Here is a 57,671-nt window from a genome sequence, read left to right on the forward strand (position 1 = left end):
CCACCTCGGTCCGCATCGTCCATGTCGCGCCGGCGGCGTGCGCGGCGTCCCAGTGGTGCACCGCGGTTTCCTGAACCTGGTGCCTGGTGATGAACCCGATGTCGCGGCGGTCCGGGAACCAGGTCCAGACGGGCGCCGCCTGGTCCGCGCCACGGAGTGCGTCGACGAGTTCGGCGGCGCCGCGCTCGAATGTGGCGACGAGATCGTCCCGGTCCGGACGCTGCGGGCGACGGGAATCCTCGGGTGGCGCCTCCAGGCGGTCGGCGACGATCGTACGCCAGAACCAGTGCACCTCGGTCAGGTGCCAGACCAGTGAGGCGACGTCCCAGTCTGGGCACTGCTCGACCCGGGCGTCCAGGTTGCCCCGGACCGCGTTGGCGAAGCCGTTGGAGTGGTGGGTGATCGCGGTGACGCACGCGTCTGTGGAGAGGCTCATGGCACGCACCTTAGGCAGCGACCCGGACATCGGCGCAGCTGGCGGTGGTCTGCCCCGGGTCACCTGCTCCGAGGTGGGTTCATGCCAAGAGTGTCGCGACCCGTTCGGCGATTTGGACAGTCCCGGGTCGTGCGGGACGGGGAGCCGTGCGCTTCCAGCAGGCGTGGAGCAGGGCGCGCGCCTGCGTCCAACGGACCACGCGGTCTCGGTCGAGTTCAGCAGCTTCGGCGAAGATCGCCAACCGGCGACGGAGATTGGCGCAGAGATCGTCAGCGGCCAGCTGACGCTGAAAGCCGCCGATCGCCACGCTCACCGCGTCGTTCGCCGGGTCACCCGCAAACCCCTTGGGATCGATGGCCAGCCAGGGTTCGCGCGTCGCTCGTACGACGTTCTTGTAGTGCAGGTCTCCGTGGACGAGCGTGTCCGGTTGCTCGCGACCGAGCTCCCGGATGGTGCCGATTGCCGCGTCGACGACCTGGCGCGGCACGTTGTCGGAAAGCGCGTCGTAAGCATCGAGGAGCTGGAGCTCCTGCGCCTCCGCGCGTTCGCTGAGCCGTGGAACCTCCGGTGGGGCTGGGATCGCGAGCCGGCGGGTAAGGCGTCCGCACACGGCTGCGGCCTCGTCGTCATCGTCGAGATCGACCAAGGTGCTGTGCTCGACCCGCTCGAGGAGCATGGCGAATCGCGCATCGTCACGCTCGAACAGCAACACCGCCCCGCGGCCCGACCACAAGGCGAAGGCCGTCGGCTCGTGGACGTTGCCGGGGTGGGGAAAGGAGACCTTCAGGACCGCGGGAGAGCTGTCGCGACGCTGCACAGGTACGACGATCCCGACCCTGCCGTGCATCACCGGTCCAGCAGGCGTACACGTCCAACGCCCGAGGAGTTCCTTGACGAGGCTGGGCAGCGAGGCGATCCAGCGCGCACCTTCCACACCTTCGCGATCGGTGATCTCGCGTGCAAACCCAGGAGGCACGTCGATCATCGAAGCAGCCTAGTGGCTTCGCACCAGCGTCCCGCCGCCACGTGACCTTCCTTGTCATGCGAGGTCGAGGGCGACCACCTCGTGGTCGGTGATGCCCGCGACGGCCACCTCGGCAACGCCGTCGGACACCTGCACCTGCGCGGACGTGTCCGCCCGCAACAGGTGTGCCCGGCCGACCCGAGCCCCAGCGGGCAGGACCACCCGCACCCGCTGCTCCCCGAGGGGGACCAGTTCGCGGAACGCCCCTCGCATCAGCATCGGGTTGGTGAGGTTGACGAGGTGGACTGTCAGCGATGTGGGCTGCCGCCAGACGGTGACGTCGACGATGCCCTGACCGGTGACCGTGACCGGGTGTTCCTCGCGCGTCGCCCATGCGACCGCGTTGCGCAGGAGCCGGCCATGGTCGGGATCCAGCACCTCCCAGAACGTCCGGTCGATGTCCCAGGGGAAGTAGACGACCCGCCCGGCCCCGACCTCGCGAAGAAGGACCGAACGCTCCCCAGCATCGGACTCAGACTCGATTTCGCGAGGATAGACCTCTTCCATGGGCAGGTCGGGGTGGGACGGGACGAAGGTCAACGGACGCGGCGACGACTCGTCCAGTACCTCCACAGGCACCCGACCGACCCCATAAATGATGCGCGAGGCGTCGTCGAGTCCTTCGAGAAGTGCGTGCCGCCGGCCGGTACGCGGATCCTCCCGCAGCCGGATGTAGGCGTTCCTGATGCCCGTCTCGGTGTCCCTGGCCGGGGCGACGCCGAACAGATCCTCCAAGCCGAAGCGGGTACGCCGAACACCCCACTCGTCGTACAACGAGGTCTCGTGTGTGGCGACCACACTGCCTCCACGGGCGACGAACTCGCGGATCTGGTCGCACTGGGCGTCCGAGAGCGCGGCGATGTTGGGCAGCACGATCGTCGAGAAGCTGTCGAGCACGTCGGGAGTCAGCATCCCGTCGTGCACCATCTCGAACGGAATTCTTCCTTCGAGCAGCGCTTGGTAGACGCCGGAAATGTGATCCTCGACCTTGAGGCGTGCCGCCCCGCCACCGTAGAACTTCGCGGTCTGCTGCGAGTAGGCGACGGCCACCCGGGCAAGAGGCACCTGATCGCAGAAATAGCGTTCCCATCTGTGGTGCCACCGGTAGAGGTCCTCGACCACCTTCAGCCAGCGGCCGTCGTGTACCACGCCGGCGAATTTCGTGAACCACGGGCGCATGCCGTTGGCGACGCTCTCCGCCACCCAGATGCGAATCTCGTCGCCGCTCTGTGTCGAGTCCTTCCAACGGTGGGTACCTTCCAGGCCGACACTGAAGATCCCGCCGATCGGCTTGTCTCTCATGGTGGCGCGGTATTCCTTGGCGTTCTTTCCAGCCGCCCAGGGTGTGACGATGCCGGAACGCCCTTGTTTGTCTGCGAAGGCAGTGTCGGCGACTCGGGCGAACTCGCTCATGTCGAGGTCGCTCAGGGCGCCGCCACCAGAGTTGGGAATGAACCGCGCATCAGGATTCGCCGCACGGATCGCGGTGTCCCACTGCCGGCACAGCGCAAAGAGGCGTTGCTGCCGCCAGACGATGTACGCCTTGCGGGCTGGATCCTGTGGGTCATCCGTCCGGGGAAGATCCATTCCAGCAGAGTCTCGGAAGTTGCGCTGGCAGTGCTCGCAGTAACACATGCCAGATCCGGTCCACCGGTTGCTGAAGATGCCGACGACGTCGTAACGAGCCATGATCTCGGCGTTCACGTCGGGCATGTACGTGAAGTTGTACGGCCCCAGCGCGCAGGTCACCCACGCGTCGGGCGTCGACCAGTGGCGGCGCTTGTCACCGTTGGCGTCGACGGCGATCCAGTCCGGGTGTGCGTCGAGGACCGGCTGATGCACCGCGTGCGGGTCTGTACGCGCGAGCACCGCCATTCCCCTGGCCCTGCAGCCCGCGACGAGTTCGCCGAACGGGTCCCCGCCGTTCATCCACCGGCTGCGATGGTGCAGCGGAACGTCGGTCGGGTAGTAGGCGACGTATCCGCCCGCGCTCAGGCAGACAGCATCACACTTGGTGCGTTCGAAGTAGTCGAGCCAGAAGTCGACGTCGTACTTCACCGGGTCGTCTTCGACAAGCGTGAGTTGCCCCCACCGCATCACCCGATCGAACCACATCCGACGGCGCCCTTCTCCCGCGCCGGGCGAGGGCTGCCTCATGTGCTGATGAAGAACTGTTCGGGGTTGCACGGTGCGGGGTTCGGATAGATGTAGGAGGCCGGCATGTGCTTCGGAACGTTGTGGAAGTTGTTGCGGACGACGCCGTAGCCATCCCCTGGAATGCTGATGCCGATGACATAGAACTCGTCCGCGGCGATCTCGAGGATCTGCTTCATGAGAGTCTTCCGTGTCTCCGCGTCGGCGGCGAGCTTCAGCTGGTCGTACAGCTGGATCTGCTTTCGGGCGGCGGCCGGTGGACGTTCTACGCCCGCGGTCGCGTCGTCGCCGGAAAGGCCCTGGTACCACGCCTGCCAGGCTGAGCACCACATCGAGTTTCCGTCGAAGGGGAAGAAGTACCTCGGGTCGAGGATCACCGCCTCGCCGCTTCCGCCACCGAAGCGGTGAATGGTGGCGTCGAAGTCGGCGTTCGTCCTGACCCGCTCCTCCCACAGCGAGCGGTCCATGGCCGTGATGTTGACACTGATGCCGACGGCCTCCCACTGGGCCTTGATGAGCTGTGCCATGTCGACGAATACCGGCCGGCCGTTGTCGATGTCGAAACCGATGGTGATGCGCTTGCCGTCGGGACCCAACCTGAACTTGCCGTCACGCTCGGTGTAGCCGGCCTTGTCGAGGAGCTCGTTGGCCTTGTCGACGTCGTACTCGGTGTACTGCGTGGCGAGCTGTTCGTTGTAGTGCTCCGAGTCCGGCAGCGGTGCCGCCTGCCAGGGCTTTCCCTGCCGCAGCAGCACGATGTCGATGATCTCCTCGCGGTTGAGGGCGTGGGAGAGTCCGATGCGGACGTCCTTGTTCTGGAAGAACTCCCGCATGGCCGGGACCTTGTGGTTCAGGTTGAGTTGGATCACACCGGCGTTGGGTTCGGCGAAGGTTGTGGCGTAGAAGTCGTACCCGCCCTCCTTCCGCCCGCGGGCGATCACCGGCTTGTTCTCCGGGACGGCGAAGAACTGGTCCTCCATGTCGATCTCGCCGTTGACCACCATGAGGGTCAAGGTGTTGGTGCTGTCGCCCTGCATGACCCGATAGTCCAGCTTGTCGATGTACGGCAGCTGCCTGCCCCTGGGGTCGACCTTCCAGTAGTACGGGTTGCGCTCCGCGATCGCGCGACCGGATCCGCCACTGGGAGGTTCGCTGAACGTCCAGGGATGCAGCAGCGGCTGACTCTTCACGGCATAGCGCACGCTGTCGTCGTCGATCCCGCCCATGTTCTGGAACAGCTGCACCCAGTCTGACTGGTTGTGCTCCTTGACGAGTTCATCGACGGTGTCGTTGTACTTCGGGTGGAACTCGCTGAGGTAGTGCTTGGCGTATCTCACCGGCGCGTCGCCGCCTGGCTGGGCAAGTTTCTGGAGGAAGAGCCCATGTGCCTTGGGGAACTCGAACACGACGGTGTGGTCGTCCACCTTCTTCACGCTGCCGAGCTCACCCTCGATGAGCATCCAGCTCGGCGGCACCGGAGTGAGTTCCTTGTTGAGAACGACATCCTCGTACCAGAACAACACGTCGTCGGCGGTGAACGGCTTCCCGTCCGACCACCGCATGCCGTCGCGGAGCTTGAACGTGTACGACGTGCCGCCTCCGCCGATCTCGAAGGACTCGGCCACGTTGGGAATGGGAAGGGGCTTCCAGTCAGGCGTCCAGCGCACCAGACCCTCGTATCCCTGGAACCGGTTCAGCTGGGAGAAGGAGCCGGAGCCGCCCGTGAGGCCCATGTGCCATGACCCGCCGTACGTACCAAGCCGGTCGACCGGCTCGACCACCATCGGACTGGTGGGTAGGCGTTCCGCAAGGGGTGGGAGATCGCCACTCTTGACGAGACTGGCCAGGCTCGGCGCCTCCTTGTCCTTCAGCTGGCCACCGCCGCCGCCCTTCTGCTGGGGCTTGGTGGAGAGCGCGTCGCATGCCGGGAGGGAGGTCAGCGCGAGGACTCCCAGCGCACCCGCTTCGACGAGACGCCGCCGGCTGAGACGGTGGCGGGCGATGTTCTTCTCGCTCACGACGTGACTCCTGACTCTCCGACACGGCCGGTCGACATGAGCCGGCCGTCGCCGGAAGGGGGTGAACGCTACCGATAGTTTGGGCCGCGTATCGCCACGGAACGTACTGTCCGTACACTTGTCTGTCAAGTACGCAGGGCAGACACTGGGGAACCCTAGAGCACGCCGGGTAGGTGGTGCGCTGTCGCTGCCGGAACTGGCCCGGGAGAGTCCAGGAGGGCGCATGAAGGAGACACTCCGGACCGTGACGGTGGTCGACGCCGTCTGCGACGCGATCCGGGAACGCATCCTGACCGGAGAGCTGGGTCCGGAGGAGGTGCTCTACGAGCAGGCCACAGCCGAGCTCTACGGCGTTGCGCGCCCCACGGCCAAGGCCGCGATCGACCGACTGGTGAACACCGGTCTGCTCCGCCGGTCGGCCAACAAGTCGGCACGTGTTCCGCGGCTCACCGAGTCCGACGTTCACGATCTCTACTTCAGCCGGCTCGTCATCGAGAGCATGGCGGTCTCCCACCTCGCGTCCGAGGGCCTGCGGCCGGAGAAGGCCAGGAAGGCACTGCGTGAGTTCGACCTGGCCGTGAAGGAAGGATCGGTCGAGGGGATCATTCGTTCCGACATTGCGTTCCACTACGCCTTCGTCGAACAGCTCGACAGTCCACGGGTGCTCCGCATGTATGACTCGATCATCGGCGAGGCACACCTGTGCATGGTCGTGAAACAGACGCACCAGCTGCTCGGTCCGAAGGCGATCGCCAAGGAACACAGGGAGATCTACGACGCGGTCGTGGTCGGCGATGCGCAGGTGGCTCAGGCGAAGCTGTCTGCGCACCTTCACCGGTCCGAGCATGTCATCCGGTCGCATTTCCGGGAAAGTGCGAACCCCACGTCGGCGTCGTGACTCGTTGCTCGACCATCTAACCTGGTCGAATGGTGGCTGGCCGGCGGATCGCGCGCGCTGCACTCGTGGTCAACGCGAGCTCACGCACGGGTACGGAGGCGTTTGAATTCGCCCGGCAGAAGCTGCGTGACCTCCGCGTGCCGCTCGCAGAGTGCTATCAGGTCACTGATGCCGCTCGACTTCCGGAAGTCTTCGAGGACATCGTGGACCGCCATGACGTCGTCATTGTCGGCGGCGGGGACGGCACACTGAGCACTGCTGTGGATCATCTCGCCCATCGCGACGTCGCCCTCGGGGTTCTTCCTCTCGGTACGGCGAACGACTTCGCCCGAACCCTGCAGATTCCCGCCGATCTCGCAGCGGCGTGCACGACGATTGCCGACGGCAAGGTGGTCGACATCGACCTCGGCCGGATCGGTGACAACTGCTTTGTCAACGTCGCGTCGGTGGGCTTGTCCGTCGGCGTCACGAAAGCGCTCAGCCCCACCTTGAAGCGGCGGCTTGGGCCACTGGCGTACCCGATCGCTGCGATGCGCGCCTACCGCAAGCACGAGCCCTTCAGCGCACGGCTGGAGTTTCCGGACGGCGACCAGGACAGCATCGACCTCGACAGCCTGCTCCAGGTGGCGATCGGCAACGGCCGGCACTACGGCGGAGGGAACGTCGTGTCGCCCACGGCGGGCATCGATGATCACATCCTCGACGTGTACGCGATCCGCAAGGGCAGGTTGCGCGACCACACCAGCATCGCGAGGTTCCTACGTGACGGCACATTCGTCGAACACGAGAACGTCCTCCACCTGACCACCCGCACGGTGTCGTTGCACGCCGATCCGGAACAGCCGATCAACGTGGACGGCGAGGTGGTGACCTCGACGCCGAAGATGTTCGCCGTGGACCGCAACGCGCTCGTCGTCCTCGTACCGCAGGGTTCGACAGCCGCGCACCTCGACGCACCGCGATGAGGTGGGTCACTCGGGTTGGTCGGGCTCGGGGCGGCGGTCGGACCGCCGCCTCCCCTTGCGGTCGTCGATGACGAGAAGCTTGGTGCCCTTGTTCTGCCGTCGGGTGAGGCCTTCTGATCGGTGGTGGACATATTTCGGGTCCATGCGGAACTTCTTGATCTTCGTCTTTGCCGGGCGCATCTCAGACCTGCCCACAGAGCGTGGGCAGGCCGGACCGCCGCGCGTACGTACGCACGGTCGAGGTCTCCCTGGAGTGTCAGGAGGGAACGGAATCCCTCCGGCACTGGCGAGATCAGCGCGGCAGGTTCTGCGGGACGAGACTGAGCCGGGAGCGTCCTACAAGAAGATCGCCTATGAATGAAGGCGGAAGCCTGTCGGTTTGACACCACACCGGAGGGTGAGATGGACCGCCGAGGCTGTCATGAGGGAACTCTTTCCTGTGCGAGTGGACGATGACAGTGGGCGCAGGCGATACCTCGCGCCCTGCACGCGCGGACAGCGACGCTGGAAGGCGTCGTGGCGCGGATCAGGTCAGCGGCAGGAAGCCGCGGGGGAGAACGCAGAACAACCGACTCGCATGGTTTCTGGTCTCCTCTCGCACTCGTACGTGAATGAGTCGCGTCATGGTCTCAACCGGCAGATTCGAGCGTCAAGGAAATATCGGTTGGCGGCGTGTACGTCCCTGCGCAGTACCTCCCGGAGACGCCGGCCGCTTGCGCCACTCTGCCCGATTCGCTGCGCTGGCTCTGGCCTGATCAGTGCGGAAGCATGATCCCATTCGAGTAGGCGACCCCGTGGATCGTGACGGGGTTACCTGACACGTGATTCACCGTCACACCGGCACGCAACATCGCCCCGCAGGAGGGCGCGAGGTTCACCCGCACATCGATGAGGGTCAGGTTGCGTTTGATGTGATGCAGGTTGCCCGTGATTCGCTGAGTCGTCGTCACCTCCCGGCGGGCACCACAGGGCCTTCCGCTGCCGTTGACCGGGACCGCCCACAACGTCAGCCTGACGGTGGCATCACCGCCCGGGTAGTAGCCGTATTCCCTGCTGAGCTCGACGTCGGCCAGGACGTTCGCGAACTGTGCGGCGACAACCGGCACCAGTTCGTCGAGCACGGTGACACTCGTGCGGATGACATTGCACTGCGGTATTTCCGGGTCGCGGACGCGGGTGACGCACGTCTCTCCCGGGTCGGCCCACTGCATCGAAAGCAGAGGTGCGCGTATCATCGACAGAACTGTCAGCCCTGGATCCAGCGTAATCCTCGCGACCGCGGGGTTGAGCAGGGTGGCTGCCCGGCCCCGCAACTCACAGGTAAAGGTACCGTTCTTGGGAACCGTGAGTAGCCAGCGGCCGGTCTCACTCTCGACGCCGTACGCCTTGCCGCTGAGGTTGCGTGCCGTCCACGGTGAACCCCCGGCTCCGGCACAGATGACTCTGGCCTCCATCAGGGGTGTGCGGACGATGTTGCTGCGCCCGGCGAGACGGCCGAACAGGTAGAACTTTTCTCCCGCTCGCAGCGTCATCGGCGGGAGTCGCAGAACCGGAAGCAATGGAGCGTCTTTTGCCGGCAGCACAGTACGGAGCAGTTGGCGGGTCGTGATTGCTTTCAGGCCTGAATTCACCTCCGGCACAGCGGCAGCCGCCGCTGGTGCGTGCGAACGTGGCGTGTCATCCGTTGATCGTGCACAACCGCTGAAGGAAAGGAAGAACGCCGCGACACAGACGGCAAGGATGGCCCGACGCATAGGAGAAGACCTTTGGACAATATTCGATCAGGATTATTCGAAGTCTTCCGTCGGTCCCTGGGACTAACCTCCGCTGGACGGACGTGTTCGGTTTCTCACGCGTTCGCTCCTGCTTTCCAGTGTGAGGTGACGAGGTCGCTGACCTGTTCGAAGGCGTTGATCTCGGTGGGGTTGAACCGGTTCTTCGTGAGAGCGACGCACCGGCCGGTGGCGGGAAAGCCGGTCATCTCGTCGACGAAGCCGGCCTTACTCAGGGGATGTCGGAGCGGGCGCCGCGATCGCGACAGCCGTGAGGAGAAAGAGGACAGGAAATCTCGGTCCGGATGAGGTCGGACTTGGCCACATCCTCCGGCTAGGTCCTGTGGCAGGCGTACTCCGGCGGCTGGGGTCCGTCGGGATTTTGTTCAGTTGACCCGGTTTGCAGAGGCCATCGCCGCCGGATGTCCTCTGGGATCCGGGACTTTCGGCCCTGCCTGGATGAGCAGTGCGTCATGTCTGGTCTTGTTCAGTGGCGGTGACGCCTCCCCGGTGGTGTCAACGCTGCCTTGCAGGGGACTCCGACGGCGACGCGGGACAGCGGTGACGATGAGCACAACCCGACTGGGGCGGGACAGCGGCGACCTCGGCGACGTCCGCCCGAACGGGCATGAAGGGCGCGTTGAGGGGCAGGCGCTCGAGCGTCTGCTGGCAGCGATGGAAGACTTTCGCGACGGCAACTTTCGTCGTCGCGTCACGCCGACGAATGCCGATGACCACGACGAGGACATCGCCGCCAGGCTGGCCACGGTGTTCAACGAGATCGCCGAACGAAACCAGAATCTCGTCGGCGAGCTGATGAGGGTGCGGGGCGCAGCCGGTCGCGATGGCCAGACCGCCGAACGCCTGAACCTCGACGCGCAGGGTGACGGCTGGTCGGTCGCGGAGACCGCGGTCAACGACCTGATGGAGGAACTGCAGCGGCCGACCGCCGAACTCAGCCGGGTGCTTGACGCCGCGGCCGAGGGCGACCTGTCGCAGCGAATGTCGTTCCACGTGTCCGGCCAGACCGGTGACGGCGAGTTGGACGGCCTGAGTACGACGGTCAACGGCCTGCTCGACCAGCTCTCGGTCTTCGCCTCCGAGGTGACCCGTGTCGCCAGGGAAATCGGAACGGACGGCCGGCTCGGAGGTCAGGCGCAGGTGCCGGGGGTCGCGGGGACCTGGCGTGACCTGACCGACTCGGTGAACTTCATGGCGGGGAACCTGACCGCTCAGGTGCGTGACATCTCCCAGGTCGCCAAGGCAGTCGCCCGCGGTGACCTCAGCCGCAAGATCTCCGTCGAGGTCTCGGGCGAGATGCTCGAGTTGAAGAGCACGATCAACACGATGGTCGACCAGTTGTCGTCGTTCGCCGACGAGGTGACCCGGGTCGCGCGTGAGGTCGGCAGCGATGGCGCGTTGGGTGGTCAGGCACAGGTGCCGGGGGTCGCGGGGACCTGGCGCGACCTGACCGACTCGGTGAACTTCATGGCGGCCAACCTCACCTCGCAGGTCCGCAACATCGCGCAGGTGGCGACGGCGGTCGCCCGCGGCGACCTGAGTCAGAAGATCGACGTGGATGCGCGGGGCGAGATCCTGGAGTTGAAGTCCACGATCAACACGATGGTGGACCAGTTGTCGTCGTTCGCCGACGAGGTGACCCGCGTCGCCCGTGAGGTGGGTACGGACGGACGGCTGGGTGGCCAGGCCCAGGTTCCCGGTGTGGGCGGCACCTGGCGTGACCTCACCGACTCGGTGAACTTCATGGCGGCCAATCTCACCGGCCAGGTCCGCAACATCGCCCAGGTGGCGACGGCGGTCGCCCGCGGCGACCTGAGTCAGAAGATCGATGTCGACGCGCGGGGCGAGATCCTGGAGTTGAAGTCCACGATCAACACGATGGTGGACCAGTTGTCGTCGTTCGCCGACGAGGTGACCCGCGTCGCCCGTGAGGTGGGCACCGAGGGTCGGCTGGGTGGTCAGGCGCAGGTCCCGGCGGTCGGCGGTACGTGGCGTGACCTCACCGACTCGGTGAACTTCATGGCGGCCAACCTCACCTCGCAGGTCCGCAACATCGCCCAGGTGACCACGGCCGTCGCCCGCGGCGACCTGAGTCAGAAGATCGATGTCGACGCGCGGGGAGAGATCTCGGCGTTGAAGAACACGATCAACACGATGGTGGACCAGCTGTCGTCGTTCGCCGACGAGGTGACGCGGATGGCCCGCGAGGTGGGCACGGAAGGCCGCCTCGGCGGTCAGGCCCAGGTCCCGGGTGTGGGGGGTACGTGGCGTGACCTCACCGACTCGGTGAACTTCATGGCGGCCAACCTGACCGCGCAGGTGCGTTCGATCGCGCAGGTGACCACCGCGGTGGCTCAGGGGGACCTGAGTCAGAAGATCGATGTCGACGCGCGTGGTGAGATCTCGGCGTTGAAGAACACGATCAACACGATGGTGGACCAGCTGTCGGCGTTCGCCGACGAGGTGACCCGCGTCGCCCGAGAAGTAGGAACGGAAGGTCGACTCGGCGGTCAGGCTCGGGTCCGCGGCGTTGCCGGTACGTGGAAGGACCTCACCGACAACGTCAACATCATGGCCGAGAACCTCACCGGCCAGGTCCGCAGTATCGCCACCGTCGCCACCGCGGTGGCCGGCGGCGACATGAGCAAGAAGATCACCGTCGAGGCGTCGGGCGAGGTCGCGGCCCTCGCCGAGACGATCAACGGGATGGTCGACACGCTTCGTGCGTTCGCCGACGAGGTAACGCGGGTGGCCCGCGAGGTGGGTACGGAAGGAATTCTCGGCGGGCAGGCGCGGGTGCCCAACGTCGCCGGCACCTGGAAGGACCTCACCGACAGTACGAACTTCATGGCGAACAACCTGACCAGCCAGGTACGCAACATCGCCCAGGTCACGACCGCCGTCGCGCAGGGGGACCTGAGCAAGAAGATCGACGTCGACGCGCGGGGCGAGATCCTCGAGTTGAAGAACACCATCAACACGATGGTCGACCAACTCTCCGCGTTCGCCTCCGAGGTGACGCGCGTCGCCCGCGAGGTCGGTACGGAAGGCAAGCTGGGCGGGCAGGCCGAGGTCGTCGGCGTCTCCGGCACCTGGCAGCGGCTCACCGAGAGCGTCAACCACCTTGCCGGCAACCTCACGACCCAGGTGCGGGCGATCGCTGCCGTCGCGACAGCGGTCACCGAAGGCGACCTGACCCGGCAGATCACCGTGGACGCGTCCGGTGAAGTGGCGGAGCTCAAGGACAACATCAACCAGATGATCGCCAACCTGATGGAGACCACGAAGACCAACCTCGAGCAGGACTGGTTGAAGACCAACCTGGCCCGGATCTCGGGGTTGATGCAGGGCCACCACGACCTGAAGGCGTTGGCCTCACTGATCATGAGCGAGTTGGCGCCGCTGGTCTCCGCCCAGTACGGAGCGCTCTACCTGGCCAGCCAGGGGCCGAACTCCGAGGTCGTTCTGGAGCGGACGGCGAGCTACGGCGCGCCACCTTCGGATCTCGTCGAAGGCGTCAGGGCGAGGTTCCATCTCGGCGAGTCGCTCGTCGGCCAGGCCGCGGCGGACAAGAAGACGATCCTGATGGCCGGCGCACCCGAGAACCTGAAGATCGCCTCCGGGATGGGGACGGTCAGCCCGGCCAACGTGATCCTCGTCCCGGTGCTGTTCGAGGGCCAGACCCTGGGCGTGATCGAGCTCGGATCCGTCCGCGAGTTCACGCCCGTCCACCAGGACCTGCTGGACCAGCTGAAGGAGACCATCGGCGTCAACGTCAACACGATCGTCGCCAACTCGCGGACCGAGGCGCTGCTCGGTGAGTCCCAGCGCCTGGCGTCGGAGCTGCGGGCCCGTTCCGAACAACTCCAACAGCAGCAGGACGAACTGCAGCGTTCCAACACCGAACTCGCCGAGAAGGCCGCCCTGCTCGCGAGCCAGAACCGCGACATCGAGATCAAGAACATCGCGATCGAGCAGGCCAGCCAGGAACTCGAGGAGCGCGCCCAGCAGCTGTCGATGGCGTCGCGCTACAAGTCGGAGTTCCTCGCCAACATGTCCCATGAGCTGCGTACGCCGTTGAACAGCGCCCTCATCCTGGCGAAGCTGCTGTCGGACAACCTGGAAGGCAACCTGACACCGCAACAGATCGAGTTCGCCAAGACCATCCACGCGGCGGGGAGCGACCTGTTGCAGATGATCAACGACGTCCTGGATCTCGCCAAGGTGGAGGCCGGGCACATGGAACTCCTGCCGGTGCCGGTGCCGGTGGAGAGCCTTGTCACCTATGTCGAGTCGCTCTACCGGCCGCTCGCGGCCGACAAGGGGCTCGACTTCTCGGTGACGGTCTCCCCGATGGTGCCGGCGAGCCTGCAGGCCGACCGCCAGCGACTCCAACAGATCCTGCGGAACCTGCTGTCCAACGCGATCAAGTTCACGCACGAGGGAAGCGTCCGGTTGTCCATTCGTACGGCCGACCCGGCCGAGGTGAGCAGCCCGTCGTTGCGGGTGGCGCCCTCGCGCATCGCCTTCGTCGTCGAGGACACCGGCATCGGCATCCCGCCTGACAAGCTCGCGCTCATCTTCGACGCGTTCCAGCAGGCCGATGGGACGACGAGTCGGCAGTACGGCGGTACCGGGCTGGGTCTGTCCATCTGCCGGGAGCTGACCCGTCTGATCGGCGGAGAGCTGCAGGTCCACAGCGAGGCCGGCGCAGGCAGCACATTCACGCTCTACGTCTCGGCAGGGGAGCGGCCCACCCGGGCGGCTCTGACGGTCGCCGAACCGGAGGCGGTTCCGGGCCCCGTGCCGAGCCGTCATGTGGCCCGTTACGCGGAGCACTCCGGGAGCGGAGAGCGCCATGCCCCGCTGGGAAGCGCCGCGACGCAAGGGCCGGACGTGGGGGACCGGCTTGAACAGTCGCGCGGCGACAGGCCGTCGGGTGACGGGCCGTCGGGTGACGGGCCGTCCGGCGACGGGGCTGCCGAGCTGACGTCCCACGAACCCGCTCTTCGTCCTGAGGCGTCCGTCGTGGCGCCCGCTCCCGCCGTACCGGAGCAGGCAGCCTCACCAGAGGAACACGGACGCCCTTCCTGGCAAGACGGCGACACGGTGCTCGTCGTCGACGATGACCCGCGCTATGTCTACGCGATCACCACGACGCTCGAGCAGCACGGGCTGAATGTTCTCTGCGTCGACAACGGCCTGGCCGGCATCAGGGCGCTGGAACAGCATGACGACATCCGCCTGGTCCTGATGGACGTGATGATGCCCGCTCTGGACGGCAACGCCACGATGGCGACCATCAGGCGGATGCCCCGCTACCGCGACCTTCCGCTGATCGCGGTCACCGCCAAGGCGATGAAGGGTGACCGGGAGAAGAGTCTCGCCTCCGGTGCCACGGAGTACGTCGCCAAACCGGTCGACATCGAGTGGCTGCTCCAGCTGATCGCGACCTACCTTCCGACGGACACGCCGGCCCTCGAGTAGGCGCGGGAAGCACGCGCCGCGTCACCTGATCCGGTCGACCTCATCGACGCGGCGGCTGGTGAGGCGGGCGCTCATCAGGCTGACCACCGCGACAACGCCGGCGACGACGAGCGGGATGATCAGCGCGGAGCGCAGGGAGTCGGCGAACGCCTCGGCGATGGCGGCGAGGACCGCGCGGGAGATGCCGTCGTCGACACCTGCGAGAGCGCTGTCCTGGATCGGGCCGATGAGCAGCATCTCCGCCAGAGTGCCGGCGGCGACCACGATGCCGACGACGGTGAGGGTGCGCCAGCGGTTCAGTGAGGTCAGCAGGGCAAGCGTCAGCAGGCCGGCGGCAAGGACGGGGATGACGTACGCCAGAGTCGGCGCCATCCGTGCGATCGTGCGTACCTGTGCGAGCGCGGGAACGTCCACCAGCACGATGCTCGTCATCTCGTCCGGCAGTTCGGACGGAAGTACGGATCCTGCCGGGCCCAGCCGGTCCGCCAGCGGTCGGACCAGCTCACGGATGTCGACCGAAACCTCTCCACCGTTGCCGGTCAGCAGGCTTTCGCGGGCTGCCAGGCTGGCGGCGAGCCAGATCCTCGAGGCCCCGGGCGTACGCATCACCGCAGGGATCTCCTGCCGGACCACGTCGACGACGATCGGACTGAGCCCTTCGCCACCTCCTGCCACCGTTTCGGCCACCCGGTCGGCCATGGCGCGTTGGACAGAAGGGTCTTTCGCCAGCGGACCTACGGTGTCGGCGTAGGCGGTGCCGTGCAGTTGCGCGTTGAGCCACACGACCGGAACCACGGCCAGGACGGCCAGGCAGGCGAGCAGGGCAAGCACGCCTGAAGCCACGTGGCGTCCTCGCATGGTGGCAGTCTGTCAGCTCCGGGGTCGTCGAGAGCATTGAGCGCAGACGTTGGGGAATTGCCGGACCTACATGTCACGGGTCAGCCCGTCGCTTGTCTCGGCCACGACGTACCCGTCGTACCCCTGCGCGGTGGGTCGTGGGAAATTGTCTCGAACCGGAGCCCGACTGGAGCCTAGGATCGCGTGCCGTGACCGAGCAGGATCTCCCGGCAACCGATGAGGATCTCCCGCCGACGGAGCAGGCGACTGTGCTGACGACGCCGCGGCTCCGGCTGCGGGAGTTCACCAAGGACGACGTCGACGCCCTGGTCGAACTCGACGCCGACCCCGAGGTCATGCGCTTCCTCACCGGCGGCAAGCCCACGCCACTGGAGGAGGTCCGCGACGAGGTTCTGCCGAAACTCCTTCGCGAGTACGCACTCTTCCCCGGCTTCGGTCGCTGGGCGGCGAACGAGAAGGCCACCGGCCAGTTCCTGGGATGGTTCGGGCTCCGTTCGGCCGAACGCATCGGGCCCGGCTGCGCCACCCTCGGATACCGGCTCCGCCGAGCCGCCTGGGGCCGCGGTCTTGCGACCGAGGGGTCGCGTGCCCTCCTCGCCAAGGCGTTCACCGAACTCGGCGTGCAGCGGGTCTCCGCCGACACGATGGCGGTCAACGAGCGCTCCCGAAGGGTGATGGAGAAGGCGGGACTGACGTTCGTCCGTAATTATCACGAGTACTTCCCCGACCCGATTCCCGGAACCGAGCATGGTGAGGTCGAGTACGCCGTGACGAAGGTGGAATGGCTCCGACGGTTCGGCCAGGCGAATCCGAGGTAGACCGACTCATGGAGAGGGAGTGATCGGGATGAGGAGCGCCGACCTACTCGTCGATGCGTTCGGCCGGATCCGCGAGGAGGTCCACGCGGTCGTCGACGGCTTGTCGCCTGACGATCTTGCCTACCGCCTCGATGCCGCCGCGAACTCGATCGCCTGGCTGGTATGGCACCTGACCCGCGTCCAGGATGACCACCTCGCCGACGCGGCGGGAACACCGCAGGTCTGGACCGAACGCGGCTTCGTGGACAGGTTCGGTCTGCCGTTCGAGCCGTCGGCGACCGGCTACGGGCATGGCACCCACGAAATCGCGGCCGTACGGGTGCAGACGTCAGGACTGCTCACGAGCTACCACGACGCGGTTCACGACGCCACGGTCGCCTTCGTCGAACGGCTCGTCGACAGCGATCTCGACCGCATCGTCGACGAGGCCTGGGATCCGCCGGTGTCGCTCGGCGTACGACTCGTCAGCGTGATCGGCGACGACCTCCAGCACGTGGGGCAGGCGGCTTTCGTCCGCGGCGTCGTCGAACGCCGACCCGCCTGGCGCCTGGACGGACGCGAAGCTGACGGCTGACCTTGTGACCTAGCCTTCGCGCGGACGCCGGCCGGCGCCGGGAAGGCTCGCGGGATCCACCAGCGGGCCGAGGTGGCGGAGCTTGTCCGGGTTGAGGACATTGCGTAGGGCACGTACCTGGCCGTCCGCGATCTGGAGTTCGAAAATCGCGGCGAGGCGTCCCTCGGCGTCGACCATGCGGCCGCCCGGTTGGCCGTTGACCATGGTCGGTTCGAGCCGCCCACCGAACGTCGCGACCTGCCGGATGATGCCGAGCAGGAAGCGGGCGACCTGGACCCGACCCTGGATCGGCCTGGCGATGGCGGGCGCCTTGCCGCCACCATCGCCGTCGAACACGACGTCCTCGGCGAGTAGCTCTTCCAGCACGGTGATGTCACCGGTTTCGCAGGCCGCGAAGAAGGCGCGCGCGAGGTCGTCCCGGCGTTCGCGGGACGCCTCGAAACGTGGCTCGCCGGCGGCGATTCGGCGGCTTGCACGGGTGAAGATCTGGCGGCAGTTGACCACCGACTTCTCGACGATCCGGGCGATCTCGTCGTAGTCGTAGCCGAAGAGCTCGCGCAGCAGGAAGACGGCGCGCTCGACCGGTGACAACGTTTCCAGGACGACGAGGAACGCCAGCGAGAGACTGTCGGCACGTTCGGCTCGGACGGCCGGGTCGGATTCGACGTCCGTGGCGAGCAAGGGTTCGGGCAGCCAGGACCCGACGTAGCGCTCTCTGCGTACTCTCGCCGACCGCAGTTGGTCGATCGCCAGCCGGGTCGTGACCGTGACGGCATAGGCGGACACCGATCTCACCTCCTCGGCGGGCGTGCGATGCAGGCGGAGGAACGCCTCCTGGACGACGTCCTCGGCCTCGGCAACGCTTCCGAGCATCCGGTACGCGATCGAGAACATCAGCGGTCGCAGCTCGTCATGGTGCTCGGCTGCGAGATCGGTGGTCACGACCTCGATCCAACCACGTTCGCGCGAGCAGCTGCCTTACCTGGCAGCCGTGGTCGGTGCGAGGCGCTCGATGTCGAGATCGTCGCTCTGCCGCCGCCGGGTGAGGAGGCCGAGGATGATGCCGCCGACCGCGACGGCGATGGCCGCGAGGAGCAGCACGAGCAGGTCGGAACGCAACGATCGGGAAAATTCCTGCGCCACCGCGTCCAGGAGTGCGCGCGAGGTGTCGTCGTCGACCGTCGCGAGGTAGCGGTCCCGGGCCAGCCGAAGGGCGAGAATCTCGACCAGCGCGACGACGGCGACGCCGATCCCGGCGATCGCCAGGGTACGGAAGCGTCGAGCCGAGATCAGCAGGGCGAGCAACAGCAGGCCGCCGGCGACGAGGGGAAGTGCCTGCGCCAGCGTCGTGGTCAACTGCGAACCTTCACGCGCCCGTGCGACGGCAGGTGAGTCGACCAGGACGACTCTCGAACTGTGCGCCGGGAGGTCGGCAGGTACGTCGACGCCTTCGGCGCGCAGTCGTTCGGACAGGATGGCGACCAGCTCGTCGATGTCGACGGTCACCTTGCCGCCGTTGCCGCTGAGTAGGGCGTCGCGGGCAGCAAGGTTGGCCGCCACCCAGATCTCGGCAGCTTCCGGAGTGCCCAGCACCACAGGCACTTTGCTCTGGATCGTGTGGGCCATCTCCGGCGGGACCTCTCGCCCGGATGACTCGATCGCCTCCGCGAGACGGTCGGAGATGGCGCGTTGCACCTGCGGGTCGCGCGGCAGTGGGCGTACGGTCTCGGCGTAGTCGTCGGTATGAAGCTGTGCATCGAGCCACCGGACCGGAACCACGGCGACCGCCACGGCACATGCGAGCAGGACGAGCAGACTGGAAAACACACCCCGTGCCATCATCCGCCGCAGTCTGCCAGGGGCTGGGGCAATTTGTCAGTTTCGCGCCTATCGTCCTTGTGGGCGGTATGGGCGCTTCACGCGGCGCCACAGTGTGGCCGTGGGCGTCCCCTGCGACGTGGGCGCCACTTGCGACGCCGACGCCGCCATGATCATGAAGGGAATGCGGTCCATACGACTGGAAAACCTTCACGATCACGGTCATGATCACGGTGTGACGGGCGCGTGGTGGTGCAGGGCGGCGCTGTGCAGTGGCGTGCGGGGGAGCGTCCTTGGTGGCGTCATCGCCGTGGGTCTCTCGCTCGGGCTCGCGCCTGCGGCGTATGCGGACTGTGCGGAGCGCCCCGCGCCTTCGGCACATGCGTTCGAGGGAACGGTCATCGCGACCGACGACGGCGGGCGGACCGCCACGGTGGTCACTGAGAACGGCGACCAGGTGACGGTCGAGAACCCGGCCGCGGACGGTGTGTCATCGTCGGACCGGCGGTTCGCCGTCGGCGCGTTGTACGAGTTCCATCCGACCAACGCGACCAGTCCGTACCGCGACAACGGCTGCACCGCCACCCGTCGGCTGTGGGGCCCGCGGCCGGCACCGATCGAGCCGGACCAGGGCTTTCTCCCCGCGTGGCTTCCGGTGGACGACCATGCCGGCGCCGCTGGATATGCGCTGGTACTTGCGCCGGTCGTCCTCGCCGTCCTGGCGATCGGCGTCGGGTTCGGCATGACCCGGAGAAAGCGCGCGGCCGGCCCGCCAGACGTTCAGCGGGAATCGTCGTCCTGACGTCGCCACTCCGCGGCACGGGACCGGAGCGCGCGACTGTTACCGCTGAGCGGGCGTAGCGACTCCTCCGCGGTAGCCGGACCACCTCCCGGGACGGTGTGCTGGGGCCGGACATCGACCTTTGCCGGCCATGGATTGTGGTCTAACCTCTGACCAGCATGGACCGGCACGATCCGTCACGTCCGATGGCGAAGGGGTGGGCTCGTGGGACGCGCTGCTTGCTGGCGAGGTGTTGTCGTGCCGCGGCGGGATCGGCTCCGGCACCTGCTGATGGCCGTCGTCGTCGCATGTGCGGGTCTGGCGGTCGCGATGCCCGCGGCGGCGCAGGATCGTACGACGAACACCGAGGCGCTCGCCGCGGCGCCGGCTACCGGCGGGACGATCACCGTCGACGGGCGCGCCGGCGGGCGGACCTTCAACGGTGTCGGAGCGGTGAGCGCCGGAGCCTCGTCCCGGCTGCTCGCCGACTACCCCGAACCGGAACGCAGCCAGGTGCTGGACTATCTCTTCACGCCGGCGTACGGAGCGGCGCTCGACATTCTCAAGGTCGAGATCGGCGGCGAGACGAACTCCACCGACGGCGCGGAACCGAGCCACCAACGCGAGCCCGGTGTCGTCGACTGCGACCGGGGCTACGAATGGTGGCTCATGAAGCAGGCCCGCAAGCGCAACCCCGCCATCAAGCTCGCCGCGCTCGAATGGGGGGCGCCCGGCTGGTTCGACGGCGGCTTCTGGAGTCAGGACAATATCGACTACATCCTTTCCTGGCTTGACTGTGCGGCCTCACACGGCCTGCGCATCGACTACGTGGGCGGCTGGAACGAACGCGGCTACGACACGGACTGGTACGTCGCCTTCGACAAGGCGCTGGCTGAGCGGTTTCCCGACATCGAGATCATCGCGGCCGACGAGTGCTGTCGCGAAGATCTGTGGCGGGTGGCCGACGACATGGCCGCGAACCCGGCGTTCGACAACGCGGTCGACATCGCCGGCGTGCACTTCGCGTGCGGCAACCGCGACCAGCGCAGGGAGTGCCACAGCACCGAGACCGCGCGCGGCCTCGACAAACCGCTGTGGATGAGCGAGGTCAGCGCGCAGGCACACGACGTGGGCGCGGCGCCGGCCGCTCGGTCGATCAACCGGATGTACGTCGACGCTCGGCTGACGGGGTACCTGACATGGTCCGCGGTCTCTGCGTGGTACGCCCATTTCCCCATCGCCGACACCGGTACGATCCTCGCCGAATGGCCGTGGTCCGGCCACTACCAGGTCGGGTCGACGGTATGGGCGTTCGCGCACACGACGCAGTTCACCGACCCGGGCTGGCGCTATCTCGACACCGGCAGCGGCTATCTCGACTCCGGTGCGAGCTACGTGAGCATGGTGTCGCCGGCCGCCGACGACTTCACCACGGTGGTGGAGACGTTGGACGCCACCGAGCCGGCCACGGTGGAGTTCGACGTCACCGGAGGACTTCCCACCGATGGCGTCCAGGTGTGGTCCACCGATGTCGGGACCGCCACCCAGGCCGACGATTTCGTGCGTACGAAGGGAATCCAACCGGTCGACGGCTCCTTCACCATGACGCTGGAGCCAGGGCACGTCTACACGCTCAGCAGTACGACGGGGCAGGGCAAGGGCTCGGCACGCCCGCACGCGGGGATAGGCGAGGAAATGCCGCTTCCGTACCGCGAATCCTTCGACGACGACGAACCTGGCAAGCTCGCTGCGTACTTCTCCGATCTCAACGGCAGTTTCGAGACCGCGCCTTGTGCGGCCGGTCGCGCCGGCATGTGCTACCAGCAACAGACTCCCCAGCAACCGATCACGTGGAACTCCGCCGGGCTGATGGATCCGACGACCGTGGTCGGGGATCCGCGATGGTGGGGCGACTACCGCGTGCGGACGGCGTTCATGCTCGACGGCCCCGGCCATGTGGAACTCGTCGGGCGGTCGTCGGGTCATCCGGCGACAAGGGAGACCAAGCTCAGCGGCTATCACCTCCGCGTCGCGAGCGACCGGACCTGGGAGCTCACCAGTCACGACCAGTACGGCGGAGACCAGGTTCTTGCGACTGGCACGGTCGAGGTCGAAGTCGGCACCTGGCACACGATGGCACTGCACATGCGTGGTTCGGCGATCAGTGTGGAGGTCGACGACAAACGACTGGCGACGGTCGAGGACAGGCGGCAACGCACTGGTTCCGTCGGGCTGGTCGTGAGCGGCTGGAACCATGCGCAGTTCGACGACTTCGCGGTGTCGGCGACCGCGCCGCGTCCGCGGTTCGTGCCCAAGGCAGATCTCGAGGCGTCCGCGACGACGAGCACCGGATTCCTTGGCGGGTATACCTATGAGGCCGCGCGGGCGGTCGACGACCGGCCGGAAACCTGGTGGTGGGCCGAGCACGAACAGGTCGCTCCGCTACCGCAGGCGATCACGGTCGATCTCGGTGCGCGCTACAAGACGCACGGGATCGTCGCGCAACCGCGGCTGCAGGCGTCGCCGATCGGCATCACCACGCGCTATCGGGTGTGGCTCAGCAACGATGGCAGGACCTACTCACCTGTCGCCGAAGGTTCCTGGGCGCTGACCAATGCGACGAAGACCGCGAGCTGGCCGGAACAGTCCGCCCGGTTCGTACGCCTGGAAGCGCTCGAGGCCGGGTGTCGCGGGCGTGCCGGTATCGGTGAGCTCGACGTCGCGCTGACACCCTTGATCGGGGGCACCGACGAGGGTGAGGACCTCAGCGGTTTCACCTACGTTCCCCAGGAACGGATGAGTGCGACGGCATCGTCGTACCAGGAGGGCTTCGAACCGTCGAAAGCCATCGACGGTTCCTGCACGACGATGTGGCACAGCCGCTTCGACCCGCCGGCGCCGCAACCGCACACGATCACCCTCGACCTGGGCGGCGACTATCCGGTCGAGGCGTTCATCTATCAGCCGCGGCACGACGTGAACAACAACGGCATCATCACGCGCTACCGCCTCTCCACCAGTAGGGATGGCGAGAGCTTCACCGTCGTGGACAGCGGAACCTGGTCACTCGACCTTTCGACCAAGGTGGTGCGGCTCGGGACGGCTCGGGACGCGCGATACGTACGCCTCGAGGCAGTCGACGGAGGGGCGGGCCTGGCATCGGCGGCGGAACTCGAGGTCGCGTACGACGCTGCTCGGGGGGTGCGCACCGCACAGGCACGCTGACACACGCGCCGCGACAGCCTCCCGATGCGGCGCGCCCGCCCAACCGAACGCCGGTGGGCCGCCCACCGCGGGAGCGTCGTGTGGCGTGGGAAGCGGCCGGGTGGTTGTTCGTCATACGTTTATGGCCTCGCAAATCCGTCCATATGTGTGATGTTCACTGCTCGGTCGCTCCTCTCTCGCGACCCGCAGAGGGATCTGGAGGTTCGCTATGCGGATTGCAGCAGTTGTCGTCGTCATCTGGCTCGCCATCGGCGCCCTGGCAGCGGTCCAGCGGGGGTACTTCCAAGACTCCGAGGCAAGCTGCGCCGAGGCCGGGAACGTAGTGATCACGGTCGTGGCCGGACCGTTGAACTATGTGGGCGTCAACCCGAAGATCACGTGCAAGGTGCCGCAGCCATCCTCGTGACGGGGGTCGTTACGCGCACCGTCCACCACGGCTACTGTGCGGCGGACGTTGTTGCGGCACCGGCAGCCGCCCCAGTCCGACCTTCGGCCACGTGTCGTCGGCGTCTCTACGATTCCAGACGTTCGGCAAAGTGACAGGCAGCGAAACGGCCGGCTCCCACCTCCCGCAGCAGGGGATCGTCGCGCTGGCACACATCTTCGGCGTACGCACAGCGCGGATGGAACCGGCACCCGGACGGCGGATGCGCGGCGTCCGGCACGTCGCCTACCACCACCGGGGCCGCTCGCCGGGCCTCGGCTTCAGGATCGGGCACGGGCACCGCGTCCTGCAGCGCACGCGTATAGGGATGCAGCGGCGAATCGGAAACCTGCCGCCAGGTGCCAAGTTCGACGATCCTGCCGAGATGCATCACCGCGATCCGGTCGCTGATGTGCCGGACCATCCCAAGGTCGTGGGAGATGAACAGATAGGTGAGTCCGAGCTCGCCCTGTAGCCGGGCAAGCAGGTTCATCACCTCGGCGCGCACGGACACATCCAGGGCGGACACCGGTTCGTCGAGCACCAGCACCTCTGGCGAGACGACCAGCGCGCGGGCGATGCCGACCCGCTGCCGTTGGCCGCCGGAAAGCTGGTGGGGATAACGTCTCGCGACCGATCCGGACAGTCCCACCAGCGAGAGAAGCTCGTCCACCCGCGCCCGCCGTGCCGCATCGTCGCGGCCGAGGCCGTGCACCTGGAGCACCTCGGCGAGCGTGCGTTCGACGGTGAGGCGCGGATTCAAGGCGGAGTACGGATCCTGGAAGAGGAGCTGGATCCGCCGCCGCACCGACCGCAGCCGTGCACCGCGCGCCCGCGTGATGTCCTCGCCGTCCAGCAGGATCCGGCCTGACGTCGGATCGTCCAGACGGACCACCATCGTGGCGGTCGTCGACTTTCCGCACCCCGATTCTCCCACTACGCCTAGCGTTTCGCCGCGTCTCACGGAGAACGAAACGCCGTCGACGGCACGCACCACACCACCGCCGCGCCCGCGGTAGTGCTTGACCAGCGACTCGACGGTGAGCATCACACCCACCGGTCCCGCGGAACCCAGCAGGCCGCCAGGTTCGTACCGCGTTGCTCCAGCACCGGTTCTTCTCGTACGCACTGATCGATCCGCTGCGGGCACCGGGGATGAAACGCACAACCGGCCGGCAGTGCCGCGATGTCCGGTGGAGCGCCCCCGACCTGGGGGAGCGGCGGGCGTTCGTCCCCGCGCATCGGTGGCAGCGACCGCAACAACCCGGTGGTGTACGGATGCTGTGGCGTGCGGAACAACGCCCGGCTCGGACCTGACTCGACCAGCCGCCCGGCGTACATCACCAGTACCCGGCGGGCGATCCGTGCGACGACACCGAGGTCGTGGGTGATCCAGATGACGGCGAGGCCGGTCCGCCTGGCGAGGGAGTCGACGAGCGTGAGGATCTGTTGCTGGATGGTGACGTCGAGCGCGGTCGTCGGTTCGTCGGCGATGAGCACGCGCGGGCGCAGGGCCACTGCCATCGCGATCATCACGCGTTGCCGCTGCCCGCCGGAGAGCTGGTGCGGATAGGACCGTGCGAGGCGTTCCGGATCGGGCAGGCTGACCTCGGCGAGGGTGTCGAGAGTACGTCGGCGAGCCGCTGACCCCCTTGTCCCGTGGGCTTCGAGGCCTTCGACGACCTGGTCACCGACCCGCATCAGCGGGTTGAGCGACGTCATCGGGTCCTGGTAGATCATGGCGATGTCAGCACCGCGGGACGCCCGCCGCGCCCGTGCGTCGAGGCCGAGCAGGTCGCGGCCGCCCAGCCGGACCGACCCGCAGGTGACCCGCGCGCCGTCGGGAAGCAGGCCCATGAGGGCCAACGCGGTGAACGACTTGCCGCTTCCGCTCTCCCCGACGAGCGCCACCGTCTCGCCTGCCCGGACGTCGAACGACACGCCCCGCACGATCGGCACCTCCCGGCCGGCACCCGACGACACTGATGCCCGCAGGTCGCGGACGGCCAGCACCGCCTCGCCGTCAGCGTCCGCAGCAGCTCCCACCGCGTCCGTCGTACCCTCCACACCGCCGGCCGTCATCTGCTCTGTTCCTTCGGGTCGAGTGCGGAACGCAGGCCGTCACCGAGCAGGTTCAACGCCAGCACGGCCACCACGATGGCCGCGGCGGGGAAGGCGAGCACCCACCATGCCGAGGTGACCAACGTCCGGGACTCGCTCACCATCGCGCCGAGCGACGGATCGGGCGGTTGCGTACCGAGACCCAGGAAGGACAACGCCGACTCGGTCATGATCGCCCACGAGAGCGCGAGCGCGACCTGGACGACGATCGGCGCACTGACGTTCGGCAGCACGTGCCGGAACACGATCCGCCCGGTCGAGAAACCGAGGACACGTCCCGCGCGTACGAAGTCGGCCTCGCGCACCGCCAGGGTCGGGCCTCGCGCCACCCGGACGAAGATCGGCAGGAAGACGACGGCGACAGCGATCGCGGTGTTGAACCAGCCCCGTCCCAGCGCCGCGATGACGGCGAGCGCGAGAAGCGTGGCAGGGAAGGCGAAAAGCACATCGCTGACGCGACCGGCCACCTGGTCCCACACGCCGCCTGCATAGCCGGACGCCACCCCCGCAACCGATCCGAGCAGCCCGGCCAGCCCGACCGACAACACGGCGACCCGCAGCGACGAGCCGATACCGGCGAAGACCCGCGAGGCGATGTCGCGGCCGAACTGGTCGGTGCCGAACCAGTACGCGGGCGATGGACCGGTGAGGCGGTCCACCGGGTGCTGGGCGATCGGGTCGTACGGCGTCACCCGCAGCGCCGCCGCCAGCGCCACGACCAGCAAGAGGCCCGTCACCACCAGCCCGATCCGGCCGTTGCGGTCCAGCCAGACCTGTCGCAGGAACGCCGTCATGCGAGCAACCTGGTCATGGTCATGGGCAAGCGCATGAGCATGGGCATGGTCATGCGAGTCGCGTCCTCGGGTCGAGCAGCCGGTAGACGAGATCGACGAGCAGGTTCACGAGCACGAAGGCGACCGCGATCAGCAGCGTCGTACTCTGCACGACAGCATGGTCCTGTTGCACAATCCCGGTCAGCAGCAACCGGCCGAGCCCTGGCAGCGCGAAGATCTGCTCGATGATGACCGTGCCGCCCAGCAGGTAGCCGAACTGGATGCCGACGATCGTCACGATCGGGATCGACGCGTTGTGCAGCACGTGCCGCAGCCGCACCCGCTGCGCGGACAGCCCCTTTCCGTGTGCCGTACGTACGAAGTCGGCGCGGGCCACCTCGAGAAACGCCGATCTGGTCGTCCGCATGACATTGGCGACCAGTCCCACCGACAACACCGACGCGGGGTAGATCATCTGACTGAGGTTGCCGGCGACCGACTCGGTGAGGGGTACGTAGATGCCGGGGTCGGGAAAGTACGCGAACCACGCCGCGAGCAACCCGACCAGCACCGACGCGAGAACGAACTCCGGCAGAGCGAGCCCCAGCAGCCCGAACGCCTGCACGCCGACGTCCCGCGCCCGCCCGGGCCTACTCGCCGCCAGCATCCCGAGCGCCACCCCGATCGGCGTGGAGATGAGCGTCGCCAACACCGCCAGCTCCACGGTCACCGGCATGGCGGCGGCGATCAGCCCGGCCACCGACCGGCCGGAGTCGATCGATACGCCGAGGTTTCCAGTGACCACGCTTCCCAACCAGCTGGCGAACTGCGCGGGTAGCGGCTGGTCGAGCCCGTAGTAACGCTCCAGGGCGGCTCGCTGGGCGTCGTCGAGGACGCCGGACTCCGTGCCGAGCTTGGCGATGATGGCGTCACCAGGCAGTGCGCGCAGGACGAGGAACACCACCACGGCGACGCCGACCATCGTCAGCGCCGCGCCGGCCAACCGGCCACCGAGGTACCGCAGTGTCACCAGGCGCCAGCCATCTCAGATCCCCGCCATCTCAGGTCCCCGCCATCTCAGGGTTTCCGCCACCTCAGAACTCTCAGCCACGTCAGCTGCCGCCGACCCGGGTCTGCGTGAGGTACTCGAGGGAGTCCGTCGGCAGGGCCTTGAACCCCTTCACGTCCTTGCCCACGAGGTAGTAGCTCTGGTCGCTCGCGATCCACACCCAGGGCGAGAGCCGGAGCATTTCCTGCTGCAGTTCACCGAACAGCAGCTCCCGCTCGGCCGGGTCGGTGGTCGCGTTGGCGTCGCGGAGCAGTTGGTCGAGCTGTTCGTCCGCCAGACCGGCCGGCCCCGCGAGGCTGCCGTTCTTCTCGAAGTACCGGCCGTACATGAGATACGGATCCGTGCTCCCGCCGTTCTTCGCGACCGCCGCGTCGTAGTCCGCAGCCAGCCACGCCTTGACGTAGACGCTGCTCTGCTGTTGCTGGAGTTTCAGGCGTACGCCGATCTTCGCGAGTTGCGCCTGCACCGACTGTGCGATGGTGCTCGCGGTCGCGTAGTTGCCGACCATGACGATCGTGTCGAGCGTGAACCCGTCGGGATGTCCCGCCTTCTCCAGCAGGGATCTCGCCGCGTCGAGGTCAGGTGGGTCACACGGAAGCCCTTGCAGGGCGTCGAACTCGTACGCCGGAGACGTGATCGGCCCGGTGGCTTCGCCGGTGCCGAAGTACGCGGTGTCGATCACCTCGTCGCGGTCGAGCGCACACGCGATCGCCTGCCGGGCGGCCAGGTTTCGCAGCGGGCCGCGCCGGCCGTTGAGCTGCAGGACGTGATAGGCCAACGTGTCGGTACTGAGGAGTTGCACCTTCTCCTCGTCGACCTGTTTGGCGACGCTGGGATCGGAGACGAGGCCGAGGTCGAGGCTGCCGGCCACCATCCCGGACAGGATCGACGACTCGTCCGGGATCACCCGCAACTCCACGGTTGGCAGTGTGGGCGCGCCATCCCAGTAGTCACGGTTCGCGGTGAGTGTGACTTTCTGGCCCTGCTCCCATTCGGTCCAGCGGTACGCACCCGTGCCGTTGACCGCACGCTGTACCTTGCCGGCTTCGATGTCCTGCTGGTCGAGCATCGACGTGCCGACGTAGGTGAGCACGTTGAGCAGGGCCGTGTCGGGTCGGCGCAGGGTGAGCACCAGCGTCTGGTCGTCCGGTGTCTCGATGGTGTCGACGTTGCCGAAGTACGACGCGACGACCGAGCCGGTCTCCTCGTCGAGGATGCGTTCGAGCGTGGCCTTGGCGTCCGCGGCGGTGAAGGTCTCGCCGTTGTGGAATTCCACGCCGTTGCGCAGCGTCAGGGTGACGGTCCTCCCGTCGTCGCCGACGGTCCACTCGGTCGCGAGGCCTGGTTCCAGCTCGCCGTCGTCGTCGGTCTCGAGCAACGTGTCGTAGACGAGGTCGAGGGTCTGCACGGTGGGAAACGCCGTGGCCCGGGCGGGATCGACAAGGTCGATGTCGGCCGTCCGCGCGACGATGAACGGTCCGTCGTCCTTGCCGGGAGCGCCGCCACCCCCGCCACCGTCGCCGGTCATACCGCTGCCGGCGGGGCTGCAGGCCGCGGCTGCCAGGCTGGTCGCCAGCATGAGCGCGAGTCCGGCGACCGTTGCCCGGCGTGACGTCGTACGCACGACTTGCCTCCCGTTGTGACGACCTGCGGTCAAGTGCGGTTCGAGCGACGACGTTAACGCTTTACGGCTTCCGCTGTGAATAGGCAGCTTCTTTCCCGCCAGGTGCGTGCCGGCCCTGCGGTCGGGTGACCTGTGCGGTTGGATGAGGGGCCCCTTCCTCCCACAGGTCCGGGTGAAGGGCACCCTCGTCCAACGAAAGGTGCGTGCCTGATGACCGAGCTGCGGCCGGTGGTCGCGCCCGTTCCGCTGACCGGCGACGAGGTGGCGGACGCAGTGTCGCGATGCCTGCGTACGACGGTCGACGGTGTGACGACGCTGGCCGGCTACGTCGGCAACCAGGACTTCATGGTCCGGACGCCGGCTGGCGACTACGTGCTCAAGGCGGGTGACGCGACCAGCCTCCACGCGGAGGCATGGGCCTGCGAAACGGTTCGCGCGGCCGGAGTATCGGCTCCCGAGGTCGTCGCGCTCGAGTTGGACCGCGCCACGCTGCCCGAACCGTTCGTGCTCATGCGCCGACTGTCCGGTGCCGGCGTCGGCGAAGGCCACGGCGCCCTTGTCGAAGCGGGTCGCCAGCTCCGCGTGCTGCACGCCCTGCACGCCGACGGGTTCGGTTTCCTGCACGACGCGCCCGGCGACCTTCCGACACCTCGCGGTCCGTACGCCACCTGGGCGGAGTTCACGAACGAACCGTTCGACTGTCTGAACGAACTGGTCGCCCACGAGGTGCTCACTCCCGGCCTGGCCAGTCGCCTGCGGATCGGGCTTGACGGTCATCGCGAGACCGTCGCGTACGACGGGCCGGCCGTCCTCCTGCACGGCGACCTGCATCCACGGCACGTGTTCGCCGACGGGGACGAGTTCACCGGCATCATCGACTGGGGCGACGTCGCCGCCGGCGATCCGGTGTTCGACCTCAGCCGCTTCTCGCGGGCCGATCCCGCGTCACTGGCATTCCTGCTCGACGGTTACGGCCTGGACCCGGATTCCGACCTGTCCCTCCGGCTGGCGGTCTACCGGATGATCTGGACGACCATCGTCCTGCGCGACGAGCTGCGCGCCGGGGGCGACTGGTTCGCCGTGCACCGCGAAGCCATCGAAGCCGACCTCGACCGCCTTGGCGTTCCCACGGTGTGACCGGCGACCCCGCGGTCTTGTTGGCCTGGCGCGATCACCTGCCGCCCGGCAGGCTGGCGGCATGACGTCGTACCCGATGACGGAAGGCAAGCACCGCTCGGACTCCCTGGTCCCGCTCCCCGCCGGGCCGTTCCCCGCAGACCCACCCCGGGCGGCCGTCCTGTGTTATCCCCGTTGGTTGTTGCGCGAGGTGCTCGACTCCGAGCCGACCAGCACCTATCCGTGGGCGTACCGGGGTGATGTCCACCGGCTCGACGCCACCGATGGCCAGGTGGCACTTGTGGGCGGGATCGGTGTCGGTGCGCCCGCGGCGGCCATGCTGGTCGAGGAGCTCGGTGCCCACGGCGTACGCCAGTTCATCGTGATCGGCATGGCCGGCGGCCTCCAGAACGACCAGGAGCCGTGCGGTTTCGTCGTCGCCGACCGCGCCCTCCGCGACGAGGGCCTGTCGCACCACTACCTGCCGCCCGCCCGCTTCTGCACTCCGTCCACCGAGCTGGCGGCGCGGCTCACCCGCGAGCTCCAGACGAACGCTGGAACGACGTCGGTGCGGGTCGGTACGACCTGGACGACAGACGCTCCCTATCGGGAGACGGCCGAAGAAGTGCGGCGCTACCAGACCGAGGGCGTTCTCACCGTCGAGATGGAGGCGGCTGCGGTGTTCGCGGTGGCCGAGGTCCGAGGGTACGACGCCGCCGCCGGTTTCGTGGTGAGTGACCTGCTGACGGAGCGGGGATGGGCCGGCCACTTCAAGACCCAGCGCCTCCGGCCGAACCTGCGCGCCCTCCTTGTCGCCGCCAGGGACGCCCTCACGCCGAGTTCCTGACCGGTCACGGCCGGAAGTCCTCAACCTTCCGAACCCGGACCAACCGGCGCAATACCGTGGTCCCGGCCGGGACGACGAGCGTCGGAGGGGGCGGCACGATGGCGAGGAACAACAGCTGGGGAGCCGAGGCGGTACGCGGGCGGCGGGCGGGGATCGAACGACGCGCACTGCTCGCCGCCGGCCTGGGTGGACTGGGGATGTACGCGGCCGGGTTCACCCATGCGAAGGCCTCGGCGGCACCACTCGCCTCGACGGAGTACCCGTTCACCCTCGGCGTCGCGTCCGGCGATCCGCAGCCCTCGGGTGTGGTGCTCTGGACGCGCCTCGCACCGGAACCGCTCGCTCTCGACGGCCGGGGCGGCATGGCCGACCGACGGGTGAGTGTCCGCTGGGAGATGGCGCATGACGAACGCTTCCGGACGGTCATCCGGGGAGGCGAGGCGCCAGCCGTTCCCGAGCTGGGCCACAGCGTCCATGTGGAGGTCAACGGCCTCAAACCCGGGCGCGAGTACTTCTACCGTTTTCGTACGGGCAAGTTCGAGAGCCCGGTCGGCCGGACCCGCACCCCTCCCGCCACGAGCGCCGACCTGAGCGAGCTCCGCTTCGGTGTCGCCTCCTGCCAGGTGTGGTGGGGCGGCTTCTACACCGCGTACCGGCACATGGCCGAAGACGACCTCGACGTGGTGTTCCACCTGGGCGACTACATCTACGAGAACACCATCCCGGCGGACGGCCTGCATCGCAAGACCGCGCTGCCAACGGAGATCCGGAACGAACCGCTCTCGCTCGCCGACTACCGCAACCGGCACGCGTTGTTCCACAGCGATCCCGACCTGCAGGCCGCACACGCGGCGGCGCCGTTCGTCCACACCTGGGACGACCACGAGGTGGACGACAACTGGGCTGGCGACATCTCGCGCGACATCGGCCAGGACCCGGCGGAGTTTCGCGTACGACGGGCCGCGGCCGCGCAGGCCTACTACGAGAACCTGCCGCTGCGCCTTCCCCAGAAGCCAAGCGGTCCTGACATCCAGCTCTACCGGACCCTCACCTACGGCCGCCTCGCGACCTTCCACGTTCTCGACGGCCGGATGTTCCGCGATGACCAGGCCTGCGGAGACGGCACGAAAGTCGACTGCGCCGAACGCCTCGACCCGGCGCGCACGATGCTCGGCTTCGACCAGGAAAGCTGGCTCTACGACGGACTCGCCCATGCCGGTGCGACGTGGAACGTGCTCGCCAACCAGGTACCCATCACCCAGTGCGACCTCGACACCGCCGAACCGATGCCGCTGTTCATGGACGCGTGGGACGGCTACAAACCGGCGCGGGACCGGCTCTTCCAGGCGTTCACCGAAAGGAGTGTCGCCAACCCGGTGGTGGTCAGCGGCGACCGGCACCGGCACATGGTGTCGGATCTGAAGGCGAACTTCGACGATCCCGACTCGCCCACGGTCGCCGTCGAGTTCACGGGGACGTCGGTCACCTCCGGCCAGGACGGTGCGGACCTCGACGAGCACGACCGGACAGTGCTGGCCGCGAACCCGCACGTGAAGTTCATGAACAGCCAGCGCGGCTACATTCGCATGACCGTCACCCCGGAGCGCTGCCAGTCCGACCATCTGGTGACGCCGTACGTCTCCACCCCTGGCGCGCCGATCAGCACCCGTGCCACGTTCGTCACCGAGGCCGGCAGTCCAGGTCTCCAGCTCGACACCCAGTCCCGGACCTGACGAGGGGTGGCCGGCCGGGACAAGCCGCACCACGAGAGAGGAACTGAGCAGGATGTCCCGGGACCTTCGGATCCGGCGCGTGACCGTCCGGACCTACGCATGGACGATGCCCGATCTCGGCGTCGACTACAACGGCTTCAACAACGTCTACCAACGGGGAAGCACCACGCGGCACGCGGGCCACGTCCTCACGATCGAGACCGACGCCGGCATCACCGGAGAGTATGCCGGCGGGAGCGGAATCGCCTACGCGCAGGTCGGCATGGTCGCGCCGTACCTCATCGGCAAGGACGCCTTGACACGCGAGCTGATCTGGAACGACCTGAAACGCGCCCTGCGCAAGCAGGACCGGTTCGGCATCGGGCCGATCGACATCGCACTCTGGGACATCGCCGGCAAGGCCTACGACGCGCCGATCTACGAGCTACTCGGCGGCTTCCGGACCAAGCTGCCCGCTTACGCCTCCACCTACCACGGTGACGAGAACGGCGGACTGTCGACACCCGAGGCGTTCGCCGACTTCGCCGTGCAGTGCCGCGACATGGGCTATCCGGCGTTCAAGATCCACGGCTGGGGCAACGGGCCGATCGCGCGCGAGGTGGCCGCGGTCCTCGCGACCCGTGAGGCGGTGGGCGACGGAATGGACCTGATGATCGACCCGGCCTGCGAGTACGAAACCTTCGCCGACGCGCTGAAGGTGGGCCGGGCGTGCGACGAGGCTAACTACTTCTGGTACGAGGACCCGTACAAGGACGGCGGTGTCTCGTCGTTCGCGCACCGCAAGCTCCGCCAGCTGATCCGCACGCCGCTGCTGCTGGGCGAGCATGTCCGCGGACTCGAACCGCACGTGGACCAGATCGTCGCGGACGGCACCGACTTCGTACGCGCCGACGCCGACTACGACGGCGGCATCACCGGCGTCATGAAGCTGGCCCACGCCGCGGAGGGATTCGGCCTCGACTGCGAGATCCACGCACCCGGCGCGGCTCACCGGCACTGCATGGCGGCCATCCGGAACACCAACTACTACGAGCTCGGCCTGGTCGCGCCCGGCCTCGACGCGAAACGCAACCATTGCCAGGTGTACGCCGACGGCTACGCAGACGACCTGGACTCCGTCGACGGCGAGGGTTGTGTTCCGGTGCCGACCGGACCCGGCCTGGGCGTCACGCTCAACTGGGACTGGATTCGCGCGCACGAGACCGGAGTTGTCGTGCACGAATGAGGTCGAACGCCTTCCCCCGCGCCCGCCCCTGTGGACAAGCGAATCGCGCGTTGCCTGGCATGCCCTAAGGTGTCGTCCCTGTTTGTCGACAAGGAGGACTACGTGAACGGAACCGATCCGGGCGCCGGTATCAGTCCGGTCGTAATGATCATCTACCTGGCCATCCTGGTGTTGATGATCGCCTCGATGTGGAAGGTCTACTCCAAGGCGGGACAGTACGGCTGGGCCGCGATCATCCCCATCTACAACATCTATGTGTTGCTGAAGATCGCCGGACGGCCAGGCTGGTGGACGATTCTGTACTTCGTCCCACTGGTCAACATCGTCATCTCGATCATCGTCTCGCTTGATGTGGCGAAGTCGTTCGGCAAGAGCGGCGTCTTCGGCTTCTTCGGACTGTGGCTCTTCGGCATCATCGGCTTCCCGATGCTCGCTTTCGGCAGCGCGCAGTACCAGGGCCCACAGGTCGCTGGCGCTGGCGCTCACGCCACCGCCTGAACCACCGGCTCTCACCGTGGCCCCGGACCGCACCTGGTTCCGGGGCCACACTCATGCTCGGAGCTCCGTTCACTGATCAACCCTGACGACGCGCCACGCCCCGGGCGGTCCTAGGGTTGTCGCCACAGGGGTGGGAGTTCTCAGGGGTGGGACGAGTGGGGCAGGATGAGTGAGGACGACCGGCTGATCGCCGGCCGGTATCGCCTGGGCGTACGCATCGGCAGTGGCGGGATGGGTGTCGTCTGGCAGGCGTACGACGAACGACTCGGACGCACGGTCGCGGTCAAGCGACTGCTGCTGCCGGCCTACCTGGCCGGAGCCGAGGCCGAGGAGGCGAAGCAGCGCGCGAGGCGCGAGAGTCGCATCGCGGCGCGGATCCAGCATCCGAACGTCATCGCCATCTACGACGTCGTCGAGGACGAGGGGCACACGTGTCTCGTGATGGAGTACCTCCCCTCGAAGAGCCTGTCGGAGGTCGTCGAGGAACGCGGACCTCTTCCGCCGGTTGAGGTGGCGCAGATCGGTGTCCAGGCCGCGAGCGCGCTCGCCGCCGCGCACGCGGTCGGGGTGGTCCACCGCGACGTCAAGCCGGGCAACGTGTTGCTGGGCGACGGTGATGCTCGCACGGTCAAGATTGTCGACTTCGGGATCGCACGGGCGGCCGGCGACGTCACCATCACCATGACCGGGCTGATCTCCGGCACTCCCGCGTTCCTGTCGCCGGAGGTCGCCAAGGGGGAGAACGCGACGTCCGCGTCCGACGTCTTCTCGCTGGGCGCGACGTTGTACGCCGCGATCGAGGGCGCGCCGCCGTTCGGTCGGCACGACAACGCCATCGCGCTGCTGCATCGGGTCGCGTCCGGGCAGATCAACCCGCCACGGCAGGCCGGCGTGATGACACCTGTGCTGTTGCGGATGCTCAATCCGAACCCGGCTGGGCGCCCGAGCATGACCGAAGCCAGCCGGGTGCTGGAGGCCCTCGCATCGAGGGGCGGGGGCACTGCCCGTGACCACACGACACTTCTGCCGCCGGTTCTGCCCGTCCGCTCGTCTCCCGGCCCAACGCCCGCCCCTCCGCCGGCCGGACAGTCCGTCCCTGCTGGCGAGTCCGTGCCTGCTGGCGAGTCGGCGTCGGCAGGCGATTCGGCCTCGGCACGCGAGTCGACCCCGGTACGCGAGTCGGTCGAGGAGCCGCCCACGCAGGAGGTCGCACCGGCCGACTCCTCACCGGCCGACTCCTCACCGGCCAGCGACGTGCCACCACAGGAGGCCCCCTTCGCGCAGGTGATCTCGGTCGAGTGGGGCGAGGCGTCCACGCAGGAGGGACCGGACACGCCCGCGCCACCGGGCGACAGGATCGCGCCGGTGCACGTCGGACCCACCGGCCCGCCGACCTCCCGGCGGACGCGGGCCGCAGTCTGGGTCGGCGCCCTGGCGTGCGTACTCGCTCTCGCCGGCCTCGCCGCAGCGTTCGCGCTGCCCACGTTGTTGGGCATCGGTGACCCGACCGGCGCGCCGACCGGCAGGGCCGATCAGGGGGAGAAGTCCGAGGGTGCGACACCTGACCCGCGGGCTCGCCGGAGCGAACCGCAGCGGACACCTGACCGCTCTCCCAGCCCCGACACCTCGCCGTCGACCACAGCGAACAACGACCAGAAAGCCAACAAGCCCAGTCGTAGCGCCAGGGAAACGCTCCTCGCCTACTACCGGTTGATGCCGGACCACCCGAACACCGCCTACACCTGGCTGAGCTCGCGCTACCGGCAGGCGACCTCCGGCAGTTATGCCAACTACCGGTCGTGGTGGTCCCAGTTCCGGTCCGTGGAGGCGTCGGTGCTCTCGGCCAGTGGCGGCAACCCGGCCACCGTGGTCGCGCGGGTGGACTACACCGGGCGCGACGGCCGGCAGTTCAACGAGGTGCACCGCTACACGCTGGTACGCGACGGACGCCGGTGGCTCATCGACGCATCCACCGTGGTCCGCGGGTAGAAGCCGGCGGCTCCGTGGCTGGCGAACCACGTGCCGACCTGGCGATCGACGTACGCTCCGGGAAAGTCGCGATGGGAGGAGGCGTCATGCGAGCATTCACTGTCTCGCCCGAACAGACCCGCTCCGCCGGTGACCCGCGGCAGATCGCGATCATCCTGCCTGGTGGTGGCTACACCCCTGCCGGACCGCTGCTGCACTTCGCGCGGGCGGTGCTCGTTCGCCCCGGGTGGACGGTGCAGGAGCTCTGGTGGGACACGCAGGCCTGGCCCGGCGCGTGGGTGGAGCGGGCAGATCACGTGTGCGACTACGCCACCTGGGCTCTCGACCAGGAAGACGCCGAGCGCGCCCTCCGGCAGGTGGTCGCGGCGATGGACGCGTTTGTCGCCCGGGGGATTGGATAGCGTAGGACGATGCCCGATCACGACGACGCCGGATCGCGTCCGCACGTGGGTCCCGTACCTCCCCTCGACCAGGATCGGCTTGTGCTGGGGAAGGTCGTCGACGACGGAGAGTCCAGCGCCGCCGAGATCGGTTACTACGAAGCGTTCTCGGATCCGCTCGTACGAAAGCTGGACGAGATTCGGCAGCGTCGGGCCGGGCAGTATCTTCGCCGGATGAGGCGACGGCACCGGCCCCAGTCGCACGGCCGTCGAGACCGCTGATCCGGCACCCTCGTGGCGTTCACTGCCGGTGGGATCCCGCTCCGTCGAGAAACACGCTGACGGCTGAAGCGCTGGCCCGCTCGACCCCGAACTGCTCCCGGATCACGAGTTGGAGCGCCTTTTCCAACAGCCCGGTGTACATCGCGAAGAGAACGTCTGCCGGAAGGTCATCGCGAAGGCTGCCGTCGTCGATGCCTCGGCGGAGCAGGTCACGCACGGGCTGGTTGATCCGGCGATCGAACTCGGCCGCGTCTTCGACATGCTTCTTCCCGGCCTGCGCGAGGACGGCGTACTTGCTCCCCGCCGCGACGACTCCCCTTGTCAGGCGGGCGATTCCCTCCTGCACCGGGGTGGTGTCGAGTTCGGCGTCGGCGATCCGCTCGCGCAGTTCCTCGACACCCGCCTCCGCCAATCCCTGCAGGAGTGCGTGTCTGGTGGGGAAGTAGCGGTAGAGGGTGGCCCGCCCCACGCCCGCGGCCCGCGCGATCTCGGCCATGGGGACCGCCTCGCCGCGCTCAGCGAACGCCACCGCCGCCGACTCGAGGATTCCGGCGGCGACGTGATCATGCAGGGCGCGACCTTTCTTCACCATCCCCGGATGTTATCGCGACGTCTCGATTCTTGACATCGATGCCTGTGATTGAGACAGTGATGTCTCATACGGGGTGCTCACGAACCGCGAAGACGACCAGGGACGTGACTATGGACAAGCGACGGTTGGGTACGACGCAGCTCGAGATCACGCCCATCGGGCTCGGCTGCATGCAGTTCGCGGGCTCGGGCCTCGTCGAGGGGTTCTATCCAGTCCTCGCCGAGACGGCCGTCCATGCGGTCGTCCGGGCCGCACTCGATGCGGGGATTTCCTGGTTCGACACGGCCGAGATGTACGGCAGGGGCCGGTCGGAACGCTCACTCACGACCGCCTTGCGCGGGTGCGGCATCGAACCCGGCGAGGTCGTGATCGCCACCAAGTGGGCACCGCTGGCGCGCACAGCGTCGAGCATCACCCGCACGGTCGACGCCAGGTTGGCATCGTTGCAGGGCTTCCCGATCGACCTGCACCAGATCCACATGCCGTACGGAAGTGTGTCCTCCCTGTCCAGGCAGGTGCACGCCATGGCGAAGCTCGCGCAGGAGAGAAAGGTCTCGGCGGTCGGGGTGAGCAACTTCTCCGCCCGGCAGATGGAGAAGGCCAGTCGACTGCTGCGGTCGTACGGAATGACGCTCGCCGCCAACCAGGTGCAGATCAACCTGCTGCACCGCGATGTCGAACGCAACGGCGTGCTGGAGACCGCTCGCCGGCTCGGCGTGTCGCTGATCGCGTACGCACCACTGCGAATGGGCATCCTCACCGGCATGTTCCACGACGATCCGGCCAGGGCGCGGTCGCTTCCCGTCATGCGCCGGATGGCGGTCGGACACGGCAACCGCAAGCTCGCCCGCACGGCTCCCCTCATCGAGGAGCTCCGCGCGATCGGGAAGGCGCACGGGGCCTCGGTCGGACAGGTGGCACTCAGCTGGCTGACCACCTTCTACGGCGACACCGTAGTGGCGATCCCGGGCGCCTCGAAGCCCCATCACGCCACGGAGAGTGCAGGTGCGATGGACATCCGGCTCACCCCTACCGAGCTCGAACGCCTCGACGAGGTGTCCCGTCGCTGCGGTGGATGACCGCCCCCATCTGCCGAGGCGAGAGGCCCAGGCGGGATCATCGGGGAGCGAGGGCGGCACCGCCGGCACCCGCGCCCGCTTCCATCACCTCCGCGTCGACGTCGACGAGTGCCTGCGAGAACTGCGCGTTGTAGAGCCGGGAGTACGCACCCTCGGCCGTGAGCAGTTCGGCATGCGTGCCCTGCTCGACGATCTGGCCGTGCTCCATCACGAGGATGAGGTCGGCGTCGCGGATCGTGGACAGCCGGTGCGCGATGACGAAGCTCGTACGGTCCGAACGCAACGCCGCCATGGCGTGCTGCACCAGCACCTCCGTGCGGGTGTCGACCGAGCTCGTCGCCTCGTCGAGGATGAGCAGCGACGGATCGGCGAGGAACGCCCGCGCGATCGTGATCAGCTGCTTCTCGCCCGCGCTGACGTTGCTGCCTTCCTCGTCGATCACGGTGTCGTAGCCGTCGGGCAGGCTGTGCACGAACCGGTCCACGAACGTCGCCCTTGCGGCGGCGAGGATCTCCTCCTCACTCGCCCCCGGGCGGCCGTAGGCGATGTTGTCGCGGATCGTGCCGTTGAACAACCAGGTGTCCTGCAGCACCATCCCGATCTCGCCGCGCAGTTCGCTGCGCCGCATCGCGGTGATGTCGACGCCGTCGAGGGTGATCCGGCCGCCGTCGAGCTCGTAGAACCGCATGATCAGGTTGACCAGCGTCGTCTTGCCGGCTCCGGTCGGCCCGACGATCGCGACCGTGTGACCTGGCTCCGCCACCAGGGAGAGGTCGTCGATCAACGGGTTGTCGGGTGCGTACCGGAAGGAGATCCGGTCGAACTCCACGCGGCCCCGGCGCACGGTGTCGCGTGCCGGCTCGGCCGGGTCCGGAGTCTGGTCGTCGGCGTCGAGCAGGTCGAACACCCGCTCTGCCGAGGCGACGCCGGACTGCATGACGTTGGCCATCGACGCGACCTGCGTGAGCGGCTGGGTGAACTGCCGGGAGTACTGGATGAACGCCTGCACGTCGCCGAGCGTCATCGCGCCCGACGCGACCCGCAGGCCGCCGACCACCGCGACCACCACGTAGGTGAGGTTCCCGATGAACATCATCGTCGGCATGATGATCCCGGAGATGAACTGCGCGCCGAAGCTCGCCTTGAACAGCTCCTCGTTCTTGGCGGCGAACGTGGCCCGCACCTCACGGTGGCGGCCGAACACCTTCACCAGTTCGTGCCCCGTGAACGCCTCCTCGATCTGGGCGTTCAGTGTCCCCGTGTGCGTCCACTGCGCGATGAACTGTTTCTGGGAACGCTTCCCGATCTGCTGGGTGACGAGGACTGACAGCGGCACCGCCACCAGCGCGATCACGGCCAGCAGCGGTGAGACGACGAACATCATGACCAGGACGCCGATGACCGTCAGCAGCGAGGTGAGCAGCTGGCTCAACGTCTGTTGCAGGCTCTGGGAGATGTTGTCGATGTCGTTGGTCACCCGGCTCAGCAGCTCACCGCGTGGTTGCTTGTCGAAGTACGGAAGGGGCAGCCGGTTGAGCTTGTCCTCGACGTCGGCGCGCAACGCCAGCATCGCGTTCTGCACGACGCCGGCCAACAGGTGACCCTGCAACCAGGCAAGCAGGCTCGCGGCAGCGAAGAGCCCCATCGCCAGCAGCAACACCGCTGCCAACCGGTCGAAGGCGATGCCGGCGCCGGGCACCACATTCATGCCCGAGAGCAGGTTCGCGAACTCGTCGTTCCCGCTCGCGCGTGCGGCCTGCTCAGCCTGCTCCTGGGTGACTCCGGCCGGAAGCTGCTTGCCGATGACGCCCTCGAAGATGATGTCGGTCGCGTGACCGAGGATCTTGGGTCCGATGACGTTGAACGCCACACTCACCAGGGCGAGGGCCATCACGGCCGCCAGCTGAAGCCGTTGCGGGCGGAGCCGCCCGAGCAGCCGCTTGGCCGACGGTACGAAGTTCATCGACTTCTCGGCCGGCATCCCCGCCGCCATCCAGGGCGGCCCACCCGACCGGGCCCGCTGGCCTGCTTCCGGCAGACGGCCGGGAACCGTCTTGCTTCCGTTCTCACTCACGCTTTCACCCTGGGGTCGTGTGGTGGCCGACTCGTGCTCGTTGCGCTCGCTCATGCGGTGCCCCCTTTGCATGACCGCTGCGGTGCCTCACTCCGGCACACCTCGTTCCTCGGCGTCCCTGCGTGGAGGCTCCTCGCGCTCATGCGGTGCCCCCTTTGCATGACCGCTGCGGTGCCTCACTCGGGCACACCTCGTACCTCGGCGTCCCTCCGTGGGGGCTCCTCGCGCTCATGCGGCCTCCTCAGCGGTGAGCTGGGACTCCACGATCTCTGCGTACGTCTGGCAGGAGTCGAGGAGCTCGGCGTGCCGGCCGACGCCGACGATCGCCCCGTCGTCGAGCACGACGATCTGGTCGGCCTCGAGGATCGTCGACACCCGCTGCGCCACGATGACGACGGCGGCGTCCGCGGTGACCGGGCGCAGGGCGGCGCGCAGGCGCGCGTCCGTGCCGAGGTCGAGTGCCGAGAACGAGTCGTCGAACAGGTAGATCTCCGGCCGCCGGACCAGCGCCCGGGCGATGGCGAGGCGCTGCCGCTGTCCGCCGGAGACGTTCGTACCCCCTTGTGCGATGGGGGATTCGAGGCCGTCCGGCATCGCCTCGACGAAATCGCGGGCCTGCGCGATCTCGAGAAACGCCCAGAGTTCGTCGTCGGTGGCGTCAGGATTGCCGTAGCGGAGATTGCTGGCGACCGTGCCGGTGAACAGGTACGGCTTCTGCGGCACCAACCCGATCCGGCTCCACAGCAGGTCCTCGTCGAGTTCGCGCACGTCGACGCCGTCCACCAGCACCGCACCGCCCGTGACGTCGAACAGCCGCGGCACCAGCGACAGCAACGTCGTCTTGCCGGCGCCGGTGCTGCCGATGATGGCGGTCGTCGTGCCGGCAGATACGCGGAACGAGACGTCGCGCAGCACCGGCTCCTCCGCACCTGGGTACTGGAACTGCACGTTGCGCAGCTCCAACTCGCCGCGGGTGCGTACGTCCGTGACCGGAGTCGCCGGCGGGACGACGGAGGAGTCGGTGTCGAGCACCTCGGCGATCCGCTCGGCGCACACGGCCGCGCGCGGAACCATCATCATCATGAACGTCGCCATCATCACCGACATGAGAATCTGGACCAGGTAGTTGAGGAACGCGGTGAGAGCGCCGATCTGGATCTCACCGGCGTCGACCCGAAGGGCGCCGAACCACAGCACCGCGACGCTCGACGCGTTGAACACCAGCATGACAATGGGAAAGATCATCGCCATCAGCCGGCCGACCCGCAGCGCGGTATCTGTCAACTCGGCGTTGGCAGTGCCGAAGCGCTGTGTCTCATGAGGTTCACGGACGAACGCACGGACCACGCGGATGCCGGTGATCTGCTCGCGCAACACCCGGTTGACAGCATCGATCCGGGTCTGCATGTCGCGGAACGCCGGGGCCATCCGGCGCAGGATCAGGCCGGTGGCGACGACGAGCGTCGGGACGCTCACCAGCATCAGCCACGACAGGCCGATGTCCTCGCGCAGTGCCATGATCACGCCACCGACGCACATGATCGGCGCCATGACGAGCATCGTGCAGGTCATGACGACGAACATCTGCACCTGTTGCACGTCGTTGGTGTTGCGCGTGATGAGTGACGGGGCACCGAAATGCGCGACCTCACGGGCGGAGAACGTCCCGACCCGCTCGAAGACCGCGGCACGCACGTCCCGGCCGAAGCTCATCGCCGTGCGGGCACCGAAGTAGACCGCGGCGATCGAGCAGGCGATCTGCACCAGTGTGACGAGAAGCATCCAGCCGCCCGTCCGGACGATGTAGCCGGTGTCGCCCGTGGCGATGCCGTCGTCGATGATGTCGGCGTTCAGGCTCGGCAGGTAGAGCGAGGCCATGGTCCCGACGAGTTGCAGGAGTACGACCGCCGCCAGCGATCGGGCGTACGGTCGTAGGAAGGTACTAAGCAGGCGGATCAACATCGATGTTCTCCGGGTGGGTGGTGACGGCGTACGCCGTCCAGGAGGACAGCGGCGATCTCCTCGGGAGTGAGCAGATCGCCGTCGGTGATCATGAAGTGCGACCCGGAGAACGTCACCAGCCGCACGAGTCGTGCCGCATGGTGCAGTGAACACCGGAGTTCGTCCCGGTCGGGTTCAAGGACGCGGGCGATCGCCTCGTGGATCAACTCGTTGGTGGGGCGGACCTTCGCGCGGTGCGCCTCCACGTCGTCGGGAGGATGGTGCATTCCGACGGCGGTGATCAGGCCGATGATCTGGATCAGCCGTCGTTGCAGGATGCCGGTCAGCTGGGTCATGCGTTCGGACAGCGGCAGGTCAAGGTCGATGCGGCCGATCTCGTCGAGGAGGGGAGCCGTGTCGAGCGCGACCGTCAGCGCCGCCTGGATGAGGGCGGCCTTGTCGGGGAAGACGCGGAAGATGGTTCCCTCGGCGATGCCAGCCGCCTCGGCGATCTGCCGAGTGGTGACGTTGGACCCGTGCGTCGCCACCAGCGGAATGGTGGCGTCGATCAGTGCCGCGCGGCGATCCTCCGGTGACATCGGCCGGGCGCGTCCCGGGTGCTGCCGGCGGGGCGCCTCGCCGCGTGGGGCGACCTCGGGTGCAGCGGGTCGCGCCGGTGGGGTGGTCGGCGGCGATGCGGAAGATCCCGCGGGCGGAGTCGCCGATGACCTGGGCGGTCTCTGCTGCGAGGGGCGCGGCGGTGGCTGGCCGGCCGGCGACGGTTGTGCGAAGGACACGCGCAGACGCTAACTGAGTGAGCGGCTCACTCACAACGGATTGTCGAAGGCTTTGCCGGCCCTTGGCGAAAGCGGCTGCACGTGTGCTTTCGAGTCGTCGCGGGTCACCTGCTTGCTGCCGACCACTGCGTCCCGGTAATCTTCGCGCACCGCAGTGTAGGACTCCGTTCGATAATGTCGAACGACCACGGGGCGTTCGAACGATCAGGCCGCCGGTGTCCTGCGCTGCGCACCACTGTGTGGTCCGGGTCTCGCGCGACGGGGCCGTTAGGGCGACTGGGGGCGTCCGAACGAGGTGTCGAGCGACTGTCGTTCCAGGCATGAAGGGGATCGAAGGAGCTGAGGCCCGTGCCGTCTGAGGAGCCTGGAACTGTCGCCGGCGAGATCGCCATGGCGTTGCGCCGGACGTCCATCCAGGCCATCGACCGGAGCGTCGCGATGCTCGAGGTCATCGCCAAGGCGGGCCCCGGCGGCATCGCGCTGAAGACGCTGAGCGGCCTCCTCGGGCTGCACGCGTCCACGGCCCGGACCCTCCTCGCCTCCCTGGTCACCCATGGGCTGCTCCGCCAGGACGAGGGCACCCGCCACTACTTCCTCGGCGCGCGGTTCTTCGAGCTCAACCGGATCTACCTCGCCCAGACCGATCTTTCCTCCGCGGCGTCGCCGATCCTTCGCGACCTGTGGGAACGTACGAACGAGACGGTCCATCTCGCGATCCTCAAGGACACCCAGCGCGTCGACATCTCCGTACTTGTCAGCCGGCAGCTGCTCAACATCAACCCCACGACCGCACGGTTCACCGACGAGGTGGCCGTTCCGCTCTACCGCACCGCCGCGGGGAAGGTCCTCTTCGCCGGCGTCAGCGACGAGCACCGGGAGCGGATGCTCGAGAGCGCTCCCTGGCAGGACGACGGTCGCCCACCGCGCACCCGAGCGGAACTGGCCGCACTCGTCGCCGACGTACGCACCCGCGGTTATGCCACCAACATCGAGGAGGACGTCCCCGGGGTGTGCGGGGTGGCTGCGCCCGTCCGTGACCACACCGGCGAGACCGTCGCCGCGGTCTGCATCGGCTATCCCACCGTCCGCCACACGCCCGCCCACGACGAATCCCTGCGTACGGCCGTCGTGAGAGCCGCGGGCGAACTGTCAGCCCTGCTCGGCGCCCCGCGCCCGGCAGCTGCGGTGGACGCCATATGAGGGATGCCTACGACGTCATCGTCGTCGGCGGCGGCCCGGCCGGGTGTCCCGCCGCGATCCACGCCGCCCTTGCCGGCGCCCGCACCCTGCTCGTCGAGAAGAATGGTGCCCTCGGTGGCACGACCACGGTCGCCGCGGTGGCCCTCCCCGGGCTGTTCCATGCCTGGGGGCGCCAGATCATCGCCGGCGTGGGTTGGGACATGGTGCGGCGGTCGGTGGAGATCGCCGGCCGCGACCTCCCCGACTTCTCGCGTTGGGAGCTTCCGCATTTCAAGCTACAGGTTCCGGTGACTCCGGCGATCTATGCCGCCGTCATCGACGAGACCGTCGCCGGTGCAGGAGTCGAGTTGCTGCTGCACACGATGATCGGGGAGGTCACCTGGTGCGGTACGCACTGGGACGTCACGCTGTGCACCAAGGAGGGGTTGGTGCACACGCGGGCGGCACGCCTCGTCGACTGCACCGGCGACGCCGACGTCGTCGCTCTCGCCGGACTCCGCCGCCTGACCAATCCCCACCGTCAGCCCGGCACGTTGATCATCCGGTTGGGTGGCTACGACCGCGACGACCTGGACTATGCCGCGCTGGCTCGTGCGTACGACGAGGCGGTGGCCGAAGGCTCGCTCCTGCCCGAGGACATGGCATCCAACCCGATCCAGAAGTTTCTCCGCAAGGGCGGTGAGAACGCGATCCACGTCACCGGCGTGGGCGCCGGCACCAGTGCCGCCAAGACCGCCGCCGAACTCGCCGGCCGCCGCGCGATGATGCGGATCTTCACGTTCCTCAAACGTCAACCTGGCCTGGCCGGTCTACGAGTCGATGCGTGGGCGATCGAGACGGGCGTGCGGGAGACGTACACGATCGACGGGCTCGACCGGATCACCGAAGCCGACTACTTCACCGGCCGGCGCTGGCCCGAGGCGGTGTCCTACAGCTTCTATCCGATCGACGTCCACCGCCCCGACGGTGACGGCATCGACATCCGCCCACTGCCGGTCGGGACGTTCCCCACGATCCCGCGCGGTGCGATGATTCCGCGCGACCACGGCTACATCGCGGTCGCCGGCCGGCCGGTCTGCGGTGACCAGGCCGCCAACTCCGCCTACCGCGTGCAGGCGTCGTGCATGGGCATGGGGCAGGCGGTCGGAACGATGGCGGCGCTGTCGGCGAAGACGGGCGTACGCATGCAGGACGTGCCCATCGAGGCCATCCACGACGGACTTCGGCGTGCGGGCGCCGTCGTGCCGGGGGATCCCGGCACACCAGGGACACCGCAGGACAGCGTCACCTCGACCCACGTGTGAGGACGAAGGGATATCCATGAGCAGCAATGACGCTGTAGTGGCTGGCGGCTTCGCCCGAGCCCGTTCCGCCGGGCGCGGCCGGACCTCGAGCGCCGCCGCCAGGTTCGGCGCCCTGGCGCTGGGATTCGCGATCGCCCTCGCCGGCTGTGGCTTCGTCAACACCGACGACGGTGGTGGTGGTGGCGAGGGCGGGCCGGGCAAGGGCGCAGGTGGTGCCAAGGTGACCGCCTACGTCAACACCGAGCAGAACACCGGTCTGGCGAAACTCATCGCGGCGTACGAAAGATCCTCCGGGACCACCGTCGACATCTCCTCGGCCGAGACCTCCGAGCTGAACGAACAGCTCAGGATCCAGCTCACGTCCGGAACGGCCGCCGATCTCATCCGGGTCTCGCCGGGATACAGCAGCCCGGTCGCGGCCGGTGTGCTCGGCACTGCGGAACTCGCCGACCTGTCCGATGCCTCCTGGGTGGACGCGATTCCCGACGACACCGCCGCGCTCGCGACCGTCGACGGCAAGACGCTCGCCTTCCCGGTGAGCCGCAACGCCATCATCATGGCGTACAACAAGAAGGTCTTCGCCGACGCCGACGTCGAGGTGCCGACCACCTGGAGCGAACTGCTCGCGGCCTGCGACAAGCTCGAGGCGGCCGGTGTGACGCCCATCTCCACACCGCTGCAGGACGGCATCTACCTGCAGTTCTGGATGTACGCCCTCGCCGCCACCCTCGTCTACGCGGAGAACCCCGACCTCGATGAGCAGATGGCGGCCGGGAACGTCGACTTCGTCGACAACAAGCCGTGGAACGACGTGTACGCGAAGTTCCTGTCCCTGCGCGACGCGGGCTACGTCAGCGAAGGGTCGCTGGGCATTCCGTTCGACCAGGGCATGCAGTCGGTGGCGACGGGTGAGTCCGCCATGATCCTCATGGTGTCGGGCGGTCTGCCGCAGCTCTACGGCTACGCCGAGAACGGCGCGGAGGACTTCGAGGTCTTCGCTCTGCCCGCGACCGACAACGCGGCCGACACCCATCTCCCGCTCGCGCCTGACTTCATGGCGGTCAACGCCGCAGCGGACAACGTGGACGCGGCGAAGGACTTTCTGGAGTTCCTCGCCAAGCCCGAAAACGTCGAGGCCTACGCCACCACCCTGGGCGTGCTCCCCGGCCTCGACGTCGAGGTCGACCTCGGGGAGACCGCGCTGCAACCGGTCCTGCCACTGTTCGACGAGGGTCGGACCGCGCCGTTCGCCAACTACCTCTGGCCGAACGGCGACACCCAACAGACGCTGTTGCAGTCCGGGCAGGAACTCTTCGACGGCAAGATCACCACCAAGGAGCTGCTCACCCAGATGGACGCGGACTACGACAAGGGGACACCGTGACCGCGCCGCCGGGGAATGACCGGACGAACCGGCGAGGGCCTGGATTCGTCGTCCTCACCCCATGAGCGTGGAGCTCGACCGCGCGACTGGGAGTCCGCCCGAGAAGCCACGGCCGGCCACTCCCGATCGGTCGCACCGGGGACGGCGTCGAGGCGAGGTTCCGTACCGCTTCGTCGTTCCGGCGTTGGCGATCTACGCGCTGGTCGTGCTCTATCCCACGGCATCCGGGAGCGTCTACGCCTTCACCGACTGGGCGGGTCGGCGTGGCGCCCCGGATGTCGTCGGCTTCGCCAACTTCGCCGAACTGCTCGCGACCAGGCAGGCCGTGGGCGCACTGACGAACACCCTGGTCATCGCGGCGGCGACGACCGTCGTCCAGACGCTCATCGGTCTGGCGCTCGCCCTCGTCCTGCACTTGGCGCTCGTGAGCCGCAACGTCCTGCGTACGTTGTTCTTCGCGCCCGCGCTGCTGCCGCCGGTCATCATCGGCTTCCTGTGGCAGTACATCCTCACGCCGGGCGGCCCACTCAACGGCGCCCTTCGTTCGTTCGGACTGGACGGGCTCGCGCGGAACTGGCTTGGCGACTCCTCGCTCGCGTTGGGCAGCGTGATCGCCGTCGTCATCTGGCAGCACGCCGGGCTCACCATGGTCATCTATCTTGCTGGGCTGCAAGGTGTGCCGGTCGACCTGCTCGAGGCCGCGAACCTCGACGGTGCGTCCCGGTGGCAGCGACTGCGGCACATTACGCTCCCACTGCTCATCCCGGCGACCACCATCGCGATGTCGCTCACCCTGATCAGTGGCCTGAAGATGTTCGACCAGGTCTTCGTGATGACGAGCGGCGGGCCGGGGTACGCGACGGAAACGCTGTCCCTGCTGATGTACAAGGAAGCCTTCGTCTCCGGACGCTACGGCTACAGCACCGCGATCGCGCTTGTCCTCACGATGATCGTGTTCGCGTTCGCGATGCTCCAGCTCAAGGCGTTGCGGCGGTTCGAGGTGGACGCGTGAGCACGAGGAGCCCCCACGGAGGTACGCCGAGGAACGAGGCGTCCCGGAGTGAGGCACCGCAGTGGTCACGCGAAAGGGAAATGGCATGAACCCACGTCGGTTCACGTGGGGCCGGGTCGGGGCCGAGGTCGCGATGATCGCCGTCGCGCTGGCCTTCGTCTTTCCGTTCTACGTCTTTCTCACCGTCTCGTTGAAGAAGCCGCGCGAGGTGGCGGTGAACCCGCTGGGGCTGCCGCCGCGGCTCGACCTCACGAACTACACGACGGCCTGGGAACGTGGCGACCTCGGCCAGGCGTTCGTCAACAGCCTCACCGTCGCGGGACTGTCGGTCGCGTTGCTGGTGCTGTGCGGCTCGCTGGCGGCGTACTTCCTCGCCCGGCGGATGTCCCGGCTGAGCTACGGGCTCTACCTGCTGTTCCTGCTCGGGCTGATGGTGCCGCTGCAGCTCGGCATGGTGCCGTTGTACCAGTTCATGCGCGACGTCAACCTGTTGCGGACCTACACCTCGCTCATCCTCTTCGAGGTGGGTCACCAGCTTCCGCTGGTCGTCTTCCTGTACGCGAGCTTCACGCGGGCGCTGCCCCGGGAGTACGAAGAGGCGGCGGCGATCGACGGTGCAGGTCGAGGGGCGACATTCCGGCGGATCGTGTTCCCCCTGCTGCGACCCATCACCGGGACCGTGGTCATCCTGAGTTCGATCAACATCTGGAACGACTTCCTCACGCCGTTGCTCTATGTGGGTGGCAGCCCGCAGCAGACCCTGCCGGTGGCGATCTTCGCGTTCCGTGGGGAGTTCACGGCGCAGTGGGGAATCATCTTCGCCGGAATGGCGCTCGCGATCCTGCCCATCGTGGTCATCTACTTCCTGCTGCAGAAGCACATCATCAAGGGATTTGCGAGCGGCCTCAAAGGCTAGCGAGGGCGCGAGCCCCGGCGCCGACTCGACCGCCGGCCATGATCATGCGTGGGAAACGGCGGTTTCCGCGGGCGGAAAGCCCGGGTTTCCCGCGCATGATCATGGAACAGGTCTGCGAGCGTGCCGCCGCCCGGACCGGTCAGAGTTTGGGGAGGAGAGGTGTCGGGCTCCGGCCGGGATCGCGTTGCTGGAAGGTGAAGCTGGCCGCGTCCCTGGCGTAGGCCTCGGCGTACTTCGCGACCTTCCCGGCATCGAGCGACACTCCGATGCCGGGCGCGCTCGGCGGCGTCAAGCAACCGTTGACATACGGCAGCGGGCCGACCGCACCAGCCGGTGCACCCCCAGCACCGGCTGCACCGGCTGCACCGGCTGCACCGGCTGCGAGGCCAGGAATGGCAGCACCGGCTGCACCTGGGGCCGGCGCAGCGCGGTCAGGATCGGGAGCCACCACGATGTCGTCGGCGAGGAGGGAGGCGTACGACTGGCTCGCGGCGAGGAAGTTCGGCGTCGCCGCCATGACATGGCAGGCCGCGTAGGTCGCGAGACCGAGTTCGCCCAGGCTGTGTTTGAGCACCGGGAGCCCCGCTGCCTCGGCGAGACCGGCAGAACGCTTGAGATTGAGCAGCCCACCGTCCATCTGGTTGTCGACCGAGAGCACGTCGGCGGCACCGTGGCGAATGACGTCGAGCTGGTCGAAGCGGGTCCACGACGCCTCGTTGGCGAGAAGCGGCATCGGGATCCGGCTGCGTACGTACGCCATCTCGGGAAGGTTCCGCCCCGACACCGGCTGTTCGGCGAGCTCGATCCCGAAACGCCCCATCTCCGCGAGGATTCGGATCGCGGACGCCGACGACCACGCCTCGTTGGCGTCGATCCGCAGCAGCGCGTCCGGCCCACCACCTGCGCGCACCGCCTCGACCCGGGCGAGGTCCTCGCCCGGGTCGTCCGAACCCACCTTGAGATACAGCGTCCGAAATCCCGCAGCCACCCCGGCGGCAGCGTCGGATGCCATCTCCGCCGGCGACTTGCGGCTGAGGTAGTAGAAGTACTCCACGTGGTCGCGGACCCGCCCGCCGAACAGCGTCACCAAGGGCTGCCCGCACAGCTTGCCCACGATGTCCCAGCAGGCCATCTCGACCGCACCGATCGCCGGGCTCGTCGACTTCACGTGATGCCAGGTGCCGGCGACCGTGATGCGCTTCATGAGGCGTTCGATCGCGGTCGGATCCTCCCCCAGGACGAACGGATCCAGCGACCGCAGGACGGCCAGCACGATGTCGGCCGAGGGGTACGCCGACGCCTCGCCGAGTCCGGTCAGCCCCTCGTCGGTGTCGACCTCGACGAGGACACTGACCATGCCGGTGCGACCGCCGTATGCCCAGATCTCGGCCTCGCGGAAGGGAACGGCCACCGGCGTGGCCCGGATCGCGGTGATACGCATCGGCGGCTCCTCGCGGCGGCGGTCGAGACTGCTGACATCGTGAGGGGTTACATCGAGACTGCTGACATCGTGACGGGTTGCATCGTGACGGGTTGCATCGGGACGGGTTACATCGTGACGGGTTGCATCGGGACGGGTTACATCGTGACGAGCGGGTCGCGGCGGGGGGTGGTGAGGATCTCGCCGCCGTCCCCGGTGACGATCATCGTGTCGGAGAGTACGTAGTCGGGCAGCTGCTGACCGAGCAGCCACGAGATCACGTGGAAGACCATGCCGGCCTTGATCTCTAGCTCGCTGTCGTGGCGGAGGCCGACGGGCACGCCGCCGCCGCTCCAGCTGGGTGGAAACCCGATGCCGGTCATGTAGCCGCAGTGGTGCCGGCGGTAACGGTCGTGGCCGAGTCCTTCGTCGACGACCTTCTGCCAGGCGGCATAGACGTCACCGGCCTGAGCGCCGGGGACCAGCGCCGCCCGCACGGTCTCCAGGCCGGCCGTGACCAGGGCGGCCGACTCGGCGAGCTGTGGGTGGGGCGCACCGACGTAGACCATCCGGGTGAGCGGGGCGTGATAGCGCGCCACCGAGCCGGACAGCTCGATGAACACCCGGTCACCCTCGACGATGGTGCGGTCGGTCCAGGTGCAGTGTTCCTGGAACAGCCGGTCCTGGGCGCGGATGAGCGGCACGAAGCCCGGCGGTTCGCTGCCCTCGGTGATGAGGGTGGTGGACACGGCCGCGGCGATGTCGCGTTCGGTGACGCCGGAAGCCACCGCGGCGATCCCGGCCTCCATCGCCCGCGACGAGATCTCGGCGGCCTGGCGTACGCAGCCGATTTCCGCGCCGGACTTCACCTGGCGGAGGTCCTCGACGAGGCCCGACCCGTCGCAGAACTCCGCGTACGTGCAGGCGTCGACGAGTTCCTCCCACACGGCAAGCGGGAAGTTCATGCCGGCCCGGTCGACGCCGACCCGCCCCTTCGCGGCGTCGGCCCCGTCGAGGGCCGTACGCAGGGCCCGGGCGGCAGCGGCAGACGGGGGCTCGTCGTCGGCATACGGCAGGTGGACGACCGACGGTGCCAGGTCCGCGACCGTCGTACGTTCCATCTCGCGGGTGACGAGCACGGACGGCCCGGCCGACGGCACCACCAGCATGCTGAACGCGAAGTACCCCTGGTGGGCGAGCCCGGTCAGGTAGTAGATGTCCTCGGGTGCGGTGAGCAGCAGCGCCGTCAGGTCGCGCTCGCGCATGACCCGCCGAAGGCTGTCGAGCCGCTGGGGGAGTTCGTCGGCGAGGATGTTCGACGGTTCGTTGAAGAGTCCGGTCATGGCAGCTCCTTCGGTCGGTCCCATGACCACGGCGCCAGGCGCTGCGCCACCACTCGTCGTTCGGTCATCGGCGGTCTCACTCAGCCTTCGGAGGTCGGTGGAGCTATGGCGGCGCCGACCGCCTCGATCCAGATCGACAGCGCCTCCTGGACCTGCGGGGATCGCACCACGAGCGGCGGGATCATGCGGACGACGTTGCCGAAGGCGCCACAGGTGAGCAGCAGCAGACCGCGGCGGGCCGCCTCCTGCTGGGCGCGCTGGGCGGTCGCGGTGTCGGGCTGGCCCGCCGGATCGGTGAACTCGCTGCCCTGCATGAGGCCGAGGCCGCGTACGTCGCCGATGACGGGGAACTCGGCCGCGACCTTCCGGAGTCCCTCGGCGAGCTCGGCGCCGGTGGCGGCGGCGTTGTCGACCAGGTGCTCGTCGCGGATCACGTCCAGGGTGGCGAGGGCGGCGGCACAGGCGACGGCGTTTCCTCCGTACGTACCACCCTGGGAACCCGGCCAGGCCTTAGACATCAGGTCGGCCGGTGCCGCGATTGCCGACAGCGGGAAGCCGCTGGCGAGGCCCTTGGCCGTGACGAGGATGTCGGGTGTCACACCGAAGTGGTCGTGTCCCCAGAACTTCCCGGTGCGGCCCCACCCGGTCTGGACCTCGTCCATGACGAGCAGGATGCCGTGCCGGTCGGCGCGGGTGCGCAGACCGGCGAGGAACTCGGGCGTCGCTGGTACGTAGCCGCCCTCGCCGAGGACCGGCTCGACCACGAACGCCGCGGTCTCGTCGGGCGCGGTCTGCGTGGCGAGGGCGTAGTCGAGTTCGCGCAGCGCGAAGTCGGTGGCGGCCCGCTGGTCCCATCCGTACCGGTAGGCATCCGGGAACGGCGACACCACCACGCCACCCATGAGCGGCGAGAACCCGGCCCGGAACTTCGTACCGGCCGTCGTCATCGCGGCCGCGCCGATCGTCCGGCCGTGGAACGAACCCTGGAAGACGACGACGTTGGGCCGGCCGGTCGCCTGCCGGGTCAGCCGGAGCGCCGCCTCGATCGCCTCGCTGCCGGAGTTGGCGAAGAACACCCGGTCGAGCGCGGCCGGTAGCACCTCGGAGAGCCGGTCGGCGAGGGTGAGCAGCGGACGGTGCATGACGGTCGTGTACTGCCCGTGGATCAGCGTCGCGACCTGGCGTTGGGCAGCCTCGACGATCCGCGGATGGCAGTGACCGGTGCTGGTGACCCCGATGCCGGCGGTGAAGTCGAGATAACGCCGGTCCTCCTCGTCGTAGAGGTAGACCCCTTCGCCGCGTGCGGCGAGGACGGGCGTGGCCTGCTTGAGGAGTGGGGAGAGCTGTGCCATGGCGACCCCTGGAGATCAAAGCGCTCTGTTGGATTGCAGACAATCCGACTGTAATACTTGACGTCAATCCCTCACAGCTGTGAGTTTCCGAGCCGCGCTGCCCTTGCCGTCGCCGGTTCCGTGATCATGACGGTGATCATGACCATGACCATGAAGGGAATTGGGGTCTATGCGCCGCTTTTCCTTCATGATCACGAGCTCGTGGCGTCAGAGCTAAGGTGGCGAGGGTCGGGGTGATCAGACACGCGCGATGCCATGGAGGTGTCCCGAGATGAGCCAGGCCGAGCGCGAGCGCGCGGTTGTCGCGGACGTACCCAAGGAACTCCTGATCGGCGGCACATGGCGCGCCGCCGCCGGTGACGCGGAGTTCAAGGTCGAGGACCCGTCCACCGGCGAGGCGCTGTGCACGGTGGCCGACGCCTCACCCGCCGATGGCGTCGCCGCACTCGACGCGGCCGTCGAGGCGCAGGACTCCTGGGCCGCGACCGCGCCGAGAGCCCGCAGTGACATCCTCCTGCGTGCGTACCACCTCCTTCTCGAACGCCAGGACGACCTCGCCCTGCTGATGACCCTGGAGATGGGCAAGCCGCTGGCCGAGGCCAAGGGCGAGATCGCCTACGCCGCCGAGTTCTTCCGGTGGTTCGCCGAGGAGGCCGTACGCATCGACGGCGGCTACGCGGTGTCGCCGGACGGGACGAGCCGGTTCGTCGTCGTACGCCAGCCCGTCGGCCCGTGCCTGCTCATCACGCCGTGGAACTTCCCGATGGCCATGGGCACGCGCAAGATCGGCCCGGCGGTGGCGGCCGGCTGCACCATGGTGATCAAGCCCGCACCTGACACGCCCCTGTCGATGCTGGCGCTCGCCCGGATCCTGCAGGAGGCCGGGCTGCCGGATGGCGTACTCAACGTCCTCACCACCACGGATGCCGCCGGTGTCATGGAGCCGCTGATCCGCGACCCGCGCTCGCGCAAGCTGTCGTTCACCGGCTCGACGGCGGTGGGGCGGAAGCTGCTCGAGCAGGCAGCGGGCACCGTCATGCGTACCTCGATGGAACTCGGTGGCAACGCACCGTTCGTCGTCTTCGACGACGCCGACCTCGACGCGGCCGTCGACGGTGCGGTGCTGGCCAAGATGCGCAACGTCGGCGAGGCGTGTACGGCGGCCAACCGGTTCTACGTCCAGTCCGGCGTCGCGGGGGAGTTCTCCCGCCGGCTCGCCGAACGCATGGGCGCGATGCGGGTCGGCCGGGGCGTCGAGGACGGCGTACAGGTCGGGCCGCTGATCAACGCCGCCGCCCTGGACAAGGTGCAGTCGCTCGTCGCCGACGCGGTGAAGCAGGGTGCCTCGACGGTGGTCGGCGGCTCCGCGGTCGGCGGGCCGGGGTACTTCTACCAGCCGACCGTCCTCACCGGCGTCCCGCCCGCCGCGCAGATGTCGCGGACGGAGATCTTCGGTCCGGTCGCCCCCTTGACGGTGTTCGAGACCGAGGACGAGGCGGTCGCGGCGGCCAACGACACCGAGTTCGGGCTGATCGCGTACGTCTACACGCGCGATCTCGAGCGTGGCATCCGGGTCAGCGAACGCCTGGAGTCCGGCATGGTCGGGCTCAACCGGGGCATGGTGTCGACGCCGGCGGCGCCGTTCGGTGGGGTGAAGCAGTCGGGCATCGGCCGCGAAGGTGGGCGGCTCGGCATCGAGGAGTTCCTCGAGGTGAAGTACATCAACGTCACCGTCAGGTAGGGCGTTCGGGCTGCGTCGGGAAGGAGGCGGGTCCCGTGGTCGGACTCGAGGCGGTGCGTGCCGCGCGGGAGACCATCGGCACCAACCTGCTCCGCACGCCGGTCCTGTCGGTCTCGAGCCTCGACGGGCGCGCCGGCGTGGAGGTGCTGGTCAAGGCCGAGGTCCTGCAGAAGACCGGCTCGTTCAAACCGCGCGGCGTCCTCAACCGGCTCGCGCGGCTGACGCCTGACGAACGCGACCGCGGTGTCATCTGCATCTCCGCCGGCAACCACGCCCAGGCACTGGCCTGGGCGGCTGCCCGCATGGGCGTGTCCGCCGCCGCCGTGATGCCCACTACCGCGCAGACCAGCAAGATCGCCGCGACGAAGGCCTATGGCGCCGAGGTGATCCTGCGCGGGGAGAGCGCGGTCGAGACCCACGCCGACTTCCCCGCGATCGTCGCCGAGTCCGGCCGGGTCGTGATCCCGCCGTACGACGATCCGGCCATCATCGCCGGCCAGGGAACGATCGGGCTCGAAGTCCTCGAGGACGTCCCCGACCTCGACGCCATCGTGGTCCCGGTGGGTGGCGGCGGGCTCGTCGGAGGTATCGCGGCGGTGGTCAAGGAGCAGCGTCCTTCGGTCCGGGTGATCGGGGTCGAACCCACCGGCGCGGCCTGCCTGCACGCCGCCCTGGCCGAGGGGCACGTCGTCCATCTACCGCGCACGCCGACCATCGCCGACGGGCTGGCGGCGCCCTTCGTGAGCGAACGCACCCTCGCGCTCGCCACCCGCTACGTCGACGACGTCGTACAGGTGAGCGACGAGGAGATCGTCGAGGCCATGGGAATCCTTCTCGAACGTACGAAACTGCTGACCGAACCCGGTGGCGCCGTCGCGGTCGCGGCGTTGCTCCACCGGCGGTGCGGGTTACGGCCGGGCCAACGCGCGGTCGCCGTGCTGAGCGGCGGCAACGTCGACCGCGCGCTGCTCACCTCCCTGCTCTGACCTGCGTACGCCTCGACGGTTGGCGACACCGCGACGCCGGGTTATCGTGCCTCGTTGATCATTTCGACTCGCCCGGCTGGGCGGCGACCCGAGCCCTCCTTCCGTGATCATGACGGTGATCATGAAGGGAACCGGCCACCGCCGCCGCCGGCTCGGAGGGGCGTGACGCCTGATGTACGAAGCACAACCAGGGCAGGGATCCACGCCCCCGCACTCAGTTCATGACGACGTGCGGGTGGACCGCCCCCGGCTCGGCGTACCGGCATGGGCACGGTCGTTCGCCGCGGCGGGTGGGGCTGCCGCGGGGGCGCTCCTCGCCGTGCCGGTCGGCGGCTTCCTGATCGTCGTCCTGTTCGAACGCATAGGCACCGCCATCATCCGCGACATCACCTCCGGTGCCGTGACCGATGACATGTCCGGCGTCGAAGCGGTCATCGCCGCGGTATTCCTCCTCCTCACCGCGGTGCTGGTCGCAATCCTCGTCGTGGTCGCGTTGGTCACGCCGGTGTTCGTCATCCTGCCGATGGCCGCGACGGCCCTTGCGCTACGCCTCGCCGGGGCGGGTCTGATCGCCCGGTCACTGCTGGTGGGACTGGGGCTCGTCATCGGCCTGGCCGCCGGGGTCGGCGCTGCATCGTCCTCGGTCGACATCGACATGGACCTGTGGATCTGGATCCTCGTCGCCGCTGCTGGTGCGTTCGGTGGCCGGCTCGTGGTGGAACTCTGGAAACCCGATGATGCGGGCCGGGTCGACGGCGCGACAGGTCGGCGGCGATGGAGTCGCCTGGGTGTGGCGTGGGCCGCCCTTCTGGCGCTGGCGATCGTCCTGATCCTGCTGCTGGTGAAGCTGCTCCCCGTCTCTCTGGGGGAGCTGGTTCTGCGGTGACGGTGACGCCGCCACTGCGCGTACGGCGGCGGCCCTCGGACGGGGTTCAGCTCAGCCGGGCGCCAGTCGTGACAAGGCGTCGTTGGTGTGCGCGGTGATGAGCTTGTCGAGGCGTTCGAGGTCCCGGTCTCGGATCGCCTCGACCATCGCACCGTGCTCGCTGACGGTGGCCTCGGGCACCTGGCAGGTCTGCTCGAGCGCGGCGATACACATCCGCGTCTCGACGAGCAGGGTGTCGTGCATGCGTCGAAGCCGTGGACTCCCGGACTCCTCGACGAGCAGCTGGTGGAACGCGAGATCGGCGTCGCTGAGGGCCTTGAGATCGCCGCGTCGCGCGGCGGTGACCATCGGGCGGTGGGCCTTCTCCAAGCGGCGTGCCGTGCCGGCGGGATCACGTTCGCAGATGGTGGCGACCGCCGCACGTTCGATCGCGGACCTGGCGAGGTAGATGTCGCGCACGTCGTCGGCATCGAGCTCGATGACGAACAGGCCGCGGTTGTGTTCGCTGCGCAGCAGCCCTTCCTGGACGAGGCGCTGCATCGCTTCGCGCAGTGGACCGCGGCTGACCTTCAACCGGTTGGCGAGCTCGGTCTCGCCGAGCTGGGTGCCGGGAGTCAGGATGCCTTGGGTGATGGCGTTACGCAGCTGTCGCGCGATGATGCTGGCAGTGGACTCGCGGCTGACCGGTCCGAGACCTGACTGCCCGACGAGGTC

At 68.0% G+C, this 57,671-nt stretch carries 48 protein-coding genes (2 of these 48 only partly in view); 25 read left to right on the forward strand and 23 right to left on the reverse strand.

All coding sequences use genetic code 11. The features are described from left to right. The 4 genes from ABNF93_RS28330 to ABNF93_RS28345 form a co-directional block, all read right to left on the reverse strand. Positions 1–436, reverse strand: the 5' portion of a protein-coding gene (locus ABNF93_RS28330; RefSeq protein WP_349331265.1) for a maleylpyruvate isomerase family mycothiol-dependent enzyme. It extends 299 nt beyond the left edge of the window; only the first 436 of its 735 coding nucleotides appear in the window; the start codon lies at positions 434–436; the stop codon falls past the left edge of the window. Between the two features lie 79 nt (positions 437–515). Further along, positions 516–1,421, reverse strand: coding sequence for an aminoglycoside phosphotransferase family protein (locus tag ABNF93_RS28335; RefSeq protein WP_349331266.1), 906 nt, complete (start codon positions 1,419–1,421; stop codon positions 516–518). A 54-nt stretch (positions 1,422–1,475) separates the two neighbouring features. Continuing rightward, complete coding sequence (locus tag ABNF93_RS28340; RefSeq protein WP_349331267.1) at positions 1,476–3,617, reverse strand: alpha-amylase family protein; 2,142 nt, start codon at positions 3,615–3,617, stop codon at positions 1,476–1,478. Continuing rightward, complete coding sequence (locus tag ABNF93_RS28345; RefSeq protein ID WP_349331268.1) at positions 3,614–5,632, reverse strand: ABC transporter substrate-binding protein; 2,019 nt, start codon at positions 5,630–5,632, stop codon at positions 3,614–3,616. The genes ABNF93_RS28340 and ABNF93_RS28345 overlap by 4 nt, the downstream gene beginning before the upstream one ends. A gap of 223 nt (positions 5,633–5,855) precedes the next feature. Here ABNF93_RS28345 and ABNF93_RS28350 point away from each other — a divergent pair, with 223 nt between their 5' ends. Both ABNF93_RS28350 and ABNF93_RS28355 read left to right on the forward strand, forming a co-directional pair. Then, positions 5,856–6,530: a GntR family transcriptional regulator gene (locus ABNF93_RS28350; protein WP_349331269.1), complete on the forward strand. Its 675-nt coding sequence runs from the start codon at positions 5,856–5,858 to the stop codon at positions 6,528–6,530. Positions 6,531–6,559: 29 nt separating this feature from the next. Beyond that, complete coding sequence (locus ABNF93_RS28355; RefSeq protein ID WP_349331270.1) at positions 6,560–7,495, forward strand: lipid kinase; 936 nt, start codon at positions 6,560–6,562, stop codon at positions 7,493–7,495. A gap of 6 nt (positions 7,496–7,501) precedes the next feature. Here the strand turns inward: ABNF93_RS28355 and ABNF93_RS28360 are convergent, their stop codons facing one another. The 3 genes from ABNF93_RS28360 to ABNF93_RS28370 form a co-directional block, all read right to left on the reverse strand. After that, entirely contained in the window at positions 7,502–7,675 is a 174-nt protein-coding gene (locus ABNF93_RS28360) for a hypothetical protein (protein WP_349331271.1), read from the reverse strand. A 575-nt stretch (positions 7,676–8,250) separates the two neighbouring features. After that, a complete protein-coding gene (locus ABNF93_RS28365; protein ID WP_349331272.1) occupies positions 8,251–9,027 on the reverse strand; it encodes a hypothetical protein in 777 nt (258 codons plus the stop codon). A 317-nt stretch (positions 9,028–9,344) separates the two neighbouring features. After that, positions 9,345–9,476, reverse strand: coding sequence for a hypothetical protein (locus ABNF93_RS28370; protein ID WP_349331273.1), 132 nt, complete (start codon positions 9,474–9,476; stop codon positions 9,345–9,347). Positions 9,477–9,834: 358 nt separating this feature from the next. Here ABNF93_RS28370 and ABNF93_RS28375 point away from each other — a divergent pair, with 358 nt between their 5' ends. Beyond that, complete coding sequence (locus tag ABNF93_RS28375) at positions 9,835–14,775, forward strand: HAMP domain-containing protein (RefSeq protein WP_349331274.1); 4,941 nt, start codon at positions 9,835–9,837, stop codon at positions 14,773–14,775. A 21-nt stretch (positions 14,776–14,796) separates the two neighbouring features. On the opposite strand, the gene ABNF93_RS28380 is transcribed toward ABNF93_RS28375, so the two are convergent. Beyond that, positions 14,797–15,633, reverse strand: coding sequence for a hypothetical protein (locus ABNF93_RS28380; RefSeq protein ID WP_349331275.1), 837 nt, complete (start codon positions 15,631–15,633; stop codon positions 14,797–14,799). Between the two features lie 188 nt (positions 15,634–15,821). On the opposite strand from ABNF93_RS28380, the gene ABNF93_RS28385 reads away from it, so the two are divergent. Both ABNF93_RS28385 and ABNF93_RS28390 read left to right on the forward strand, forming a co-directional pair. Beyond that, positions 15,822–16,451, forward strand: coding sequence for a GNAT family N-acetyltransferase (locus ABNF93_RS28385; RefSeq protein ID WP_349331276.1), 630 nt, complete (start codon positions 15,822–15,824; stop codon positions 16,449–16,451). 28 nt (positions 16,452–16,479) lie between these two features. After that, positions 16,480–17,025, forward strand: coding sequence for a mycothiol transferase (locus tag ABNF93_RS28390; RefSeq protein ID WP_349331277.1), 546 nt, complete (start codon positions 16,480–16,482; stop codon positions 17,023–17,025). Between the two features lie 9 nt (positions 17,026–17,034). On the opposite strand, the gene ABNF93_RS28395 is transcribed toward ABNF93_RS28390, so the two are convergent. Both ABNF93_RS28395 and ABNF93_RS28400 read right to left on the reverse strand, forming a co-directional pair. Continuing rightward, positions 17,035–17,967, reverse strand: a complete 933-nt coding sequence (locus tag ABNF93_RS28395; RefSeq protein WP_349331278.1) for an RNA polymerase sigma-70 factor — start codon at positions 17,965–17,967, stop codon at positions 17,035–17,037. A 36-nt stretch (positions 17,968–18,003) separates the two neighbouring features. Next, the gene (locus tag ABNF93_RS28400; protein ID WP_349331279.1) at positions 18,004–18,867 is read right to left on the reverse strand and encodes a hypothetical protein; all 864 of its coding nucleotides are present in this window, start codon (positions 18,865–18,867) and stop codon (positions 18,004–18,006) included. A gap of 211 nt (positions 18,868–19,078) precedes the next feature. Between ABNF93_RS28400 and ABNF93_RS28405 the strand changes: the two genes are divergently transcribed. The 3 genes from ABNF93_RS28405 (at position 19,079) to ABNF93_RS28415 (ending at position 23,255) form a co-directional block, all read left to right on the forward strand. Further along, on the forward strand, positions 19,079–19,645 hold the full coding sequence (locus ABNF93_RS28405) for a hypothetical protein (RefSeq protein ID WP_349331280.1): 567 nt from the start codon (positions 19,079–19,081) through the stop codon (positions 19,643–19,645). A gap of 237 nt (positions 19,646–19,882) precedes the next feature. Further along, positions 19,883–22,849, forward strand: a complete 2,967-nt coding sequence (locus ABNF93_RS28410) for a discoidin domain-containing protein (RefSeq protein ID WP_349331281.1) — start codon at positions 19,883–19,885, stop codon at positions 22,847–22,849. A gap of 208 nt (positions 22,850–23,057) precedes the next feature. Continuing rightward, a complete protein-coding gene (locus tag ABNF93_RS28415; protein ID WP_349331282.1) occupies positions 23,058–23,255 on the forward strand; it encodes a hypothetical protein in 198 nt (65 codons plus the stop codon). A 106-nt stretch (positions 23,256–23,361) separates the two neighbouring features. Here the strand turns inward: ABNF93_RS28415 and ABNF93_RS28420 are convergent, their stop codons facing one another. The 5 genes from ABNF93_RS28420 to ABNF93_RS28440 all read right to left on the reverse strand — a co-directional run bounded on the left by ABNF93_RS28420 (position 23,362) and on the right by ABNF93_RS28440 (position 28,860). Then, positions 23,362–24,321, reverse strand: coding sequence for an ABC transporter ATP-binding protein (locus tag ABNF93_RS28420; protein ID WP_502877641.1), 960 nt, complete (start codon positions 24,319–24,321; stop codon positions 23,362–23,364). Beyond that, on the reverse strand, positions 24,321–25,355 hold the full coding sequence (locus tag ABNF93_RS28425) for an ABC transporter ATP-binding protein (RefSeq protein ID WP_349331284.1): 1,035 nt from the start codon (positions 25,353–25,355) through the stop codon (positions 24,321–24,323). The genes ABNF93_RS28420 and ABNF93_RS28425 overlap by 1 nt, the downstream gene beginning before the upstream one ends. Then, positions 25,352–26,188 (reverse strand): ABC transporter permease, encoded by an 837-nt coding sequence (locus tag ABNF93_RS28430; protein ID WP_349331285.1) that lies wholly within the window; start codon positions 26,186–26,188, stop codon positions 25,352–25,354. Before ABNF93_RS28430 ends, ABNF93_RS28425 begins: the two co-directional genes overlap by 4 nt. 49 nt (positions 26,189–26,237) lie before the next feature. Then, positions 26,238–27,197: an ABC transporter permease gene (locus tag ABNF93_RS28435; protein WP_349331286.1), complete on the reverse strand. Its 960-nt coding sequence runs from the start codon at positions 27,195–27,197 to the stop codon at positions 26,238–26,240. 82 nt (positions 27,198–27,279) lie between these two features. Then, positions 27,280–28,860, reverse strand: a complete 1,581-nt coding sequence (locus ABNF93_RS28440; protein WP_349331287.1) for an ABC transporter substrate-binding protein — start codon at positions 28,858–28,860, stop codon at positions 27,280–27,282. 210 nt (positions 28,861–29,070) lie between these two features. Here ABNF93_RS28440 and ABNF93_RS28445 point away from each other — a divergent pair, with 210 nt between their 5' ends. The 8 genes from ABNF93_RS28445 (at position 29,071) to ABNF93_RS28480 (ending at position 36,930) form a co-directional block, all read left to right on the forward strand. Next, entirely contained in the window at positions 29,071–29,997 is a 927-nt protein-coding gene (locus tag ABNF93_RS28445) for a phosphotransferase family protein (protein ID WP_349331288.1), read from the forward strand. Between the two features lie 61 nt (positions 29,998–30,058). Continuing rightward, the gene (locus ABNF93_RS28450; RefSeq protein ID WP_349331289.1) at positions 30,059–30,823 is read left to right on the forward strand and encodes a nucleoside phosphorylase; all 765 of its coding nucleotides are present in this window, start codon (positions 30,059–30,061) and stop codon (positions 30,821–30,823) included. Between the two features lie 98 nt (positions 30,824–30,921). After that, a complete protein-coding gene (locus tag ABNF93_RS28455) occupies positions 30,922–32,556 on the forward strand; it encodes an alkaline phosphatase D family protein (RefSeq protein WP_349331290.1) in 1,635 nt (544 codons plus the stop codon). Between the two features lie 79 nt (positions 32,557–32,635). Then, entirely contained in the window at positions 32,636–33,781 is a 1,146-nt protein-coding gene (locus ABNF93_RS28460) for an enolase C-terminal domain-like protein (protein WP_349331291.1), read from the forward strand. Between the two features lie 102 nt (positions 33,782–33,883). Next, positions 33,884–34,279: a DUF5684 domain-containing protein gene (locus tag ABNF93_RS28465; protein ID WP_349331292.1), complete on the forward strand. Its 396-nt coding sequence runs from the start codon at positions 33,884–33,886 to the stop codon at positions 34,277–34,279. Positions 34,280–34,444: 165 nt separating this feature from the next. Beyond that, the gene (locus ABNF93_RS28470; RefSeq protein ID WP_349331293.1) at positions 34,445–36,268 is read left to right on the forward strand and encodes a serine/threonine-protein kinase; all 1,824 of its coding nucleotides are present in this window, start codon (positions 34,445–34,447) and stop codon (positions 36,266–36,268) included. Between the two features lie 86 nt (positions 36,269–36,354). After that, on the forward strand, positions 36,355–36,669 hold the full coding sequence (locus tag ABNF93_RS28475; RefSeq protein ID WP_349331294.1) for a hypothetical protein: 315 nt from the start codon (positions 36,355–36,357) through the stop codon (positions 36,667–36,669). A 9-nt stretch (positions 36,670–36,678) separates the two neighbouring features. Continuing rightward, positions 36,679–36,930, forward strand: a complete 252-nt coding sequence (locus tag ABNF93_RS28480) for a hypothetical protein (RefSeq protein ID WP_349331295.1) — start codon at positions 36,679–36,681, stop codon at positions 36,928–36,930. Between the two features lie 19 nt (positions 36,931–36,949). Here ABNF93_RS28480 and ABNF93_RS28485 read toward each other — a convergent pair whose 3' ends face one another. Then, a complete protein-coding gene (locus tag ABNF93_RS28485) occupies positions 36,950–37,522 on the reverse strand; it encodes a TetR/AcrR family transcriptional regulator (RefSeq protein ID WP_349331296.1) in 573 nt (190 codons plus the stop codon). Positions 37,523–37,632: 110 nt separating this feature from the next. Here ABNF93_RS28485 and ABNF93_RS28490 point away from each other — a divergent pair, with 110 nt between their 5' ends. Next, entirely contained in the window at positions 37,633–38,601 is a 969-nt protein-coding gene (locus ABNF93_RS28490) for an aldo/keto reductase (protein ID WP_349331298.1), read from the forward strand. A gap of 37 nt (positions 38,602–38,638) precedes the next feature. On the opposite strand, the gene ABNF93_RS28495 is transcribed toward ABNF93_RS28490, so the two are convergent. From ABNF93_RS28495 to ABNF93_RS28505, 3 genes are all read right to left on the reverse strand, one after another. After that, the gene (locus ABNF93_RS28495; RefSeq protein ID WP_502877639.1) at positions 38,639–40,729 is read right to left on the reverse strand and encodes an ABC transporter ATP-binding protein; all 2,091 of its coding nucleotides are present in this window, start codon (positions 40,727–40,729) and stop codon (positions 38,639–38,641) included. 174 nt (positions 40,730–40,903) lie between these two features. Further along, a complete protein-coding gene (locus tag ABNF93_RS28500) occupies positions 40,904–42,637 on the reverse strand; it encodes an ABC transporter ATP-binding protein (RefSeq protein WP_349331299.1) in 1,734 nt (577 codons plus the stop codon). Further along, positions 42,631–43,215 (reverse strand): TetR/AcrR family transcriptional regulator, encoded by a 585-nt coding sequence (locus ABNF93_RS28505; RefSeq protein ID WP_349331300.1) that lies wholly within the window; start codon positions 43,213–43,215, stop codon positions 42,631–42,633. The genes ABNF93_RS28500 and ABNF93_RS28505 overlap by 7 nt, the downstream gene beginning before the upstream one ends. A 546-nt stretch (positions 43,216–43,761) precedes the next feature. Here ABNF93_RS28505 and ABNF93_RS28510 point away from each other — a divergent pair. From ABNF93_RS28510 to ABNF93_RS28530, 5 genes are all read left to right on the forward strand, one after another. Further along, entirely contained in the window at positions 43,762–44,613 is an 852-nt protein-coding gene (locus ABNF93_RS28510) for an IclR family transcriptional regulator (RefSeq protein WP_349331301.1), read from the forward strand. Beyond that, the gene (locus ABNF93_RS28515; RefSeq protein WP_349331302.1) at positions 44,610–45,917 is read left to right on the forward strand and encodes an FAD-dependent oxidoreductase; all 1,308 of its coding nucleotides are present in this window, start codon (positions 44,610–44,612) and stop codon (positions 45,915–45,917) included. Before ABNF93_RS28510 ends, ABNF93_RS28515 begins: the two co-directional genes overlap by 4 nt. A 16-nt stretch (positions 45,918–45,933) precedes the next feature. Beyond that, positions 45,934–47,301, forward strand: coding sequence for an ABC transporter substrate-binding protein (locus tag ABNF93_RS28520; RefSeq protein WP_349331303.1), 1,368 nt, complete (start codon positions 45,934–45,936; stop codon positions 47,299–47,301). Between the two features lie 61 nt (positions 47,302–47,362). Next, the gene (locus tag ABNF93_RS28525; RefSeq protein ID WP_349331304.1) at positions 47,363–48,313 is read left to right on the forward strand and encodes a carbohydrate ABC transporter permease; all 951 of its coding nucleotides are present in this window, start codon (positions 47,363–47,365) and stop codon (positions 48,311–48,313) included. Between the two features lie 85 nt (positions 48,314–48,398). After that, entirely contained in the window at positions 48,399–49,229 is an 831-nt protein-coding gene (locus ABNF93_RS28530; protein ID WP_349331305.1) for a carbohydrate ABC transporter permease, read from the forward strand. 139 nt (positions 49,230–49,368) lie between these two features. On the opposite strand, the gene ABNF93_RS28535 is transcribed toward ABNF93_RS28530, so the two are convergent. The 3 genes from ABNF93_RS28535 to ABNF93_RS28545 form a co-directional block, all read right to left on the reverse strand. Next, entirely contained in the window at positions 49,369–50,670 is a 1,302-nt protein-coding gene (locus ABNF93_RS28535) for a mandelate racemase/muconate lactonizing enzyme family protein (protein ID WP_349331306.1), read from the reverse strand. A gap of 137 nt (positions 50,671–50,807) precedes the next feature. Next, complete coding sequence (locus ABNF93_RS28540) at positions 50,808–51,992, reverse strand: M24 family metallopeptidase (RefSeq protein ID WP_349331307.1); 1,185 nt, start codon at positions 51,990–51,992, stop codon at positions 50,808–50,810. 80 nt (positions 51,993–52,072) lie between these two features. Then, positions 52,073–53,344, reverse strand: coding sequence for an aspartate aminotransferase family protein (locus tag ABNF93_RS28545; RefSeq protein ID WP_349331308.1), 1,272 nt, complete (start codon positions 53,342–53,344; stop codon positions 52,073–52,075). 271 nt (positions 53,345–53,615) lie between these two features. Between ABNF93_RS28545 and ABNF93_RS28550 the strand changes: the two genes are divergently transcribed. From ABNF93_RS28550 to ABNF93_RS28560, 3 genes are all read left to right on the forward strand, one after another. Further along, positions 53,616–55,085, forward strand: a complete 1,470-nt coding sequence (locus ABNF93_RS28550; protein WP_349331309.1) for an NAD-dependent succinate-semialdehyde dehydrogenase — start codon at positions 53,616–53,618, stop codon at positions 55,083–55,085. A 35-nt stretch (positions 55,086–55,120) separates the two neighbouring features. Beyond that, a complete protein-coding gene (locus tag ABNF93_RS28555; RefSeq protein ID WP_349331310.1) occupies positions 55,121–56,071 on the forward strand; it encodes a threonine ammonia-lyase in 951 nt (316 codons plus the stop codon). Between the two features lie 229 nt (positions 56,072–56,300). Further along, a complete protein-coding gene (locus tag ABNF93_RS28560) occupies positions 56,301–56,957 on the forward strand; it encodes a hypothetical protein (protein ID WP_349331311.1) in 657 nt (218 codons plus the stop codon). A 51-nt stretch (positions 56,958–57,008) separates the two neighbouring features. Here the strand turns inward: ABNF93_RS28560 and ABNF93_RS28565 are convergent, their stop codons facing one another. Further along, positions 57,009–57,671 carry the 3' portion of a GntR family transcriptional regulator gene (locus tag ABNF93_RS28565; protein ID WP_349331312.1) on the reverse strand. Its footprint extends 6 nt past the window's final position, so only the last 663 of its 669 coding nucleotides appear in the window; its start codon lies off the right edge, out of view; it ends in the stop codon at positions 57,009–57,011.

The organism is Actinopolymorpha sp. B9G3 (assembly GCF_040120725.1).
Taxonomy (GTDB): Bacteria; Actinomycetota; Actinomycetes; order Propionibacteriales; family Actinopolymorphaceae; genus Thermasporomyces.

Excerpts from the sequence above, each read along its gene's own strand:
- ABNF93_RS28335 (WP_349331266.1), bottom strand. The coding sequence starts at position 1,421 with ATGATCGACGTGCCTCCTGGGTTTGCACGCGAGATCACCGATCGCGAA.
- ABNF93_RS28340 (WP_349331267.1), bottom strand. The coding sequence starts at position 3,617 with ATGAGGCAGCCCTCGCCCGGCGCGGGAGAAGGGCGCCGTCGGATGTGG.
- ABNF93_RS28350 (WP_349331269.1), top strand. The coding sequence starts at position 5,856 with ATGAAGGAGACACTCCGGACCGTGACGGTGGTCGACGCCGTCTGCGAC.
- ABNF93_RS28355 (WP_349331270.1), top strand. The coding sequence starts at position 6,560 with ATGGTGGCTGGCCGGCGGATCGCGCGCGCTGCACTCGTGGTCAACGCG.
- ABNF93_RS28360 (WP_349331271.1), bottom strand. The coding sequence starts at position 7,675 with ATGCGCCCGGCAAAGACGAAGATCAAGAAGTTCCGCATGGACCCGAAA.
- ABNF93_RS28365 (WP_349331272.1), bottom strand. The coding sequence starts at position 9,027 with ATGACGCTGCGAGCGGGAGAAAAGTTCTACCTGTTCGGCCGTCTCGCC.
- ABNF93_RS28370 (WP_349331273.1), bottom strand. The coding sequence starts at position 9,476 with ATGACCGGCTTTCCCGCCACCGGCCGGTGCGTCGCTCTCACGAAGAAC.
- ABNF93_RS28375 (WP_349331274.1), top strand. The coding sequence starts at position 9,835 with ATGAGCACAACCCGACTGGGGCGGGACAGCGGCGACCTCGGCGACGTC.
- ABNF93_RS28380 (WP_349331275.1), bottom strand. The coding sequence starts at position 15,633 with ATGCGAGGACGCCACGTGGCTTCAGGCGTGCTTGCCCTGCTCGCCTGC.
- ABNF93_RS28390 (WP_349331277.1), top strand. The coding sequence starts at position 16,480 with ATGAGGAGCGCCGACCTACTCGTCGATGCGTTCGGCCGGATCCGCGAG.
- ABNF93_RS28400 (WP_349331279.1), bottom strand. The coding sequence starts at position 18,867 with ATGATGGCACGGGGTGTGTTTTCCAGTCTGCTCGTCCTGCTCGCATGT.
- ABNF93_RS28415 (WP_349331282.1), top strand. The coding sequence starts at position 23,058 with ATGCGGATTGCAGCAGTTGTCGTCGTCATCTGGCTCGCCATCGGCGCC.
- ABNF93_RS28420 (WP_502877641.1), bottom strand. The coding sequence starts at position 24,321 with ATGCTCACCGTCGAGTCGCTGGTCAAGCACTACCGCGGGCGCGGCGGT.
- ABNF93_RS28425 (WP_349331284.1), bottom strand. The coding sequence starts at position 25,355 with ATGACGGCCGGCGGTGTGGAGGGTACGACGGACGCGGTGGGAGCTGCT.
- ABNF93_RS28430 (WP_349331285.1), bottom strand. The coding sequence starts at position 26,188 with ATGACGGCGTTCCTGCGACAGGTCTGGCTGGACCGCAACGGCCGGATC.
- ABNF93_RS28445 (WP_349331288.1), top strand. The coding sequence starts at position 29,071 with ATGACCGAGCTGCGGCCGGTGGTCGCGCCCGTTCCGCTGACCGGCGAC.
- ABNF93_RS28450 (WP_349331289.1), top strand. The coding sequence starts at position 30,059 with ATGACGTCGTACCCGATGACGGAAGGCAAGCACCGCTCGGACTCCCTG.
- ABNF93_RS28455 (WP_349331290.1), top strand. The coding sequence starts at position 30,922 with ATGGCGAGGAACAACAGCTGGGGAGCCGAGGCGGTACGCGGGCGGCGG.
- ABNF93_RS28470 (WP_349331293.1), top strand. The coding sequence starts at position 34,445 with ATGAGTGAGGACGACCGGCTGATCGCCGGCCGGTATCGCCTGGGCGTA.
- ABNF93_RS28475 (WP_349331294.1), top strand. The coding sequence starts at position 36,355 with ATGCGAGCATTCACTGTCTCGCCCGAACAGACCCGCTCCGCCGGTGAC.
- ABNF93_RS28480 (WP_349331295.1), top strand. The coding sequence starts at position 36,679 with ATGCCCGATCACGACGACGCCGGATCGCGTCCGCACGTGGGTCCCGTA.
- ABNF93_RS28485 (WP_349331296.1), bottom strand. The coding sequence starts at position 37,522 with ATGGTGAAGAAAGGTCGCGCCCTGCATGATCACGTCGCCGCCGGAATC.
- ABNF93_RS28490 (WP_349331298.1), top strand. The coding sequence starts at position 37,633 with ATGGACAAGCGACGGTTGGGTACGACGCAGCTCGAGATCACGCCCATC.
- ABNF93_RS28495 (WP_502877639.1), bottom strand. The coding sequence starts at position 40,729 with ATGAGCGAGCGCAACGAGCACGAGTCGGCCACCACACGACCCCAGGGT.
- ABNF93_RS28500 (WP_349331299.1), bottom strand. The coding sequence starts at position 42,637 with ATGTTGATCCGCCTGCTTAGTACCTTCCTACGACCGTACGCCCGATCG.
- ABNF93_RS28505 (WP_349331300.1), bottom strand. The coding sequence starts at position 43,215 with ATGTCACCGGAGGATCGCCGCGCGGCACTGATCGACGCCACCATTCCG.
- ABNF93_RS28515 (WP_349331302.1), top strand. The coding sequence starts at position 44,610 with ATGAGGGATGCCTACGACGTCATCGTCGTCGGCGGCGGCCCGGCCGGG.
- ABNF93_RS28520 (WP_349331303.1), top strand. The coding sequence starts at position 45,934 with ATGAGCAGCAATGACGCTGTAGTGGCTGGCGGCTTCGCCCGAGCCCGT.
- ABNF93_RS28525 (WP_349331304.1), top strand. The coding sequence starts at position 47,363 with ATGAGCGTGGAGCTCGACCGCGCGACTGGGAGTCCGCCCGAGAAGCCA.
- ABNF93_RS28530 (WP_349331305.1), top strand. The coding sequence starts at position 48,399 with ATGAACCCACGTCGGTTCACGTGGGGCCGGGTCGGGGCCGAGGTCGCG.
- ABNF93_RS28535 (WP_349331306.1), bottom strand. The coding sequence starts at position 50,670 with ATGCGTATCACCGCGATCCGGGCCACGCCGGTGGCCGTTCCCTTCCGC.
- ABNF93_RS28540 (WP_349331307.1), bottom strand. The coding sequence starts at position 51,992 with ATGACCGGACTCTTCAACGAACCGTCGAACATCCTCGCCGACGAACTC.
- ABNF93_RS28545 (WP_349331308.1), bottom strand. The coding sequence starts at position 53,344 with ATGGCACAGCTCTCCCCACTCCTCAAGCAGGCCACGCCCGTCCTCGCC.
- ABNF93_RS28550 (WP_349331309.1), top strand. The coding sequence starts at position 53,616 with ATGAGCCAGGCCGAGCGCGAGCGCGCGGTTGTCGCGGACGTACCCAAG.